General features: G+C 69.0%; 53 protein-coding genes and 1 tRNA gene (2 of these 54 cut by a window edge). 32 read left to right on the top strand and 22 right to left on the bottom strand.

The window, feature by feature from the left end:
- Positions 1-588, bottom strand: the 5' portion of a protein-coding gene (gene cobF, locus OG729_RS05145; RefSeq protein WP_405804581.1) for a precorrin-6A synthase (deacetylating). It extends 168 nt beyond the left edge of the window; only the first 588 of its 756 coding nucleotides appear in the window; the start codon lies at positions 586-588; its stop codon lies off the left edge, out of view.
- An 81-nt stretch (positions 589-669) separates the two neighbouring features.
- Here cobF and OG729_RS05140 point away from each other — a divergent pair, with 81 nt between their 5' ends.
- The 3 genes from OG729_RS05140 to OG729_RS05130 are packed head-to-tail and all read left to right on the top strand — an operon-like array spanning position 670 to position 3,436.
- Positions 670-1,380 carry a (Fe-S)-binding protein gene (locus OG729_RS05140; protein ID WP_360865908.1) on the top strand — a complete coding sequence of 237 codons (711 nt, stop codon included), beginning with the start codon at positions 670-672 and terminating at the stop codon, positions 1,378-1,380.
- Positions 1,381-1,406: 26 nt separating this feature from the next.
- A complete protein-coding gene (locus tag OG729_RS05135) occupies positions 1,407-2,804 on the top strand; it encodes a LutB/LldF family L-lactate oxidation iron-sulfur protein (protein WP_405811053.1) in 1,398 nt (465 codons plus the stop codon).
- Positions 2,801-3,436, top strand: a complete 636-nt coding sequence (locus OG729_RS05130; protein ID WP_405804579.1) for a lactate utilization protein C — start codon at positions 2,801-2,803, stop codon at positions 3,434-3,436. Before OG729_RS05135 ends, OG729_RS05130 begins: the two co-directional genes overlap by 4 nt.
- Here the strand turns inward: OG729_RS05130 and OG729_RS05125 are convergent.
- Both OG729_RS05125 and OG729_RS05120 read right to left on the bottom strand, forming a co-directional pair.
- Entirely contained in the window at positions 3,425-3,916 is a 492-nt protein-coding gene (locus tag OG729_RS05125) for a DUF309 domain-containing protein (protein WP_360865903.1), read from the bottom strand. The genes OG729_RS05130 and OG729_RS05125 overlap by 12 nt on opposite strands.
- Before the next feature lie 48 nt (positions 3,917-3,964).
- A complete protein-coding gene (locus OG729_RS05120) occupies positions 3,965-5,392 on the bottom strand; it encodes an MFS transporter (protein ID WP_405804578.1) in 1,428 nt (475 codons plus the stop codon).
- 104 nt (positions 5,393-5,496) lie between these two features.
- Between OG729_RS05120 and OG729_RS05115 the strand changes: the two genes are divergently transcribed.
- The 5 genes from OG729_RS05115 (at position 5,497) to OG729_RS05095 (ending at position 8,762) form a co-directional block, all read left to right on the top strand.
- Positions 5,497-6,000, top strand: a complete 504-nt coding sequence (locus OG729_RS05115) for a helix-turn-helix domain-containing protein (protein WP_360865897.1) — start codon at positions 5,497-5,499, stop codon at positions 5,998-6,000.
- A gap of 120 nt (positions 6,001-6,120) precedes the next feature.
- Positions 6,121-6,194 (top strand) — tRNA-Pro (locus OG729_RS05110).
- A 285-nt stretch (positions 6,195-6,479) separates the two neighbouring features.
- A complete protein-coding gene (locus tag OG729_RS05105) occupies positions 6,480-6,668 on the top strand; it encodes a DUF6381 family protein (protein WP_360865895.1) in 189 nt (62 codons plus the stop codon).
- Positions 6,669-6,934: 266 nt separating this feature from the next.
- Positions 6,935-8,485, top strand: coding sequence for an FAD-dependent oxidoreductase (locus OG729_RS05100; protein WP_405804577.1), 1,551 nt, complete (start codon positions 6,935-6,937; stop codon positions 8,483-8,485).
- 100 nt (positions 8,486-8,585) lie between these two features.
- Positions 8,586-8,762 carry a CsbD family protein gene (locus OG729_RS05095; RefSeq protein ID WP_405804575.1) on the top strand — a complete coding sequence of 59 codons (177 nt, stop codon included), beginning with the start codon at positions 8,586-8,588 and terminating at the stop codon, positions 8,760-8,762.
- 364 nt (positions 8,763-9,126) lie between these two features.
- Here the strand turns inward: OG729_RS05095 and OG729_RS05090 are convergent, their stop codons facing one another.
- The 5 genes from OG729_RS05090 to OG729_RS05070 form a co-directional block, all read right to left on the bottom strand.
- The gene (locus OG729_RS05090) at positions 9,127-9,360 is read right to left on the bottom strand and encodes a hypothetical protein (protein WP_360865886.1); all 234 of its coding nucleotides are present in this window, start codon (positions 9,358-9,360) and stop codon (positions 9,127-9,129) included.
- Between the two features lie 65 nt (positions 9,361-9,425).
- Positions 9,426-9,983: a hypothetical protein gene (locus tag OG729_RS05085; protein WP_360865883.1), complete on the bottom strand. Its 558-nt coding sequence runs from the start codon at positions 9,981-9,983 to the stop codon at positions 9,426-9,428.
- A gap of 56 nt (positions 9,984-10,039) precedes the next feature.
- Entirely contained in the window at positions 10,040-10,267 is a 228-nt protein-coding gene (locus OG729_RS05080) for a hypothetical protein (RefSeq protein ID WP_360865880.1), read from the bottom strand.
- A gap of 295 nt (positions 10,268-10,562) precedes the next feature.
- Complete coding sequence (locus OG729_RS05075) at positions 10,563-12,089, bottom strand: amino acid permease (RefSeq protein WP_405811051.1); 1,527 nt, start codon at positions 12,087-12,089, stop codon at positions 10,563-10,565.
- A gap of 106 nt (positions 12,090-12,195) precedes the next feature.
- Complete coding sequence (locus OG729_RS05070; RefSeq protein WP_360866236.1) at positions 12,196-13,197, bottom strand: hypothetical protein; 1,002 nt, start codon at positions 13,195-13,197, stop codon at positions 12,196-12,198.
- A 232-nt stretch (positions 13,198-13,429) separates the two neighbouring features.
- Here OG729_RS05070 and OG729_RS05065 point away from each other — a divergent pair, with 232 nt between their 5' ends.
- The 4 genes from OG729_RS05065 (at position 13,430) to OG729_RS05050 (ending at position 19,056) form a co-directional block, all read left to right on the top strand.
- The gene (locus OG729_RS05065) at positions 13,430-14,920 is read left to right on the top strand and encodes an FGGY family carbohydrate kinase (RefSeq protein ID WP_405804573.1); all 1,491 of its coding nucleotides are present in this window, start codon (positions 13,430-13,432) and stop codon (positions 14,918-14,920) included.
- Between the two features lie 13 nt (positions 14,921-14,933).
- Positions 14,934-16,328 (top strand): FAD-dependent oxidoreductase, encoded by a 1,395-nt coding sequence (locus tag OG729_RS05060; protein WP_405804571.1) that lies wholly within the window; start codon positions 14,934-14,936, stop codon positions 16,326-16,328.
- On the top strand, positions 16,325-17,557 hold the full coding sequence (locus OG729_RS05055) for an NAD(P)/FAD-dependent oxidoreductase (RefSeq protein WP_405804569.1): 1,233 nt from the start codon (positions 16,325-16,327) through the stop codon (positions 17,555-17,557). Before OG729_RS05060 ends, OG729_RS05055 begins: the two co-directional genes overlap by 4 nt.
- A 74-nt stretch (positions 17,558-17,631) precedes the next feature.
- On the top strand, positions 17,632-19,056 hold the full coding sequence (locus OG729_RS05050) for an AlkA N-terminal domain-containing protein (RefSeq protein ID WP_405804567.1): 1,425 nt from the start codon (positions 17,632-17,634) through the stop codon (positions 19,054-19,056).
- A 112-nt stretch (positions 19,057-19,168) separates the two neighbouring features.
- Here the strand turns inward: OG729_RS05050 and OG729_RS05045 are convergent, their stop codons facing one another.
- The 5 genes from OG729_RS05045 to OG729_RS05025 form a co-directional block, all read right to left on the bottom strand.
- Positions 19,169-20,119, bottom strand: coding sequence for an alpha/beta hydrolase (locus tag OG729_RS05045; RefSeq protein WP_405804566.1), 951 nt, complete (start codon positions 20,117-20,119; stop codon positions 19,169-19,171).
- Between the two features lie 97 nt (positions 20,120-20,216).
- Complete coding sequence (locus OG729_RS05040) at positions 20,217-20,639, bottom strand: DUF350 domain-containing protein (RefSeq protein ID WP_404727067.1); 423 nt, start codon at positions 20,637-20,639, stop codon at positions 20,217-20,219.
- 120 nt (positions 20,640-20,759) lie between these two features.
- The gene (locus OG729_RS05035; RefSeq protein ID WP_405804565.1) at positions 20,760-21,587 is read right to left on the bottom strand and encodes a glutaminyl-peptide cyclotransferase; all 828 of its coding nucleotides are present in this window, start codon (positions 21,585-21,587) and stop codon (positions 20,760-20,762) included.
- 18 nt (positions 21,588-21,605) lie between these two features.
- Positions 21,606-23,093, bottom strand: a complete 1,488-nt coding sequence (locus OG729_RS05030; RefSeq protein ID WP_360865857.1) for a polysaccharide biosynthesis tyrosine autokinase — start codon at positions 23,091-23,093, stop codon at positions 21,606-21,608.
- A 114-nt stretch (positions 23,094-23,207) separates the two neighbouring features.
- Positions 23,208-24,476, bottom strand: coding sequence for a nucleotide sugar dehydrogenase (locus OG729_RS05025; protein ID WP_360865854.1), 1,269 nt, complete (start codon positions 24,474-24,476; stop codon positions 23,208-23,210).
- 115 nt (positions 24,477-24,591) lie between these two features.
- Between OG729_RS05025 and OG729_RS05020 the strand changes: the two genes are divergently transcribed.
- A complete protein-coding gene (locus tag OG729_RS05020) occupies positions 24,592-25,803 on the top strand; it encodes an NAD-dependent epimerase/dehydratase family protein (RefSeq protein ID WP_405804564.1) in 1,212 nt (403 codons plus the stop codon).
- Positions 25,791-26,813, top strand: coding sequence for an MraY family glycosyltransferase (locus OG729_RS05015; RefSeq protein ID WP_405804563.1), 1,023 nt, complete (start codon positions 25,791-25,793; stop codon positions 26,811-26,813). The genes OG729_RS05020 and OG729_RS05015 overlap by 13 nt, the downstream gene beginning before the upstream one ends.
- Before the next feature lie 63 nt (positions 26,814-26,876).
- On the opposite strand, the gene OG729_RS05010 is transcribed toward OG729_RS05015, so the two are convergent.
- Together OG729_RS05010 and OG729_RS05005 are read right to left on the bottom strand one after the other, a co-directional pair.
- Complete coding sequence (locus tag OG729_RS05010; protein WP_405804561.1) at positions 26,877-27,854, bottom strand: NAD-dependent epimerase/dehydratase family protein; 978 nt, start codon at positions 27,852-27,854, stop codon at positions 26,877-26,879.
- On the bottom strand, positions 27,851-28,987 hold the full coding sequence (locus OG729_RS05005; RefSeq protein WP_405804560.1) for a glycosyltransferase: 1,137 nt from the start codon (positions 28,985-28,987) through the stop codon (positions 27,851-27,853). Before OG729_RS05005 ends, OG729_RS05010 begins: the two co-directional genes overlap by 4 nt.
- 476 nt (positions 28,988-29,463) lie before the next feature.
- On the opposite strand from OG729_RS05005, the gene OG729_RS05000 reads away from it, so the two are divergent.
- From OG729_RS05000 to OG729_RS04980, 5 genes are all read left to right on the top strand, one after another.
- A complete protein-coding gene (locus tag OG729_RS05000) occupies positions 29,464-30,546 on the top strand; it encodes a glycosyltransferase (protein ID WP_405804558.1) in 1,083 nt (360 codons plus the stop codon).
- Positions 30,547-30,757: 211 nt separating this feature from the next.
- Positions 30,758-32,332, top strand: coding sequence for a GNAT family N-acetyltransferase (locus OG729_RS04995; protein WP_405804556.1), 1,575 nt, complete (start codon positions 30,758-30,760; stop codon positions 32,330-32,332).
- Positions 32,332-33,000 (top strand): PIG-L deacetylase family protein, encoded by a 669-nt coding sequence (locus OG729_RS04990; RefSeq protein ID WP_405804555.1) that lies wholly within the window; start codon positions 32,332-32,334, stop codon positions 32,998-33,000. The genes OG729_RS04995 and OG729_RS04990 overlap by 1 nt, the downstream gene beginning before the upstream one ends.
- Complete coding sequence (locus OG729_RS04985) at positions 32,997-33,611, top strand: low molecular weight phosphatase family protein (RefSeq protein WP_405804553.1); 615 nt, start codon at positions 32,997-32,999, stop codon at positions 33,609-33,611. Before OG729_RS04990 ends, OG729_RS04985 begins: the two co-directional genes overlap by 4 nt.
- Before the next feature lie 192 nt (positions 33,612-33,803).
- Positions 33,804-35,240, top strand: a complete 1,437-nt coding sequence (locus OG729_RS04980; protein WP_405804552.1) for a lipopolysaccharide biosynthesis protein — start codon at positions 33,804-33,806, stop codon at positions 35,238-35,240.
- 36 nt (positions 35,241-35,276) lie between these two features.
- Here OG729_RS04980 and OG729_RS04975 read toward each other — a convergent pair whose 3' ends face one another.
- Together OG729_RS04975 and OG729_RS04970 are read right to left on the bottom strand one after the other, a co-directional pair.
- On the bottom strand, positions 35,277-36,578 hold the full coding sequence (locus OG729_RS04975) for a hypothetical protein (RefSeq protein WP_405804550.1): 1,302 nt from the start codon (positions 36,576-36,578) through the stop codon (positions 35,277-35,279).
- Positions 36,579-36,761: 183 nt separating this feature from the next.
- A complete protein-coding gene (locus OG729_RS04970; protein ID WP_405804548.1) occupies positions 36,762-37,388 on the bottom strand; it encodes a class I SAM-dependent methyltransferase in 627 nt (208 codons plus the stop codon).
- 573 nt (positions 37,389-37,961) lie between these two features.
- Between OG729_RS04970 and OG729_RS04965 the strand changes: the two genes are divergently transcribed.
- Both OG729_RS04965 and OG729_RS04960 read left to right on the top strand, forming a co-directional pair.
- Positions 37,962-38,660, top strand: a complete 699-nt coding sequence (locus tag OG729_RS04965) for a WbqC family protein (protein WP_360865819.1) — start codon at positions 37,962-37,964, stop codon at positions 38,658-38,660.
- A complete protein-coding gene (locus OG729_RS04960) occupies positions 38,657-39,820 on the top strand; it encodes a glycosyltransferase (RefSeq protein ID WP_405804547.1) in 1,164 nt (387 codons plus the stop codon). The genes OG729_RS04965 and OG729_RS04960 overlap by 4 nt, the downstream gene beginning before the upstream one ends.
- Positions 39,821-39,937: 117 nt before the next feature.
- On the opposite strand, the gene OG729_RS04955 is transcribed toward OG729_RS04960, so the two are convergent.
- The 4 genes from OG729_RS04955 to OG729_RS04940 all read right to left on the bottom strand — a co-directional run bounded on the left by OG729_RS04955 (position 39,938) and on the right by OG729_RS04940 (position 45,139).
- Entirely contained in the window at positions 39,938-41,050 is a 1,113-nt protein-coding gene (locus OG729_RS04955) for a glycosyltransferase family 4 protein (protein WP_405804545.1), read from the bottom strand.
- A gap of 300 nt (positions 41,051-41,350) precedes the next feature.
- Positions 41,351-42,208, bottom strand: coding sequence for an FkbM family methyltransferase (locus tag OG729_RS04950; protein ID WP_405804543.1), 858 nt, complete (start codon positions 42,206-42,208; stop codon positions 41,351-41,353).
- Positions 42,209-42,473: 265 nt separating this feature from the next.
- Positions 42,474-44,354, bottom strand: coding sequence for a DUF4012 domain-containing protein (locus OG729_RS04945; RefSeq protein ID WP_405804541.1), 1,881 nt, complete (start codon positions 44,352-44,354; stop codon positions 42,474-42,476).
- 20 nt (positions 44,355-44,374) lie between these two features.
- Positions 44,375-45,139: an LPXTG cell wall anchor domain-containing protein gene (locus OG729_RS04940; RefSeq protein WP_405804539.1), complete on the bottom strand. Its 765-nt coding sequence runs from the start codon at positions 45,137-45,139 to the stop codon at positions 44,375-44,377.
- Positions 45,140-45,653: 514 nt separating this feature from the next.
- Here OG729_RS04940 and panD point away from each other — a divergent pair.
- From panD to OG729_RS04925, 3 genes are read left to right on the top strand one after another with little or no spacing between them, the layout of a single operon-like run.
- On the top strand, positions 45,654-46,070 hold the full coding sequence (gene panD, locus OG729_RS04935; protein ID WP_360865805.1) for an aspartate 1-decarboxylase: 417 nt from the start codon (positions 45,654-45,656) through the stop codon (positions 46,068-46,070).
- Between the two features lie 22 nt (positions 46,071-46,092).
- Positions 46,093-46,446: a GNAT family N-acetyltransferase gene (locus OG729_RS04930; RefSeq protein WP_405811049.1), complete on the top strand. Its 354-nt coding sequence runs from the start codon at positions 46,093-46,095 to the stop codon at positions 46,444-46,446.
- 50 nt (positions 46,447-46,496) lie between these two features.
- Entirely contained in the window at positions 46,497-47,129 is a 633-nt protein-coding gene (locus OG729_RS04925; RefSeq protein WP_405804538.1) for an aspartate/glutamate racemase family protein, read from the top strand.
- Positions 47,130-47,412: 283 nt separating this feature from the next.
- Here OG729_RS04925 and gndA read toward each other — a convergent pair whose 3' ends face one another.
- Positions 47,413-48,855, bottom strand: coding sequence for an NADP-dependent phosphogluconate dehydrogenase (gene gndA, locus OG729_RS04920; protein WP_405804537.1), 1,443 nt, complete (start codon positions 48,853-48,855; stop codon positions 47,413-47,415).
- Positions 48,856-49,302: 447 nt separating this feature from the next.
- Between gndA and OG729_RS04915 the strand changes: the two genes are divergently transcribed.
- From OG729_RS04915 to OG729_RS04880, 8 genes are all read left to right on the top strand, one after another.
- Positions 49,303-50,064: a DeoR/GlpR family DNA-binding transcription regulator gene (locus OG729_RS04915; RefSeq protein ID WP_405804535.1), complete on the top strand. Its 762-nt coding sequence runs from the start codon at positions 49,303-49,305 to the stop codon at positions 50,062-50,064.
- A 127-nt stretch (positions 50,065-50,191) separates the two neighbouring features.
- Complete coding sequence (locus tag OG729_RS04910) at positions 50,192-51,547, top strand: ABC transporter substrate-binding protein (protein WP_405804533.1); 1,356 nt, start codon at positions 50,192-50,194, stop codon at positions 51,545-51,547.
- A gap of 23 nt (positions 51,548-51,570) precedes the next feature.
- Positions 51,571-52,518, top strand: a complete 948-nt coding sequence (locus OG729_RS04905; RefSeq protein ID WP_360866233.1) for a sugar ABC transporter permease — start codon at positions 51,571-51,573, stop codon at positions 52,516-52,518.
- Positions 52,515-53,408: a carbohydrate ABC transporter permease gene (locus OG729_RS04900; RefSeq protein WP_360865788.1), complete on the top strand. Its 894-nt coding sequence runs from the start codon at positions 52,515-52,517 to the stop codon at positions 53,406-53,408. Before OG729_RS04905 ends, OG729_RS04900 begins: the two co-directional genes overlap by 4 nt.
- Positions 53,405-54,397 (top strand): zinc-dependent alcohol dehydrogenase family protein, encoded by a 993-nt coding sequence (locus OG729_RS04895; RefSeq protein ID WP_405804531.1) that lies wholly within the window; start codon positions 53,405-53,407, stop codon positions 54,395-54,397. Before OG729_RS04900 ends, OG729_RS04895 begins: the two co-directional genes overlap by 4 nt.
- Positions 54,394-55,308 (top strand): PfkB family carbohydrate kinase, encoded by a 915-nt coding sequence (locus OG729_RS04890; RefSeq protein ID WP_405804530.1) that lies wholly within the window; start codon positions 54,394-54,396, stop codon positions 55,306-55,308. The genes OG729_RS04895 and OG729_RS04890 overlap by 4 nt, the downstream gene beginning before the upstream one ends.
- Positions 55,309-55,535: 227 nt before the next feature.
- The gene (locus tag OG729_RS04885; RefSeq protein WP_405804528.1) at positions 55,536-56,093 is read left to right on the top strand and encodes a GNAT family N-acetyltransferase; all 558 of its coding nucleotides are present in this window, start codon (positions 55,536-55,538) and stop codon (positions 56,091-56,093) included.
- 273 nt (positions 56,094-56,366) lie between these two features.
- Positions 56,367-56,618, top strand: the start of a protein-coding gene (locus OG729_RS04880; RefSeq protein ID WP_405811047.1) for an NADP-dependent oxidoreductase. It continues 762 nt past the right edge of the window; only the first 252 of its 1,014 coding nucleotides appear in the window; the start codon lies at positions 56,367-56,369; the stop codon falls past the right edge of the window.

Here is a 56,618-nt window from a genome sequence, read left to right as displayed (position 1 = left end):
ATGGCGGGTGAACGCCTGCCGTGCGTCCAGCATCACGACCACGTCGTCCACACCCTGGGGCCACCCCTCTGCCAGCCGCCGCCCCGTGGTGATCTGGACCGGCCGGCCCACCCGGTTCAGACCGGTGCGGTGCTTGGCCAGCAGCGCCGAGACGCTGCTGATTCCGGGCACCACCTCGTGATCGAAGGCGACCGTGCCCCGTTCGAGGATCTCCTCAAGGATCGCGAGTGTGGAGTCGTACAGCGCCGGATCGCCCCAGACCAGGAACGCGCCGCACTCGTCCTCGGCAAGATCCTCGGCGATGAACCGTTCGTACAGATCGGCCCGGCGACTGCGCCAGTCGTCGACAGCAGGTGAGTAGTCCGATGTTTCCCTGTCCCGCTCCGGGTCGCGCGCCACGATCAGACGGTACGACCCGCCCTGCACATGTGCGTCGAGAATGTCCTGTCGCAGCCGTGCCAGATCCGACTTCTCCTCGCCCTTGTCGAGGATGAAGAACGCATCCGCCTTGTTCAGCGCCTTGACTGCCTGCAGGGTCAGATGATCGGGGTCGCCCGCCCCGATGCCGATCACATAGATCTTTCTCACCCTGCCGAGTATGCGGGGTAGCCGGCATCCCGCCGATCGCGGGACCTACCGAGGCCGCCGGTCGGGGCATATCCTCCGACCATGCGTGTCGCACTCTTCGTCACCTGCGTCAACGACGCGGTGTATCCGGCCACGGGCATCGCGACCGTCAGACTTCTGGAGCGGCTCGGCGTTCAGGTGGACTTCCCCGCCGCACAGACCTGCTGCGGACAGCCGCAGTTCAACACCGGCTACCGGCGCGAGACCGAACCGCTGGTGCGCCGGACGGCACGCGCCTTCGAGGGATACGAGTACGTCGTTACCCCCTCCGGGTCGTGCGCGGCCATGGTGCGCGAGCAGTATCCGAAGCTCGGCGAGACGGCACTTCCCACCCGGACGTACGAACTCACTCAGTTCCTCGTTGACGTACTCGGCGTCACCGACGTCGGCGCGTATTTTCCGCACACCGTCACCTACCACCCCTCCTGCCACGGGCTGCGCACACTGCGGCTGGGGGAGCGGCCGCGCAGGCTGCTCGAAGCGGTGAAGGGCCTTCAGCTGCGCGAGCTGCCCGGTGCCGAGGAGTGCTGCGGCTTCGGCGGCACCTTCGCCGTCAAGAACCCCGCCGTCTCCGCCGCCATGGGCCGTGACAAGGTCCGTAACGCCCGGTCCACCGGAGCCGACGTGCTGTGCGGCGCCGACAACTCCTGTCTGATGCACATCGACGGCATCCTGCGCCGCCAGGACGCACCGCAGCGCGCCCTGCACATCGCCGACATCCTCGCGAGCACCGAAGAGGAGCCCCTGCTGTGAGCGGTACCAGCGGTACGTATCTCGGCATGCCGTCCTTCCCCGAGGCCGCCAAGGAAGCCGTCCACGATGTGACGCTGCGCGCGAACCTCCGGCACGCGACCCACACCATCCGCGACAAGCGTGCGAAGGCGGTGGCGGAACTCGCCGACTGGGCGGAGCTGCGCGAGGCCGGCAAGCAGATCAAGGACGACACGCTGCGTCATCTCGACCGCTATCTGGAACAGTTGGAGTCCGCCGTCACCAGGGCAGGGGGCACGGTCCACTGGGCCGCCGACGCCGACGAGGCCAACCGCATCGTCGCCGAGCTGGTGAAGGCGACCGGCGAGAGCGAGGTCGTCAAGGTCAAGTCGATGGCGACCCAGGAGATCGGCCTCAACGAGGCGCTGGCGGCGGAGGGGATCTCCGCGTACGAAACCGACCTCGCGGAGCTGATCGTGCAGCTCGGCCACGACCGCCCTTCGCACATCCTGGTGCCCGCCATCCATCGCAACCGCGGTGAGATCCGTGACATCTTCCGCAAGGAAATGGGGAGTTGGGGCCGGGCCGCCCCGGACGGGCTGACCGACAGCCCTGCCGAACTCGCCGAGGCCGCCCGCCTTCACCTCCGCGAGAAGTTCCTGCGGGCCAAGGTCGGCGTCTCCGGCGCCAACTTCATGGTCGCCGAGACCGGCACCCTCGTCGTCGTCGAGTCCGAGGGCAACGGCCGTATGTGTCTGACCCTCCCCGAAACGCTGATCTCCGTCGTCGGCATCGAGAAGGTGGTGCCCACCTGGCGCGATCTGGAAGTCTTCCTGCAGACGCTGCCGCGCTCCTCGACCGCCGAGCGCATGAACCCGTACACCTCCATGTGGACCGGCACGGCCGACGCGGACGGACCGCGGGACTTCCATCTGGTCCTGCTCGACAACGGCCGCACCGCGGCGCTGGCCGACGAGGTCGGCCGCCAGGCGCTGCGCTGCATCCGCTGCTCCGCCTGCCTCAATGTCTGCCCGGTGTACGAGCGGGCGGGCGGCCATGCGTACGGATCGGTCTACCCGGGCCCGATCGGCGCGATCCTGAGCCCCCAGCTGCGCGGCATCGAGAGCGAGATCGATGCCTCCCTGCCGTATGCGTCATCGCTGTGCGGCGCCTGCTACGAGGTGTGCCCGGTCGCCATCGACATTCCCGAAGTCCTTGTCCATCTGCGGGAGAAGGTCGCGGACCGCGGCGGCAGAGGACATCGCCTGGAGAAGGCCGCGATCAAGGCGGCGGGGTGGGTCCTCGACCACCCTGACGCACTCGCCGCGGGGGAGAGGGCAGCCTCCGGCACCCGCAGGCTGCATCCGAAGAGGCTGCCGGGAGCAGGGGCCTGGACCGCCGACCGGGAGCTGCCCGAGATGCCCGCCCAATCCTTCCGTGACTGGTGGAAGAAGAACCGCCGATGAGTGCCACGTCCCGCGAGCGCATCCTCGCCCGGATCCGCGCCGCCGTCGCCGACGCGCCCGCTGCGCCGGAAGCCGCCCGCGACTATCTGGAGAGTCACAACTCCGGCGATCCGGCCGCGATCCTCGATCTGCTGCACGAGAACCTCGCCGATTACCGGGCGCTCGTGCACCGTGCCACCGAGCCCGAACTACCCGCTCTGCTCCGGGAGTTGCTGGACGACCACGGCGTGCGGTCGATCGCCGTGCCGGACGGACTGCCCGGCGGCTGGCTCAGCGATACCGACGTCGAGCAGCGCACGGACGCCGGTCCACTGACTCCGTACGAACTCGACGCCATCGACGCCGTGGTGACGGGCTGCGCCCTCGCGATCGCCGAGACCGGCACGATCGTCCTCGACGCGGGCCCGGGGCAGGGGCGACGGGCCCTCACTCTCGTTCCGGATCTGCACATCTGCGTCGTGCGCGCCCCCGAGCAGGTCGTCGCCGCCGTACCGCAGGCGATGCCGCGACTCGACCCGACCCGCCCGCTGACCTGGGTCTCCGGGCCCTCGGCTACGAGCGACATCGAACTCGACCGGGTGGAAGGCGTCCACGGCCCGCGCACTTTGGAAGTCGTCCTGCTAACGCGTTAGCCGGGGCGCCTCGGCGCCCGCGTCCACCGGGCGCTCCAGCCGTGCCGCGAGCTCGTGCGCCCAGGACGTAAGACCGGCCACATCGATGGCGTACGGATCCTGGTAACCCGTGATCCGGTCCGCGCCCCGCAGCAGCAGGCGGGCGCCGCCCGAGGTGTTGCCGCGGGCGGCGTGGGTGAGCCCCACCGCGAGCTGGGCGAGGCCGCGCCACAGCTCGCGCTCCGCCTCCGGCCCGGACTTCCACGCGTCCTCGAACACCTCGTGCGCATGGAAGGGCATGCCCGCGTCCAGCAGCCGCTGCGCCTCCGTCAGTGTCTGGCCCGGGGTGCGCAGCACACCTTCGGGCTGGCGCTCCACTCCCGGTGTTCCGTACGGAAGCGGTCGCCCCAGCCCGTCGCGCGGACGTGCGTTGCGTGCGCGCCCTTCGGTGTCGCGGTCCCTGCGTGCCTTGTCGTCGCGGTCCCTGCGTGCTTTGTCCACGCCTCGATTCTCCCCCGCACCGCGCCGGCCGGGACCCGGGGCCACTCCTCAGGCGTCGGCGCGGGCGGCGGGCTTCGTATGGGGCAGCAGCAGACAGCAGGCCGCCCCGGCCGCGACCGCGGCCACCAGAGTGAAGATCCAGCCATGGCGGAAGGCGTCCATCGCGGCCGCGCCGTGCGTCTTGCCGAGCACGGCGACGAGGCCAGCGACGCCCACCACACCGCCGGTCTGGCGAGCCATCGTCACCACACCCGAACCCGTGGAGAAGTTCGCCGGCGGCACCCTGGTGACGGCCTCGCCGACCAGCGTGGGCAGTGTGAAGCACACGCCGACGCCGGTGAGCACCATGCCGGGCAGCAGCCCGAGTACATAGTCGTGGTCCTCCATGCCCAGGGTCGTGGTCCACCAGATCAGGCCGACCGCGAACAGCGCACAGCCGGCGGCGGCCACGGCGGCCGCACCCAGACGCTGGACCAGCATGCCCGCGTACCTGGACAGCAGCGGCACCATGAGCGGGCCGGGGCTGATCGCCAGACCGGTCTGCAGCGCGGAGAAGTGCCAGACGCTCTGGCACCACAACGCCACCGAGAGCAACATCGCGGCGAAGGCCACAGCGAAGAGGAGATTCGCCAGCAGAGCGGGACCCATGGCGGGCAGCCGCAGCAGATGCAGCGGGAGAACCGGCGCCGGGTGCTTCGCCGAGCGCCACACGAACAGGGCGAGCAGCAGGGCAGCGGCCGTCAGCGTGATCGCCACGGAGCCCGAAGTCCAGCCCCAGTCAGGGGCCTTGACCAGACCGAGCGCGACCGCGCCGATTCCGGCGGTGAGGAGTGCCGCACCGATCAGATCGCCGCGGCCGCCTGCCCCCTGCCGCGCTCCGACCGGGATCACACGTCGGCCCACGATCACGGTGGCGATGCCGACCGGCAGGTTTATCAGAAAGATCCAGCGCCAGTCGGCCTGCGCGAGCGCCCCGCCGATGACCGGGCCGAGCGCGGCGGCGAGTCCGCTGAGGGCGGCCCAGTTGCGTACCGCCGAGCCGCGCTGCTCGGGCGGGGCCGCGGCCAGCAGAATCCCCAGCGAGGCCGGGATCAGCAGCGCGGCCCCGGCCGACTGGGCGACCCGCGCCGCCACCAGGAGCCACACGTTCGGCGCGAGCGCGCACAGCGCAGAGGCCAGCGTGAAGAGACAGACGCCGAGCAGATACGCGCGGCGCGGCCGGGCCCGGTCGGCGAAGCTGCCCGCGGGGACGAGCAGCGCGGCGAAGACCACGGCGTACGCGTTGAGCACCCAGGACAGCGAGGACAGCGAGGCATGGTCGAAGTGGCTGCTGATGTTGGGGATCGCCACATTGACGACGAAGAGGTCGAGGTTCGACATGGCGACGCCTGCGGCGACGACGGCGAAGACGAGACGGAAGCCGGCGCCCGCCGCCTCGTCCTGGACGGGGAAGGTCTGATCGGCCGTGCTCTTCACTCAGCGGCTCCGTTCGGATGCAACGCGCAATGGTTTGGAATTCAAACTGACTGCTCAGATCGGGATGCTAGAGGGAGTGAGTTGGATGTGGCAACCTAGTGGGCATGAAGGCACGCACCACGGAGGGCGGCACGCTCCCCACCCGGCCCCTGGACTCCCGCGGCAGGCCGTGCTCGATCGCGGCATCGCTCCAGGCCATCGGCGAGAAATGGTCACTGCTGGCGGTCAGGGAGATCAGCTTCGGCAATCGCCGCTTCGCCGCGATTGCCCGTAACACCGGCGCTCCCCGTGACGTCCTCACCGCGCGCCTGCGTCATCTGGAGTCCATCGGCGTGCTGACCAGGCGGCAGTACAGCGAGCACCCGCCCCGCTTCGAGTACCACTTGACCGAGGCAGGGCGGGACCTGCTGGTCGTACTGACCACACTGCGCGAATGGGGCGACCGATGGCTCGTCCCGGAGCCGCCCGCGGTATTCGGTCACTCCTGCGGCGAGGAACTCGACCTGGTCCACAGCTGCCGGCACTGCGGGAAGGAAGTCGTTCCCGAGGACTTGCGGCTGAAGGCGACTGCGCCGGGCTGGAATTCGTCCGGACCCGTCGAGTCGTAGGCCGCTGCGAGCAGATCGCCGCGTGGGGCCGCGACGGTGCCCGGCGCTGTGACCGGCGGCTCCGTGGAGTGAGGTAGTGTTCTCTTGCGCGCTCGGCCGGGAAACCGGATGGAAGCGCATCGGGACGTGGCGCAGCTTGGTAGCGCACTTGACTGGGGGTCAAGGGGTCGCAGGTTCAAATCCTGTCGTCCCGACTTTTCGAAGTCGTAGGTCTCAGGCCGTGTCGGAGGAATCCGGCACGGCCTCTGCCGTGTTTCTTGGGGCCGTTGAATCCTCTGGGCCCTGTCCGGCCGATCTTGCCGGGCTCTGATCGACCGGACAGGACCTGGGTCCGCGTCAGTTGGGACCGACGGGCGCCCGCAGTGGTCGGGCGGCCATCGGGGCCCCGTGGTCGCAGTGCGTGACCGTTCGAGATGCGGGCGTGTCGTGGCGCTGGTTCGCTGAGGAAGTCCGCTCTTCCCAACGTCCAAGGAGTGACGATGAGCGTTGCAGGTGAACCCGGTGGCCGCGCGCAGCAGATGCGTCGGAAGGCCCAGGAGCTGACGGAAGCCGCGGAGCGCGCGAGCGACCCGCAGGAGCGTCAGCGGCTCCAGGACAAGGCCCGGAAGCTGCGGGAGCAGAGCGAGCAGGAGCGCAGCATGCGCAGTGGGGACATGCTCCCGGAGTAGCTGCCTGCGGAACGTACGCGGCTGATGGTCTGTGCTCATGCCAGGCCATCAGCCGCTGCTTTTGTACGGCGGCAGCCGGGAGCCGGCACGTTTGAGCCGGCGGCCAGTGGTTACCCGTTGAGCCGGCGGCCAGAGGTTGCCCGCGCGGTCGACAGCCTCCATCGCCCGGCGAACTGTGGGCCGGAGCCTGCCCACCGCCGACGTACTGCCGCGGCTGCGAGAGGGAGCCTGACCCCGTCCCTCCAGCACGAGAGAGCCGAGGAGACATGGTTGCGGAACGCCCGACTGTCGACGAGTCGTACTGGATGGCCACCGCCCCAGGCACCGCCAGTCCGCCCCTCGGTGCGGATCTGACCGTGGACGTCGCCGTCGTCGGCGGAGGCATCGCCGGTCTGTGCACCGCCTGGGAACTGGTCCTGGCCGGCCTGGACGTCGTAGTCCTGGAGGCCGACCGGATCGCCGCCGGTGTGAGCGGGTACACCACCGCCAAGCTGACCGCTCTGCACGGTCTGGCGTACGCCCGCCTCGAGGCAGAGCACGGTGCCGACGCCGCCGCGCTGTACGCGCTCTCGCAGCAGGATGCGGTCGACCGCACGGCAGCCCTCTGCGCCGACCTGGACATCGACGCCGAGCTGGAGCGCGCCCCCGCCTATACGTACGTAACGGACCCGGAGCGGGCCGGCGAGGTCAGGGCCGAGGCGGAGGCCGCCCGGCGGGCTGGGCTCGACGCGTCCTTCGTGACCGACACCGAGCTTCCCTTCCCGGTGGCCGGCGCGGTGCGCGTAGCGGGGCAAGTCCAGTTTCACCCGAGGAAGTTCCTGCTCGCCCTGGCCGACAAGATCACCGGTGCGGGCGGACGCATTCACGAGCGCACCCGTGTCACCGGACTCCGCGACGGCGCCCACTGCCGTCTGTCGACCGAGAACGGCGCGGCGGTCGAGGCACGTGACGCCGTCGTCGCGACGCACTATCCGGTCTTCGACCGCACGCTGCTCTTCACCCGGCTGAAGCCGCGTCGCGAACTGGTGATCGCTGCACCGGTGCCGGCCGACGCCGCCCCGACAGGCATGTATCTGAGCCCGGAGGACCGGGTCCGGTCCCTGCGCAGTGCACCGTACGACGACGGACGGCGGCTGCTGATCGTCACCGGGGAATCGTTCGAGCCCGGGGCAGGCCGGGTTGGGGAACGGTTCGCTCGCCTCGAGGCCTGGGCGCGCCAGCGGCTGCCGGGGTACGCGGCGGCGGAGCGGGCCTATCAGTGGTCGGCGCAGGACAATGACTCCAGCGACCATCTGCCGTACATCGGCCATGCCCACCCCGGCAGCCAACATGTCTATGTGGCAACCGGATTCGGCGGCTGGGGCATGAGCAACGGTGTACTGGCCGGGCGTCTGCTCGCGGCTCACATCGCGGGTGGACCCCGGCCTGCCTGGACCGACTTGTACGATCCGCGAAGGCTGCCCGCGATGCGGGAAACGGGGGAACTGGCCAGGTTCCAGACGGCGGTTGCCCACCACTTCGTCGGCGACCGACTGCACACCAGCCATGTCGACTCGGTGCAGGACATCCCACCGGGCAGTGGAGCGGTCGTTCGGCTCGAAGGAAAGCGGCGTGCCGTGTACCGCGACGAGTCGGGGCACGTCGAGGCCCTGTCCGCGCGCTGTACGCACCTCGGCTGCCTGGTGCACTTCAACGATCTCGACCGGGTCTGGGAATGCCCCTGCCACGGCTCCCGCTTCGCCACGGACGGTGCGGTCCTGCACGGGCCGGCCACCCGGCCGCTTGAGCGACGCGAAGCTCCGGGAGACGAGACGTAGGGACCACAACTCATTGTTGCGCTATGTGTCCGTTTGCGTACTCAGGGCAACGGGCGCAAGGTGGTTACGCCGATCAACCCCAATCACGGAAGGAACCGTCATGGGTAAGGCAAAGGCGAAGGCCAAGCAGGCCAAGGGCAAGATGAAGGAAACCACTGGCAAGGCCATGGGTGACCGGAGCATGCAGGTGGAGGGCCGCGGCGAGCAGATGTCGGGCAAGGCCCACGAGACCGCGGAGCGGGCCGCCGAACGGATGCAGAGGCCGTCCGGACGGTAAGTGTCACGCACGGTCACGCAGGTGGGCTGCGCACGGGGCATGCGTCCCGGGTGCAGCCCACCCGCGCCGTCAGCCCTGGCGGATCATTGCGGCCCGGGCCGCTGGGGCGCAGGCGCGACCGGTGTCGAAGCCTGGCCGGTGAGAACCGGTCGACCGGCGACCCTGACCCGTGACCCGTGACCCGTGACCCGTGACCCGTGACCCGTGACCCGTGACCCGTGGCCCGTGGCCCGTGGCCCGTGACCCGTGACCCGTGGCCCGTGACCCGTGGCCCGTGACCGGCGGAACCTCCCCTCGGCCTCATCCGGCCGAACGGGTTGATCGGGCAGAGGCGCAGCTCCACCGCCGCCCGGCCGAACCGGACTCAGGGCACCGGACGGTCCTCGCGCAGCGCTGGTTGGAGCCTGCTCACCAGATCGAAGAAGTCGGCCTCGTTCCCCGCCAGGCCGGCGGCGCGCAGCGCCTCGTCCGCCTCGGCGATCGGGGCGGCGAGCAGCGGCAGGGGAAGGGGCGGGTGCTCCGGATCGTCGAGGACGGCCCGGGTGGTGTGCAGCAGTCGTACGTAGGCCTGCGCCGCGGCCAGCTCGGGATCGGTCATAGCGCTTTCCCCCTTGGGAAGGTGTCGGACCGTCAAGCATCTCGCGCGGCACTGACAACGGCGCTCTACAGCATTGTCACCGGTGCGTCCGCCGGCAGTCGGAACTGTGCCCGCGCCGTCGCCTCGATCGTGGCCGTGCCGTCCCAATCGACGTGCCGCACCACCTGAGCGCCGCCCTCGGAGAAGGAGCGGCCGATCCACTCGTCGTATCCCGCACCGTCCGGCGGGCAGTCCTGGCGGCGGACGCGGTAGCCGCCCCTGCCGTCCCTGGTCAGCTCCATCACCCAGGGGGCTCGCACGCCCGTTCCCTGTACGAGGGCCCGGTCCCGGGAGGCCAGCTCGGCGCAGATCGCGTCGAGACCGACCCTCAGAGCCCCGTCGTGCGTCTCGCGGATCTCGACGACCTTCTCCGCGCAGAACCAGTGGGCCCCGGCCGCCAGTGAGGAGTCGGCCAGCATGCCGCCCTCCTTCTGCAGACCCGCGACCAGTGCTTCGTGCACGACCGGCTGGACGGCCTTCCTCAGCCTGGGGTCGACATCCGGTGCGGGCGCCGTACAGCCGGCGACCACCACGGCCAGTACCGCGCACCCACCCGCACTCCGCACTGCACGAGCTCTGCTCATCGTGCCCCCCGCCCGTCACAGTCGATCGACCGAACTCTACGCCGGGGCACAGGTGTTCAGGGCACGATCTCCAGCGGGTCGTACTCGTGCCGCCGGTCGCCCACCCACTCGATCCAGGTCGGGTCGTCGAGGAGCGTGGCGGAGTCGGGCAGCCCGGCCCGGCGGAGGAATTCCATCAGGTCGTTGTCGGAGTGGGCGAGGCCCATGATCTGGTCGCGCACGGTCACCCGACGGCCACCCGACGGGGAGATGCGGTGCACGACGATCGGCGGGTATGCGGACATGCCTCCAGCGTCTCTCCAGAAGCCCCCGGAGTCATCTGCTGCGGCCCCGGCATGAGCACTGCCTGCTGTGAGCCGCTGTTCAGCGGGTTACGCCCGTCGGGGGCTACGAGTCGTGGTGGGATGCGTACTCGCGGTGGCTTCCCTCAGCCTGCTGGTCCTGGCGGTGGAATGTCGCGCGGGAGGCACGTGGTTCGTCGGTGCGTTCGGTGATGAACTGCGCTGTGCGCCGGACACGACGAACAGTAGCGGGGCCGGTCCGGCGGACGGGCCCCAATACTGTTCGTCGAGGTGCGTCTCAGACGATCTGGTCCGCGATCTCCGCCTGCTCACGGGCGGAGCCGTACGCCTGCGGTGTGCTGTACGAACGGCGCGCCACGAACCACCACACGGTGGCCAGGACCAGCACCGCGACCAGCGCGATCGACGCGTAGTTCATCGAGTCGACGGTGACCGGGTTCGACTGCGGCAGGCAGAACAGCACCGTCACAATGGCCACCCACACCACCGCGATCCAGCCGATCGGCCTGCTCCAGCGGCCCAGACTCCAGGGGCCGGGCTCGAAGCGACTGCCGGCGCGCAGCTTCAGATAGATCGGGATCGCGTACGCGGGCGTGATGCCGATGACATTGATGGCGGTCACCGCGCCGTAGGCCGTCACGGAGTACAGCGACGGCACGGCCAGCAGACAGGCGAAGACCACCGACAGCCATACCGCGTTGACCGGAGTCTGGGTGCGGCCGCTCACCTTCCGCCACAGCGCCGAGCCGGGCAGCGCGTTGTCACGGCTGAACGCAAACACCATCCGGCTGGCCGCCGCCACTTCGGCGTTGCCGCAGAACAGCTGCGCCACGATCACGACAAGCAGCAGTGCCTTTGCGCCGCCCTCGCCGAGCGCGTCGAGCAGGATCTGGGCCGGCGGCACGCCCGTGGCGCTCTCCTGCGTGCCCGCGTAGTCCTGGATGGCGAAGGTAAGCCCCGCCAGCAGGGCGAAACCGGCGATCCAGGAGACCCAGATGGAGCGCACGATGCCGCGGGAGGCCGAGACGGAGGCGTTGGACGTCTCCTCCGACAGATGCGCCGAGGCGTCGTAGCCGGAGAAGGTGTACTGCGCGAGCAGCAGACCGATCGCGGCCACATAGATGGGGCTGTCCCAGCCGGTGCCGTTGACGAACTCGGTGAAGACGAACTCGGGGGACTGGTGGCTGGACGGCACGACGGCCAGCGCGCCGACGATCAGCGCGACGCCTCCCAGGTGCCACCACACGCTGACCGAGTTCAGCAGACTGACCAGGCGGACGCCGAACAGATTCAGTACGGCGTGCAGCAGCAGAATGCACATGAAAATGATCATTGTGGAGCCGGGGGTGGGAGTGAATCCCCACTGCAGATTCAGAAAGGCCCCGGTGAACAGCGCGGCGCCGTAGTCGATGCCGGCGATCGCGCCCAGCAGGCCCAGGAGATTGAGCCAGCCGGTGTACCAGCCCCACTTGCGGCCGCCGAGCCGGTCGGCCATGTAGTACAGCGCGCCGGATGTCGGGTACGCGCTCGTGACCTCGGCCAGCGCCATGCCGACGCACAGGACGAACAGACCGACACCCGCCCAGCCCCAGAGCATCACCGCCGGGCCGCCGGTGTTCAGGCCGAAGCCGTACAGCGTCATGCAGCCGGACAGGATCGAGATGACGGAGAAGCTGATGGCGAAGTTGCCGAAGCCTCCCATGCGGCGCGCCAGAACCGGCTGATAGCCGAGTTCCCGCAGTCGCTCCTCCTCGTCCTTGGGTGGCGGAGTCTGGTCCGGACTCGGCCACTTGGGCGGGGACATGGACATCGAAGTACCTCCGGGGGAAAGGGAGATGCACTGAGCGGACAGGGACGGGGGAGGTGCAGGTACTCGAACGCGCTGGGGCAGGGGGAGCGGGGGACGCGCGTCAGGGGTCGGGGACCGCGTCGCGCGCGGCGGCGAGGCAGCGGCTGCGGGCGCGGAGGAACACCTCTTCCGCAAGGCCGGGATTGCCGGGGCTGTGCGTGCGGTACGCCCACGGCGGCGCGGTGTAGTACGGACCGAGCGCCTCGAACACCCGGGCCGCGTCGGTGAATCGATGCGCGCCCCACAGCGCGTGCGCCAGATGATTAAGATCCAGCAGAGAACTCCCGGCCGGGTCCACGAGGTCGAACCAGAAGTGCAGCGCGCGCTCGGCGTCCCGGGCCGCGTCGTCCGTCACCCAGTGCAGATCCAGCGCCTTCTCATGGCCCTTCTCGCGGCGGTAGCGCTCCACCCGGACATAGAGCGGGAGGGCCCGCAGCGCCGAGCCGCCGGGCGCCGAAGACGACGCCCACTGCGCATAGTTGACCGCCTCCGACAGATGGCCGCCGGACTTGCGGGCGTACACGAACTGGAGCATCCGGTGGTACGCCTCGCGGTTGTGCGGATCGCGCTTGTCGGCCTCCGCGAGCAGCCCCCACGGGCCGGGGAACAGCATCGGCCCCGGCGGTGCCACCCGGTGCTCGTCCATCCGCTGCTTCTCGTCGAGCTGGGCCAGCGCCAGCAGACACACCCACGGCACCGGGTCCTCGGGAGCCTGGTGCGCGGCGATCCGGCAGGCCTCCCACGCCTCGTGCCACAGCTCCTGAGTGCGCCGGTGCCCTTCGCGGTGGGCGCGCAGTACACGCTCCACGGTGACCCGGCAGTGCATCACGGTCGCGGCGAGGGAGCGGGGTTCCTCGGCGCGCCAGGCCTGCACGGCGTCCGATCCCGCGGCCACCGCCGCAAGCACCTGGGTGCGCTGGGTCCACAGTGCCCAGTCGGAGGTGGCGGTCAGAAGATTCCGCATCGACAGCCAGCGGCCGGTGCGTAAGTCCTCCATGGCGGAGCGCAGTTCACTGTCATGACCCGCCGGGTGGTACACCGGTCGGAAAGCGTCTTGGGACATCAGTCCGGTCGCGTTGCGGTTGTCATGAAACCTCTTGGTACGGCGGGGGCGGGTGGGGCGGAGCTTTGCGGTGATCTTACTCAACCATGGTGTAGCAGCAAGGTGTTGATTGTGTGTCAGCTACATGAAGACGTTCATCGGCGAGGGTGGCTCTTGACGGCGGACGCGCTCTGCACCACGCTTCCTTCCGTCAATGATCAAGGTTCCTTACTATCGAAGAGCGGGGTGGCCGATGACGGGCCCGGTGCTTGCCGTCGACCAGGGCACCTCCGGTACGAAAGCGCTGGTCATCTGCCCCGAGCGGGGCGTGATCGGTACCGGCTCCGCGCCGGTGAACCCCCGCTACAGCTCCGGCGGGAGCGTGGAGGTCGACCCCGCGGCGCTCCTGAGCTCGGTCATCGACGCGGGACGCCGGGCCATCGCCGACGCCGGAGAGCCCGTAGCCGCCATGGGCCTCGCCAACCAGGGCGAGACGGTGCTCGCATGGGACCCTGTGAGCGGCGAACCGCTGACCGACGCGATCGTCTGGCAGGACCGGCGGTCCGAGCCCCTCTGCGCCGAACTCGCCCAGCATGCCGACGACTTGACGCGGCTGACCGGACTGCCCCTCGACCCCTACTTCGCCGCGCCCAAGATGGCGTGGATCCGCCGCGAACTCACCCGGGACGGTGTTGTCACCACGAGCGACGCCTGGCTGATCCACCGCCTGACCGGTGCGTTCGTCACCGACGCCGCGACGGCCGGGCGCACCCAGCTCCTCGACCTCGACCGAGTCGCCTGGTCGCCCGAAGCACTCGGCATCTTTGGCCTCGCCGACGAGCGGATGCCGGAGGTCGTCGACGCGGACGGCCCGGTCGGCATCACCAACGCCTTCGGCGCCCCCGTACCCCTGACCGGGCTCCTCGTCGACCAGCAGGCCGCGCTGCTCGCCCAGAGTGTCACCGAACCCGGCACCGCCAAATGCACATATGGCACGGGGGCCTTCCTGCTCGCCCAGACCGGGCCGCGCCCGCGCCGTACGAGCAGCGGCCTTGTCAGCTGCGTCGCCTGGCGGCTCGGCGGACGCACCAGCTACTGCCTCGACGGACAGGTCTACACGGCAGCCTCGGCCGTGCGCTGGCTCACCGACCTCGGAGTGATCTCGGGCGCCGCCGATCTCGACCCGGTCGGCTCCGCCGTGCCCCACAGCGGCGGCGTCACCTTCGTACCGGCGCTCGCCGGACTGGCAGCGCCCTGGTGGCGCGGAGACCTGCGTGGCTCGCTCACCGGCCTCGGCCTGGACACCGGGCCAGGGCACCTCGTCCGCGCGCTGTGCGAAGGCATCGCCGCGCAGGTCGCCGAGCTCACCGACGCGGTCGCCGCCGACCTCGGCACACCGCTCAGCGGTCTGCGTGTCGACGGCGGTCTGACGCGCTCGGCGCTGCTGATGCAGACCCAGGCCGACCTTCTCCAACTGCCCGTCGAAGTATCGGCGTTGCCCGATGCCACCGCTCTCGGCGTAGGCGCCGTCGCACGGCTCGGCATCGATCCGGGTCTGACGGCCGAGCAGGCGGTACCCGCCTGGCAGCCGTCAGCCGTCTACGAGCCGCGGATCGGCGCCGCCGAGGCCGCCGAGCGACTCGCGGGCTTCCGCCGTGAGGTGGCCGCGCTCCTCGACCGTACGCCTGCACCCCCGGCGAGTACGCCCGCGGCCGACGACCGTACCCCTCCGGCCGACGGGTGAGGCGGGGAGCACCATGACCGTCACGAGTGCCGGGCAGTTGCCGGACACGATGCACGATGTGATCGTCGTCGGCGCCGGCGTCGTGGGCTCGGCCATCGCCCGCGAACTCGCCCGTCACCACCTCCGCACCGCCCTCGTCGACGCGAGCGACGACGTCGGCAACGGCACCTCCAAAGCCAACACGGCGATCCTGCACACAGGTTTCGACGCCGTCCCCGGCACGCTCGAGTCCCGCCTCGTACGCGACGGCCGGCGGCGACTCGCCGCCTACGCCGCCGAGAACGGCATCCCCCTCGAACCGCTCGGCGCGCTCCTCGTCGCCTGGAACGAGGAGCAGCTCGCAGCGCTCCCCGCCCTCGCCGCCAAGGCCGAGCGCAACGGTTACCACGACGCCCGGCTGATCGGCGCGGACGAGGTACGGCGGCGCGAGCCGCACCTGGGGTCCGGCGCACTCGGTGCACTCGACGTCCCCGGCGAGAGCATCATCTGCCCCTGGACCACGACCCTCGCGTATGCGACCCAGGCCGTGCGCGCCGGCGCCGGCCTGCATCTGAACTGCCGGGTGGAGAGCGTCAGCAGTGGCACCCACCATGAACTGGTAACCGAGCGCGGCCTGTTGCGCACCCGGTATCTCGTCAACGCCGCCGGTCTGTACGCCGACGAACTCGACCGGCAGCTCGGCCACCGGGACTTCACCGTCACCCCGCGCCGCGGCCAGCTGATCGTCTTCGACAAACTCGCCCGCGACCTGGTCCACCACATCCTGCTCCCGGTGCCGACCGCGCTCGGCAAGGGCGTACTGGTGTCACCGACGGTGTACGGCAATGTGATGCTCGGCCCGACCGCGGAGGACCTCGACGACAAGCAGGCAACCGGATCTACGGCCGAGGGGCTCGACTTCCTGCTGGAGAAGGGCCGACGGATCATGCCCGAACTGGTCGAGGAGGAGGTCACCGCCGTCTACGCGGGCCTGCGCCCGGCCACCGAGCACGACGACTACAGCATCCGGGCGCACGCACGGCAGCGGTACGTCGCCGTCGGCGGCATCCGCTCCACCGGTCTGACCGCCTCCATGGCCATCGCCGCCCATGTCACCGACCTGCTCGCCGACGCCGGACTCGACCTGGGGCCCGCCCGCGAACTGGAGCCCGTACGCATGCCGAACATCGGCGAGGCGTTCCCCCGTCCCTACCAGCGTGCCGATCTCATCGCCGCCGACCCCGAGTACGGCACGCTCGTCTGCCACTGCGAACGCGTCTCCCGCGGTGAGATTCGCGATGCGCTGGACAGTACGGTCCCACCGGGTTCCCTCGACGGACTGCGGCGCCGCACCAGGGCGCGCGGCGGCCGCTGCCAGGGTTTCTACTGCGGGCCGACGGTGCGCGCGCTGTTCGAGGAGCGACGATGAACCGGGTGACGCGAGCGGTCGACGTACTGGTCGTAGGCGCTGGACCGGCGGGCCTCGCCGCCGCCGCCCGGCTCGCCGCGGCGGGCGCGGGCCGGGTCGAGATCCTGGAGCGGGAGCAAGAGGCGGGCGGCATCCCGCGGCACTGCCACCTCGGTGGCTTCGGTGGCTTCGGGCTGCGCGACCTGCGGCGTCCCATGAGCGGCCCGCAGTACGCCCGCCACGTCGTCGACGACGCCGTGCGCGCCGGAGCGGATCTGCGCACCGGCGTCACCGTTACCGGCTGGGCGGGCCCCCGCACCCTGGACACCACCGGCCCGGACGGCCTGGAGCGAATCGGCGCACGGGCCGTCGTCCTCGCCACCGGGGCGCGCGAACGCCCGCGCAGCGCCCGCCTTGTGCCGGGCACCCGGCCGCAGGGCGTACTCACCACGGGCGAGCTGCAGCAGGCCGTCCATCTGTACGGACAGCCGGTCGGCAGCCGTGCCGTCGTCGTCGGCGCGGAGCCCGTCGCGTACTCGGCGGTGCGGACCCTGGGGGCGGCCGGAGCCGACGTCGTCGCGGTGGTCACCGATCAGCCGCGCGCTCCTTGGGTGTCACCGCGGCGACGCGTCCCGCTGCTCACCGAGGCGACGGTGACGCAGCTGTTCGGCCGAGGCCGCCTGACCGGCGCCGGGCTGCGGCACAGGGACGGCAGAACCACCACACTCCGCTGCGACACGATCGTCTTCACCGGCGACTGGATCCCCGACCATGAGCTCGCCCGGCGCGGCGGTGTCCCACTCGACCCCGGCACCCGTGGACCCGCGGTCGACACCGCGTTGCGCACGGCCGAGCCCGGGGTCTTCGCCGCGGGCAATCTGCTGCACGGCGTGGAGGCGGCCCAGATCGCCGCGGAAGAGGGCCGGCACGCGGCCGAACAGGTGTTGCGCCATCTCGCGGGCGAACCGTGGCCAGGTCGCGTGCTGACCGTGCAGGTGGAAGACCCGCTGCGCTGGGCGGCGCCGAACCGCATCGACCCCGCCGGGCCCCCGCCGATGCGGGGCCGGTTCGCGCTGCGTACGACCGGGCGGCTCGCCCTGCCCGTACTCGTCGTCAGCCAGGACGGGCGGGTGCTGCACCGGCAGCGCCTGCTGCGTACTGCCGTACCGGGCCGGTCGCTGTACCTGGGCGCGGACTGGATCAGCCGGGCGTCCGCGCACGGCGGCCCGCTGGTCATCACGGCGTACTAGCCTTCGCCGCCGGTGGAAACGTCGTGTCCGATTTCCGCCAGCCCCGGCCTCGGGAGGGTGCCCATACTGGCCCCATGACGATCGAGGACAGCAGGTACGAAGCAGTGAGCAGCAGGGACGCGCGGTTCGACGGCGTGTTCTTCTTCGCCGTCTCCACCACCGGGATCTACTGCCGGCCCAGTTGCCCCGCGATCACCCCCAAGCGGCAGAACGTGAGGTTCTACCGGACCGCCGCGGCCGCCCAGGGCGCGGGTTTCCGGGCCTGCCGCCGCTGCCGCCCGGATGCCGTGCCGGGCTCCGCCGAGTGGAACGCCCGCGCCGACGTCGTGGGCCGTGCCATGCGGCTGATCGGTGACGGGATCGTGGACCGGGAGGGTGTCGCGGGCCTCGCCGGCAGACTGGGCTACAGCGCCCGCCAGGTCCAGCGGCAGCTGAACGCCGAACTCGGCGCGGGCCCCATCGCCCTGGCTCGGGCCCAGCGCGGCCACACCGCGCGCGTACTGCTGCAGACGACCACTCTGCAGGTGGCGGAGATCGCGTTCGCGGCGGGGTTCGCGAGCGTACGGCAGTTCAACGACACGATCCGCGAGATCTACGCTGCCACCCCCAGCGAACTCCGCTCCGCCCGCCCCGGACGCGGCTCGCGCTTCGGCCCGGTCGGCCCGGTCGGCTCGACGGGCGGCGGCGCCGCGGGGGTCCCGCTGCGGCTGGCCTATCGCGGCCCGTACGCGTCCGTGGAAGTCTTCGACTACCTTGCGGCTCGCACCATCACGGGCATCGAGGAGGTCGTCGGAGAGCGAGGCTCCCGCGTCTACCGGCGCACGCTCCGGCTGCCGGGCGGCCCCGGCGTCGCCGAGATGGACGAACAGCCGGGCTGGGGGTCCCCCCGGCCGAAGGCTGGGGGAGGCTGGTTGGAGTGCCGCCTGCACCTGGTCTGCCTGCGCGATCTGACCACGGCCACCCAGCGGATGCGCCGCCTCTTCGACCTGGACGCCGACCCGTGCGCGGTCGCCGAACGCCTCGGCACGGACCCGGCACTGGCCCCCCTGGTCGCGGCCCGCCCGGGCATGCGAGCGCCGGGCGCGGCCGATCCGCACGAGCTCGCGGTGCGGGCGGTGCTGGGCCGACGGGAGCTTGGCGACGCGTTGGTCGCGGCGTACGGGGAGCGGCTGACCGAGCCGAGCGGCGGGCTGACGCATCTCTTCCCGCGTGTGGAGGACTTGGCGGAGGCAGAGCCCGGCGAACTGCGTACGCTGAGCGCCGCGCTGGCGGACGGCTCGGTGGTGCTCGATCCGGGCGCGGACCGGGACGAGGCCGAACGGCAGTTGCTCGCGCTGCCGGGCATCGGACAAAGGACGGCGGGCTACATCCGGATGCGGGCCCTTGGCGATCCGGATGTGCTCCTGGCGGGGGAGGCGACGATGGGGGACACCGAAGCCTGGCGGCCATGGCGTTCGTACGCCATGCACCACCTGTGGGCTATGGCGTGCGATAGCTGACCCACTCGCCCGGCTCCGGAACAGGCAGCCCGAGCGCGCGTGCACGCTCCCGGTCCTGCGGCAGATGGCTGTGGGAGACGGAAGCGGGTGTGGCGGCGGGGAGTTGTGGCTGTCATGGGGTCGTGGCTGCCTCGATCGCCTCGACGACCGGTCCGGCGACGGCCGGCTGTGCGAGATATTTGGTGGCAGGGTGCACCCACACGCCGTCCGAGTCGATGCGCCTGCTGAGAGGCAGTACGGACCGGTCGTTGGGGCGTACGAACTTCTCCAGCAGCGGCCTTCCGGCGACGAGATCGTCCCGGTCCCAGAAGTTGAGCCACCTCTCGACCGAGCCGGGTACCTGCAACGGCTGCGGATGCACCTTGGGCTGCACTGCCCTGCGCATACCCAGCGGCGAACCGAGGGTGACGAGCAGCGGTACGCGTTCCCCGTGCGTGTGCAGGGTCTCCAGCGATACGACAGTGCCGAGGGAGTGCGCAACGACGATGGTGGGTCCGGCGGGGTCCAGAGCCTGCTCGACGCGGTGGCGGATCCGGGCGTCGAGGGTCAGGCCCTCCGCATCCGGCTCGCCGCGGCGCAGATAGCGGGCGACCTGACGCAGCTGGCCGACCATCAGCCCCGCGCTGGCCCAGCCGCCGAAGGTGCGCAGACCGGGCACCGACAGCAGGGTGTTGGCGGCGTTGAGCACCTGGCGGGCGGCCTCGCCCAGGCCCTGCGAGGCGCCCTCAGGGGCGAGTTGGGCGCGGGCGTGGCGGAGCATGCGGATCTCGTCGTCCGCCACCGGCTCGGCCAACCGCTCGTCGAGGGCCTCCAACAGCAACTCGCCGACCAGGTCGGCTTCGTCGTCCGTGTCCGACGACCCCTGCGCCTCGGCGACGCCGAACAGATCGCCGTAGTAAGCGAATCGCGTCTCCGCCGCCCAGCCCTGCACCAGATCGAGGACCCGCCGCGCATGGCCCGCGGCGCGGGCACCGTCGGCCAGTGCGCGCAGCCAGGAGTCGAGTTCGGCGGCTGCATCGCGTGGACCGCCGATGCCGTGTACGAAGACCAGACGCGGCTTCATCAATCCCCCCGAAAGCCCCGCCCGGGGGCTCCGGGCGAACCTCGACGGTATCAACTGCCTTGCTGGTGGCGGCGTGTGTCCAGCCAGATCGTCGTACTCAGGCGATGGACGCCGAGACGATGGCCGACACCGCGAGATTGCAGGACGCGGTCACCCACACCGCCGGGTGTGGCTCCGCCTCGACCAGCGTCGCCCCGAGCTTGCCCGGCGTAACCAGGTCCACCACCAGGAACGCCACCGCCATCATCACCAGACCCAGCAGACCGAACGCGGCAGTGGAGGCAAGACCCTTGCCGAAGTTGTCGTACGTCGTCCAGATCGACGTGAACACGATGCCGCCGATCCCCAGCAGCGCCGAGCTGAGCAACAGCGCGGCATTGCGGTTGCGGTCCTCCCATATCTGCTTGCCGAGCTTGCCGGGCGTCAGCAGGTCTATAAGGAGGATGCCGAGGATCAGGAGGACCACACCGAGGGCGCCGTACGCGCTCGCGCGGCCAAGTCCGTTGACGATGTCGCTCATGGGGGGCTGGTCTCCGTGTCTGAAAGTTGCTGCCGGTCAAGGGCGCGCAAAATGTACCGCACGGTTCCGGCCAGTGGATCAGGCCTCCCCCGTCCCCCGTACAACGGGCCGCAGAGTCGCTCACCTGGGAACGAAGGCGACCCGGAACATCTTGGGCCACCACTTGCCGGTGATCAGGAACTGACCGGTGCCGGGAATGGCCGCGATACCGTTCAGTACATCTGCTCGGGCAGCCTCCTGTGACGTGAGGAGGCCCGTGGCGTCTACCTCCCCCGTGACCGCTCCGGTGTTCGTATCAATGCGCATGATCCGGTCCGACGGCCAGACGTTGGCGTACACGACGTCGCCGATGCAGTCCAGCTCATTCAGCCGGCTCACCGGCTGCCCGTGGGCGGTGACGGTAACCTCCCCTGTTCTCACCAGCGTTCGGGGGTCGCGGAAAGTGAGCCGGGAGGAGCCGTCGCTCGTCACCAGCCGGTCGCGAAGCCGCTGGTGGCACAGGCCCCAGCCTTCGTCCCGGTAAGGGACCCGGCGCAACTCGGTCAGCGTCCTTGCGTCCCGTTCGACGGCCAGGCCGTTCTTCCAGGTGAGCTGCCACAAGGTCGCCCCCACGACGGTGATCCCCTCGCCGAACAGCGGCTCGGCCAACTCGGTGCGGACCGCCGGAAAACCGTCGAGGGGTCCAGCCTGGACCGAGGACTGTCCGACCACGCCCGTGCTCTCGTACAGCACGCCGCCGTCGGTCATCTCCAAGCCCTGGGTGAAGGCCGTCGGGTCATGGGGCAGGGTCTCGACGACCTCGGCCCGCAACTGCTCGATCCCTGCCGCAGCCCGCCCATCCGTGCCCCGGCCGAGCTCCCCGGCTGAGCCCCCCGTCTCACACGAGGTGACGAGCATTCCACCGACCAGGGCCACGACCACGACGGGGACCGCCATTGCACCACGCATGACCTCACGCCGCCGGTTCTACGATCGTGTCTTGGACGGCACCCGCGCCGCGTGCTGCTTGTCGGCCGGACCTCGACCGGGAACCACCGCCGCCAGCCGCGACGACACGAGCGCAGAGAACCGGGCTGTCGTGTCCTGCTTCGGCCGGTACGTGTACGCATAGGCGTGTGCGTCGCCCTCTCCTCGTGCCGGAGCGGCGTTCAAGACGGCACCCAGCACGGGGACATTGACGCGTTCGAGGATGCGCAGGGCGTCGATGACCTGGCTCCGGCTTGTCCGCCCGGCGCGCGCCACGAGCAGGTAGCCGTCGATGGCGGGTGCCATCGCTGTGGTGTCGGCGAAGGGAAGGACCGGAGCCGTGTCCACCACGACATGGTCGAACTGCCCGGCAAGGGTGCGCAGCAGGGAGGCGAAATAGGTGCTGCCGAGGAGCTGTGTCGGATTGGGAGGGACCCTGCCACTGGCGAGCACCGAGAACGTACCGGCCGACTGCAGTACCTCATGCAGTTCGGCCTGGCCCACCAGAGCTGTGGTGAGCCCGGCGTCCCTGACCAGGCCGAGGGCCGGAGCAATCGAAGGCCGGCGCAGGTCGCAGTCGATCAGACATACCTTTGCCCCTTCCTCGGCCAGGGTGGCGGCCAGGTTGACCGACACACTGCTTTTGCCCTCCCGCGGCAGCGGACTGGTGACGGCGATCACCTTCGGCCGCTGATCCACCTCCGCGAACTGCAGATTGACACGAAGCTTCCGGAAGCCCTCCGCACGCGGACTGTGCATGTCGTCGCGCAGGGAGACCGGTTGCCGTGCCGCTCGTGGGTCCTGCACGATGCTGGACAGCACCGGAGGCCCACCGGCACCTGCCAGGCACTCGGCGAGGGCTTTGGAATCACGCATGGACGTGTCCACCGTCTCCAGCGCGACACCCAGCCCCAGCCCGAGCAGCAGGCCCACCGCCAGACCCAGGGCAACATTGACGGGGGTGTTCGGGGACGAGGGCGCGGTCGGCACGGTGGCAGGGTGTGTCACGGTCAGCCGTACCGGGGACGGGAGGCTGCTCTCCTCGGGGCTCTCCAGCTTCCTGATCACGTAGGCAAAGCGGCGAGCGACCGCGTTGCTGATCCGGGCGGCTCGTGCCGCATGGGTGTCGGTGACGGTCAGGTGGACCAGAACCGTGTTGAGCGGCGCTTCGGCCTCGATCCGGTCAGCCAGCTGGGCAGACGTCATGTCGAGCCGGAGGTATTCCAGGACCGGTCCGGTCACCTCGGGGCTCTGGGCCACGCCGGCGTAGGACTGGACTCTGGCCTGGGCGAACGAGTTGCCCTGATTGAGCTGGGACGTGTCGGCGTCGGCCTGGAGGGACACGAACAGCGTGGTCGTCGCCCGGTACTCCGGAGTGACGAGGACACTCGCCAGGACGCCCGCCACTGTCCCCAGCACAGTCACGAGGGCGATGACCCGCCATCGACGGGAAAGGACTCGTAGGTAGTCGCGCAGATCCAACGTCATTCCCCAGTCGGAGCGGTTGAGTGGGCAGTCAGCCTAGGAGGCAGGCTGAGAGATTTAGGGCGCATGGCATGTGCACTCGACTTTTCGCACCCCAATGGAGTGCACCGGCGTCTCTCAGAGACGCTCAACTGTTTCCACGCGGCAGCGATTGCAGGCGTCAAATACGTAGTCGGCGACACGCTCCACCATTGCGTAGTCGAAGGAGTCGTGGTCGGTGGCAATGACCACGGCATCAGCTGCCGCGACCTGTTCCTCCGTGAGTTCGACGCACAGAATGTCCCCGGGCAGCTGACCAGGGTCGACATGCGGTTCCACGGCGAGGACGTGAGCGCCCATGTGCCGGAGTCCGAGGGCGACCGCGACGGAAGGGGACTCACGGATGTCGCCGGTGTTCCTCTTGTAGGCGAGCCCGAGGACCAGAACCTGGCTGCCGTTGACCGGCTTGCGCCGGGCGTTGAGCCCCCTGGCAACGCGCAGTACCACATGGTCGGGCATATGACTGTTGATGTCGTTGGCCAGTGCCACGAATCGGAAGTCGTGCCGCAGCTGCTGCTTGACCTGCCACGAGAGGTAGGAGGGGTCAATGGGCAGGCAATGTCCGCCCACGCCGGGCCCGGGCAGAAAGCGCATGAAGCCGAAAGGCTTGGTCGACGCCGCATCGATCACTTCCCAGATGTCGATGCCGAGCGGTTTGCAGAACATCGCGAGCTCGTTGACGAGGGCGATGTTGACATGGCGGAACGTGTTCTCCAACAGCTTGGTCAACTCGGCCGTGCGTGGTGAGCTGACCGGGACGGTACGGTCCACGATGTCGTCGTAGAAGAGTTCGACATGCCTCAGGGATTCGTCGTCCATGCCGGAGACCACCTTGGGGGTGTTCTCGAGCCGCCAGGTCGGGTTTCCCGGGTCGATTCTTTCCGGGCTGTATCCGAGGAAGAAGTCCTTGCCCGCCTGAAGTCCGCTGCCCGCCTCCAGAATCGGGCACACCACGTGCTCCGTCGTGCAGGGATACGTCGTCGACTCCAGGATCACCGTGGCGTTCGGCCGGAGGTACTGGGCGACTTCCTGCGCGGCGCTCTCCACGAAACTCAGGTCGGGGGCACCGTCCTTCAGGGGCGTGGGCACCGTGATGACGCAGACGTCGAAGCCCGCCGCATCCGCGTAATCGGTACTCAGGGCATAGCGGCCCGAGTTGAGGGCGGCCAGTAGGCGGGGCGACGTCACGTCCGCGGCGAACGATTCGCCGCCGGCAAGGCGCTTGACGCGCATCTCGTCCACATCGAGACCAACGACGTTGCGCCCGGCTTCCACCGCACGAACGGCGAGTGGAAGGCCCACATATCCCTGGCCGACCACCACCACCTTCTTTGTTGCCGTCGGCACGATCGGACTCCTCTCAGCTGGCCATGCAGAATGCTTCGCTGGGATATGCCCCACGCTCGCTCGACGCGGCTTGCTGTCCGTCTCCCGAGTGAACACTCGCCAGGCGAATGGGGGCATGTGGGTAGCCAAGAGGGGCGAATGGACTAATTGCGGGATTCAATTCATTCTTTTTGCGTCTTCCCTGGCTATCGTTGCCGTGCGTTGCCGGGCACTTGCCCCTGGCAACGCCCACCCGCAAACAGGGAGTGACGGCGTGATGGAACGTCCGAAATACCTGGTCACCGGAGGAGCCGGCTTCATCGGCTCCCATCTCGTCGATGCACTTCTGGCGCACGGTGAGCCGGTCGTTGCACTTGACGACCTCAGCACGGGAAGCCTGGCAAACCTGGTACGCGCGCGCGAGGCGGGCCACTTCCAGTTCGTCCACGGCTCCGTGCTGGACACATCGCTCGTCGACAAGTTGGTGAGTGAATGTGATGTCGTGGTGCATCTGGCGGCGGCCGTAGGTGTGAAACTCATCGTGGAACAGCCGCTGAATTCCTTCACCACCAACACCAAGGGCACCGAAGCGGTCCTCGGTTCCGCTCACCGCCACGGCCGAAGAGTAATTGTCGCCAGCACGTCGGAGATCTACGGCAAGAACTCGTCCGGACCGCTGAGCGAGACATCCGACCGCATCCTCGGCAGCACCTCCGTCCCACGGTGGTCCTACAGCACTGCCAAGGCGGTCGATGAGATCCTTGCCGAGCTCTACCGCCGGGAGTACGGACTGCAGTCCACCATCGTGCGGTTCTTCAACACCGTCGGCCCTCGGCAGAGTCCCGCGTACGGCATGGTCATCCCGAGATTCGCCCGTCAGGCAGTTCGCGGAGAGCCCCTCACCGTCTACGGCACAGGACAGCAGAGCCGCTGCTTTCTCCATGTAGCAGACGTGGTCGAAGCGCTCATGTTGCTGATCGACCTGCCGGACGCCGTAGGCCAGACCTTCAACATCGGGAGCGACGAGGAGATCAGCGTGCTGGATCTGGCGCGGCGGATCATCACGTGCGCCAAGAGCAGCTCGCCGGTACACCGTGTCTCGTACAGCGAGGTCTACGGACCGGAGTTCGAGGACATGGAGCGCCGGGTTCCCGACACCACGAAACTCAGGAACTTCACCGGCTGGAAGCCGCAACGGAACCTCGACGACGTTTTGGACGACGCGGTCGAAGACGCCCGGAGCGACGTGCGGAGGCAGGCACTCGGGGCTGCCGCCGACGGCTCGGCGAAGGGAGGAACAGGCGACCCCAAGGGCCGCACGGCGCTGGTGGGCCCATGTCCGGTCTGAGCCCTTGGCTGGTGTCGGCAGGCGCGGGTGTGGGGGCACTCTTCATCGCCGCCCTGCTGACCGAGCCCCTGCGACGCCTGGCCCTGCGGCGCGGTTACACCGACCAGCCGAGCGCACGCAAAGCCCATGTACATCCCACTCCCTATCTCGGCGGCATCGCGGTCGCGATCGCCACCGTTGTCGCGGCGTGGGTGGCGACAGTCGCTGTGAAGGGGACCGACGTCACAGTCGTCGTCCTGCTCGCAAGCGCCTCGCTCATCGCCGTGCTGGGCCTCGGCGACGACCTGCGTCCGCTCAGCATTCGCCTGCGTCTGTGTGTCGAGGCCGCGGCAGCCTTGGTGGTGGTGCTGTGGTGCGGCCATCCCGTGCTCTTCGGTTCATGGTTCGACGTGGTGATCGCGGTCGCCTGGATCCTCTTCACCACCAACGCGTTCAACCTGCTCGACAACATGGACGGGGTGGTGTCCACCGTGACCGCCGTCACCGCGGGATTCCTGTGCTGTGCCGCCCTCTCCATCGGGCTGGTCGGCATTGCCGCGGTCATGGCTGCCGTCGCCGGAGCCAGCGCGGGCTTCCTGTTCCACAACTGGCATCCTGCGCGGATCTTTCTCGGTGACGCGGGCTCGCTCTTCGTGGGCTTTGTGGTGTCCTCGGCCGCGGTAGTCCTGCACAAGGACACCGCCGCCCTTTACGAGTACACCAGTCTGTTGCTCATCACGCTGGTCGTCACCGCGGACACCGGACTGGTCATGGTCGCCCGCCGCAGGGAGGGCAGACCTCTGCTGCAGGGCGGCAGGGATCACATCGCCCACCGGCTGCGGAGCCTCGGGCTGACCGTCCGCCAGGTGACCGTTGTCATCGGCGGTTTCGCGGCCATGTCGTGCCTGACAGCGGTGCTCGTCATGTTCAGGGTGTTCCCGCAGAGCGCCGCGCTGGCCGCGGTCGTCGTGGTGACCGCGGTGACTGCGGTGGCGTGGGGACTGCTGCTGAGAGTCCCCGTGTACACGTAAGAGAGAGAGGACAGAGTTGAGGGGAGCCCCGACGCGTCGCCGGGGCTCCCCTCAGAGCCGTGGTCAGCCCACTTCGACCGGGAGGGACTCGGCAGCTGCCGGCGCCTCGTACTCGGGCAGGGTACGGAACCAGCGCACGGTCTCGGCCAGCCCCTGCTCCAGGGGCACTTGGGCGACATCCGGGAAGAGTTCGCGCAGGACGCCGCCCGAGGCCTGGGAGTGGCGGACGTCTCCCGGCCTCGCCGCCTCGTGCCGGATGTCGGCGGGTGACCCGATGATGTCCGCAAGCTGCCGGGTGAGGTCGATGACGGGCACCCGCGTACCGAAGGCCAGGTTGACCGGACCAGGGCACGTGACCTTGCGCAGGACAGCGTCGGCCAGCACCCTGACGACGGTTCCGATGTAGGTGAAGTCCCGCGTCTGCAGTCCGTCGCCGAAGATTCTCACGGGCGTGCCGCGCAGCAGGGCATCGATGACGGCCGGTACCACGGCGGCATAGGCGTGCCCGGCCGACTGCAACGGCCCGTAGACGTTGAAGAACCGGAACGCCAGGACCGGGAGGCCGAACGAGGCACCGTAGGCGAGGACGTACGACTCGGTGGCGAGCTTGCTTGCGGCGTAGGGGCTCATGGGCCGGGTGGGCAGCTCCTCGTGTTTGGGCAGCACGGGGACGGCTCCGTAGACCGAGGAGGACGAGGCGGCGACCACGGGGACGTGATGGCGTCGGCATGCCTCGAGGACATACACCGTCCCGGTCGCGTTGACGCGGTGACTGGCGACGGGGTCCGCCAGAGACCGGGGTACGGACGGGCGGGCCGCGAGGTGGACGACAGCATCCACTCCCGACACGACGCCGTCGAGGAGCTCGGGGTCGAGAATGCTGCCCTCGATCAGCTCCGTGTCGACTCCCGCCAGGTTGGCTGCGGAACCTGTGCTCAGATCATCCAGAGCGATGACCTTGCCCACGGTCGGACGGGATGCCAGCTCTCGGCAAAGGTTGGCACCGATGAAGCCGGCACCTCCGGTGACTAGGACGTTCAACAGTGCTCACCTTTCGAACGGGATTCGGTCCACCAGCCGCGGGCGACGGCGATGGAGGTGTAGAGAGCCTCCGTGTCGGCCACCAGACGTTCCGCGCCGAAGTGCTGGGTGGTGAACGTACGGGCTTGTGCCCCCATCGCTTGGCGCAGTTTCCCGTCGCACAGAAGAGTCACCGTGTGGCGAGCGAGCTCACCTGACGACGGTCCTGCCAGGAGCCCCGTCGTTCCGTCTTGTACGACCTCCGCGACGCTGCCGACATCGGTGGCCACCGCAGGCAGCCCCGCCAGGCCGGCCTCGATCAGACTGACGGGCATGCCTTCGTTGTCCGAGGTCAGCAATACCAGGTCGGCCGCCGCGTAGACGGTCTCCACATCAGCGCGCCAGCCCAGCAGGTGGAGCGAGTCACCGAGATCGGCGACTGCCTCCGGATCCGGCTGGAAGTCGCCCGATCCACACACCACGAAGTGCGCTGCGGGCACGGTGCGGCGCACTTCGCGGGCCACGGCGAGAAAGCGGTCGGGGCGTTTGATTCCGGTAATCCGACCGACATAGGCGACTACGGGGCAGCCCTGCGGGAGTCCGAGCTGCCGCCGGGCTTCGGCTGGCTCTGGTGCGGTTGCAAGCCTGGTGCCGGGCGGCGTGACCGTGTATTGGCTCGCCTTTCCGATGCCGGCGGCGACGAGGTCGTCCCGCACCCGGCTGCCCACGGCAACCAACCGATCAGTGAGGGCTGCCAGCCTGCGCTCGGTCTGCACCAGGACCCGAGTCTTCGCCGGAGAGAAATAACCATGCAGGAGATGGCCGTGGAAGGTGTGCACCCTTGAGGGGACACGCGCCAGCACGGCGGCTGCCCGCCCGAGTGCGCCCGCTTTCGCTGTGTGCGTGTGGACGATATGGGGCCTGAACCGGCGCATGGCTGCCGCCAGTTCGAGCAGGCTGCGCACATCGTCCGTGGGCCGCACGGACCGTCCCAGTCGCTCGAGCCGATGGACCGGCAGGTCGGGTGCCCGCTGGTCCAGATAGTCCGCCTCATTCGGACCCACATGTCCGGTGATCAGGTGATGGTCGAATCGCTCGGGATTCATCCCCCGCATGATGGCCGACATCTGGACGGCCGGACCCCCGATATTCATTCTGGCAATGACGCTCAGCACGCGTAGGCGTGGAATGCCGGAACCCGGGGTTCGGTACGTGGCGGTCGACATGCGCAGATATTAGGCCGAGCACACTCCAGGATCTGTCAAGGGCGCGACGTGTGTATCCGCTGCTTTGGGCAACCGTCGCAAAATCAACCCGAGAGGTCATGGATGGATCGCCGAGAGGCCGGTATTCGCTCGATACTCTCGTAGCGCGGGAAAGTGCAGTTCCGGCAAGCGGGTGATTCTCCAGCTGACTCACCGTTGGTCGCACCTGGATTGCTCCGTCCGCGGGCGTGCTCGAATCTAGGATCACGAGGAATTCCCCAGACCGGATTCGAGAGGCCCAGGATGGATCAGACCGGTCATCAAGTCCGCACCGTAAACAATGCGTTGAGGAAAAAATGCCTGGCGACGCACGGACAGCCACGGTCGGGAAGGGCATCGCGTTGACCGGAACGAGGGTCTGCGAGGTGATCAAGACGCTTGACATCGGCGGAGCCGAGGTGCTCCTGGTCGAGCGCCTTCGTCAGACACCGCGGGCTGGGCTGGCATACAGCGTGGTCTTCATGCAAGCGGCGACCGACGAACTGGTGGACGTTCTCCGGGGCGCCGGAGTGACGGTCGTTGACCTGCGCAACTGCCCGCGGTGGCTTCGCTATGCCAGGCTGGTCCGCGCGGTCCGGCGTCTTGCACCCGACGTGGTCAATGTGCACTCGCCCTCGCTCGCCGCGGTACTGCGGCCCTTCGTCCGCCTCATGCGGCCCAGGCCTTCGCTGATCTCGACAGTCCATCAGGAGCACGCCACTCGATTGGCCATGCTGCTGGACCGTCCTACCCGAGGTCTCGAGGACCTGATGGTGGCGGTCTCGCCACAGGTCGCCAGGTCGCGAAATGTGCGCGGCGCCCGCCGCGTCTGTACGCGGGTCCACGGCGTTGACGTTGGCAAGCAGCGTTACTGGGCCGAGCGGGCGGGCCAGGTACGGCAGGAGTTCTCAATCCCCACGGACGCCTTCGTTCTCGCCTGTGTGGCCAATCTGAGGCCTGTCAAGAACCATCTCCTGCTGATCGACGCGGCTTCTCGGGTACTCGCCAGCCGACCTGACGCGCTGTTCGCACTCGCCGGGGACGGTCCCCTGCGGGGGCAGGTCCTGGCCGAGATCGACAGGCGAGGACTTCGCAGCCGGGTCCGCTTCCTGGGCCGGGTACCCCAGGCCAATCGCCTGGTGGCGGCTGCGGACGTCCTGCTCCTCAGCTCGCACAGCGAGGGGATGCCGGTCGTGGTCATGGAGGCGATTGCGGCCGGCGTACCGGTGGTGTCCACTGCAGTCGGAGGCATCCCCGAGCTGATCCACAACAACCGCAACGGAATCCTCACCCGGCCGGGTTCGCCGGAAGCCCTCGCCGACGGCATCCTGCAGGCCATGCGTCCCGAGGTCTATCCGGTCCTCGCCGCTGGGGCACTCGCAGATGCCGCCAAGGTGGATATCTCGGGGACCGCCGACTGGTTCCACGAGCTCTACGCGAATCTGACGACGGATGCGCGCCGCGGCTGATCTGCCCTCACACGTCGCACGCAGGCGGGGCGGAGCGTCTACGCCGTCGGGGTGTACCGGCGCCCGTGGGCGGCTCGCCGGGCATGCCACCACGTTGCGCCGTGTCAATCTGGCGAGCGAACCACTACCGACCCGGAGACCTCAGATGCAAGGCACAGCGGGGATGGTGTCAACCGGTCGGCACGGGCAAGGGCCGTGCAGCCTGAGGGACTTGACGAACGATCTGCTCGGTCCACTCGTCGAACTGGAACGACGCGTGCACCAGGCGAGCGCCCATTACGACGACGCGCCCTGGGATCTCGAAGCTTTCACCCGCCCGCTGCCCGGCAAGAAGGAACTGAGCCTCGTTGCCGTGGCATCGGGAAAGCCGGTCGGTTTCCTCGTCGCCTCCAGCCGGCCGGACGGGGTACACGTACACCGCGTGGCCGTGGATCCCGACCACTGGAGCACCGGGATCGCCTCCTGGATGCTCGCCCGGTTGTTCGCTCAGTCGTCGGGAGTGGTAACGATCAACTGCGACCGGCGAAACCAGCGGGCCCTCGCGATCTACACCCGCGCGGGTTTCCGAGTCAGCGAAACCACACCGGCCGGTAAGTTGCTGCTCTCCACCGACGCGCTGGCCCCCGTCGAGACGCTGCGCATGTGGTACGTCTTCACTACTTCGGGCATGCGAAGCGGTCACGCCGCGCACGTCCCGGGCCTCGTCGATGCCCTGTCACGTATCAGCCGGACGACCGCCGTACGGTACGGCGACCCCGTGGACCTGCCACCGCTGCGGCTGAACCTCAGCTGGGCACGCGCCTTCGCCCGCCTCGTGGCACGGGCACGGCGGGAGGGGGTCGATGTCATCTTCGTTCGTATCCACTGGAAGTTGGCGGCTCTGCTGTGGCTGGCCGGGCGGCTCGGGGGTGGATGGCGCGTGGCGTTGTGGTCGTCGGGCGGCGTCGGCTTCCTCCCGGGATCCCGCCTCGGCGTGCGCAAGCGCGCAGGGCGCCTCATCCATGCCTTCGTGCTGCGCCGGGCGGTCGACGCGGTCGTCACCGGCCCGCCGCGCCTCCTCGACCAGTACGCCGACCGCTACGGTATCGACCAGGACCGGATCCTGCTCGCCAGCAACGACGTCAATGTCGAAGCGTGGCGAACCCAAGCCGTCTCCGAGCCCGAGCTGGCTTCGCAGCCGGTCGTCCAGCGATGGCTCTCGTCCCCCCACCGGTTCATCTACGTGCACGGCCTCGACCCGATCCGCGGCGCGGACCGCCTGCCGGATCTGCTGGCGGAAATCCGCAAGGAGCTGGCCGACGCGGAATTGCTGGTCCTGGGAGACGGTCCGCTGAGTCCGCTGCTCGCCACCGAGCCTCTGCTGATGGCCGGTCGGGTACCGAACGACGTCGCCGCATGGGCGATGGCGCAATCACACTGTCTGGTCGTCCCCTCCCGTCAAGAGGGTTTCCCTCGTGTCCTGCTCGAGGCCATGGCGCTCGGGGTTCCCTGTGTGTCATTCGACGTCGGCGGATGTTCGGACATCATGGGCGAGTTGCGTGACAGCTACGTCGCACCTGACGGCGACCTCGTGCGGATGGCCGCACTGGCGGTAGCGGCCGTGCGTCTGCCGGTCGCCGGAGCGGCGCGATCCGAACTCGTAGAGCGGGCCGCGGTCTTCGACACAGAGCCCGTCGCCGCGGCTCTTGGCGCAACGCTCCGCTGCCTCGGGGCCCAGGGCTCCGGTTCGGCTGCCTGGCTGTCGCGGTCGCTGTGGCGGCCGGCGTTTCCCGGGAGGAAGAGCTGATGTTCTGCAGCAATCCAATGTTCGAGCGCAGCCTGTTCGTGGGGGCTCATCTCGACGACATCGAGCTCGCGGCCGGCGGCACTGCTGCCAGGCTGGTACAGACTGGGGCGCAGGTGCGCTTCCTCGTGATGAGCTCCTCGGAGTACACGAGCTACAGCGGAAGCCACTTCCGGGATGCCGACGTCGCGAAGGAAGAAGGTTACGAAGCAGCCGCGACGCTCGGGGTCAAGGAACTCGAGATCCTGCAATTCCCCGCGAAGGACGTGGAGAACCACTCGACCGTGGTGGAGGCGATCAACGAGATCATCGATGACTTCCGCCCGACGATGGTATTCACCCATTGGCCGTTCGACACTCACCGGTCCCACGCGAACACCGCTCTCGCCACCATCGCGGCGAGCAGGTACTACAACTCGGTGCTCATGTATGAACCGATCACACCGTCCGGACGCAGTTACGTAGGTTTCCGTCCTCAGCTCTACGTGAGCATCGACGACACCATCGAGCAGAAGCTGCAGGCACTGCGCTGCCACCGGTCGGAGCTCGAAAAGTATGGCGAGCAGTGGATCGAGGGCGTTGAGGCCCGGTCGCGTTACCGGGGTTACGAGATGCGCGCCCGGTACGGCGAGGCGTACGAGGTGTCCCGGCTGGAAGCGGTGCTCTCGTGAACGCCACATCGTGCCCGTCCCGATTTCGGGTACTCATGGTGTGCACCGGCAATCTCTATCGGTCGCCCCTCGCCGAATGCCTGCTGAGAGAGCGGCTGGCCGCGGCGCGGGAGACGATCCACGTGAGCAGCGCGGGCACAGAGGCCGTGCCGGGCACGCCGATGGCGGCGACGGCTGCTTCCCTTCTCGCCGAATGGGGCGGGGACCCGTCCGGGATGGTCGCCCGCCGACTGACAGCCGCGCTGGTCGGGAGCTCGGATCTGGTGCTGGGGGCCGCGACGGAGCATCGCGAGGCGGCCGTACGGCTGTCCCCGGTGCGGGCGCTGTCCCGGGCCTTCAGTCTGCGCGAATTCGCTCGGCTGGTGAGGGCCGAGGACGCCGCCGGTGTGGTGGATCCGGCTGCCAGGTTCGTCGCGCTCGTCGAGGGTGCGGCAGCTCGGCGCGGTTCCGCCCCCGCGGACGCGGCTGATGACGACGTGTCCGATCCGCTCGGTGCGAGTCCGGCGGAGGCACGGGAGTGCATGAAGCGGATCGCGGAGTCGGTGGAACGGATCGCCACCGCGGTGTTGTCCGACAATCGGGCACAATCACGCGTTGCTGAATCAGGGTGATGCATGACAGACACAGGCTCGGAGGTCGAGGGCTGAGCGGAGGGGCATGTGTCAATGGGGCCTGGTATATGCGTATGTATCCGGGGTGCTGAAGGTGTGTCAAAGCACGTGTAGTGGCCGGCGGAAGCCGATCGTCGTCGATCAGGAGTACGCCGAGCTGCGCCTCAGGCGTCCGGCGCTCGTCGAGGTACTGTGAACGAGTCGCAGCGGCAGGTGAGCGGAGTCCCGTCATCGCCCGCGAACCAGCCCACGTCCCCAAGGGACTTCACGAAGCGCGACCGCTGCACGCCGGACGGAAAGCGCCGGCCCTGGCAACGCCATCTGAGGACCTTCGGCTCACTCACCGCCGCGGGCCAGGTGGAGGCTGCGCTCTCGTTCGCCACCACCGCCGCGCTGGTCCGGCTGGTCGGCGTCACGGACGCGGGTCAAGTGTTCTTCGTCCAGTCCGTGGCAGCAGTCTGGTTCCTGCTGTGGGATCCGCGCTTCGAGGAGGCACAGCAGCGGTTCGTCCCGGCCGAGCGGCTGCGCGGCCCCGGCCGCGCGACCCGGCTGTACCACCGGCTTCTGCGGCTGGACATCGCGGTGGGACTGCTGGCCACCTTCGTGGGCGTTGTGGTGGCGGTGGTCGCCGCTGTCATCGGATGGATCCCCACCGAACTGCTCACGCTGCTCGTGCCCGCCGTGCTGGGCGCGGGCGTGGCCACTCCTTCGGGCAGCGCCTCGGCCGGCTTCGCTCTCGCCGACGAGCTGTCCCGGCTCGGCGCGTTCCGTGTGGTACTCGCCGTCTTCGGCTGTCTGGTGACGCTGACGGCTCTGCTGACCGCTGGCCCGGTCGGCTACTTGGCCGCAACCGTGGTCACGGGGCTGGTGTCCACGGTCGTGCTCACCGCCGGTGCCTGCCGATGGCTGCGCGCAGCATACGGTCCGCCGGTCGCCGACCCCATGGCGACGCCGCCGGGCCTGGTGCCCTTCCTGGTGAAGACCTCGGTAACCGGATCGGTCTCGGTGGGCTCGGAGAGCGGCGTCTCACTGCTCGCCGGACTTCTCGGCGGGCCCGCGCTGGTGACGTACCTGAAGGTGGCCACCTCGATGGCCCGCTTCTTCGTGAGCTTCGTCAGCCCGGTGGCGGCACAGCTCTATCCGCGACTGGCCCATGCCGGAGCACATGGGCGCCGTACCGCCGTGATGAGCGACGCCCTGCGCTCCAGCGCGCTGACCGGAGCGATCGGAGCGCTCGCCGTGCTGGTTGCGGCGCCTCTCACCGGTCTGCTCCTGGGCCTGGTGTACGGCGCCGAGTACATGCTGCTGTCGACGGCTGCGGTCGTGTTTCTGGCCGGCGCCGCGCTGCGCGGCACGGTGATCTGGGGCAAGGTGCTGCCCACGGCTCTGGGGTTTCCCGGCGTCCGGCTGGCCTTCGTGGCCGCCGAGGGCGTCTGCCAAGTGGGAATGATCGTCACCGTGACTCAGCTCTGGGCAGGCCCGGCGCGCATGACGTTGGCCTTTGCGTGGGGCTCCCTGTGCCTGCTGGCGCTGAGCACGGCCTGCTGGTTTCTTGTGCTGCGGGTCCTCGTCGCAACCATGCCCCACGTGAGCGTGCCGACGGCGCAGGTCCACAAACCGATTGGGTGAAGAGCGGCAGCGTCGGCATCGACCCGGCGTACAGCGTCATGTCCGTGCATGCTGGCGACTATTTTCTGCCGACGGTGGTCGACGCTGAAGGTGATGGGAAAGTGGCGTCGGAACTGTGGACTTTCCCCGTCCAAGGCCTGGGATCCGGCACGTCGAGGCCGCGACCGCCAGACCGAGAACCCCCCAGCCTGCGCAGGGAAAGGCGCCAGTGGTGTTGAACCATACGACCGTCGCGACAAGAACCGCGCGTGTTACCAGGTCGCGGGGACGCCACGTGTGCCACAGCAGCATGAGGAACATGCCCGATCCGATGATGCCCAGGTAGACAGCGATATCCAGGTACACGTTGTGCAGGCCTTCTAGATGCGTATACCGGTACGTGTCCATGAGTGCCGTGGGGTCCACCTGTGACCAACCACCGCCCACCATCTGGTTCGTCGCCTCGAAGGCACCCCAGAAGGAATCAGCCTGCAGCTTGTGGATCTGGACAGTCAGCTGCATGTCCGGGCGGACCACCGGGATGAGCAGAAAAGCAGCTGCCACCGCACAGGCGAAGACCAGAAGATTGACGCCTCGCCGTGCACCCAAATTCTGCACTCGCTTGCTCCGGCCAAGAGCAAGCACGGCCAGCCCGGCCAAAGCGCCCACTGAGGCCCCAATTCCTCGTGCCCCGAACAGCCCGACCAGGCCACTCGCGACGAACAGCGTCCTGGCGATCTTGTTCGACTCCGCCGCACCGATAATCACCAATACGGCGGCTACCAATCCCACCTCGTTGGAACCACCGGGCAATCCGTACCAGCGGTCGACGGTGTTGCCGAAGAGGGGCACTGTGGCCAGTGCTCCGAGCAATCCCCAACGGGCCGAGCGCCACAGGTCGAACTCTCGGGGCAATGACAGGCTCACCACAGCCCCCGCGATGACCGGCTCCATAACTCGAAGGAAACTCAGCGTATTCTCGAGACCATGCCCCGTGGCACTTCGTGCCACTCCGAAGAGGAGAAACGCGGTCAAGACCTTCAACACAGGTGCACGAGGCGCAGACGTGCACCGAAGCAGTGCGGCAAAACAGACCACCACGAGCGCCGCATCCCCGTAGTGGAACGTGCCTCCCCACAGCTCGCCCAACTCTGGCCACGCAGTCGGATGGATCACAGAGACAATCGTCGTGACCAGGACGATCAGTCCAGGCCCAGCAGTGATGACGAAGAGCGCTGCTCCTGTGAGGAGGAGGATCACGAGAGCATGGCCGGGGCTGGCAGCAGCCAGCGCGGTAAGAGGTACCGAAGCCATTACACCGGCGATGGTCAGGGGAGTCTTCCAAGACGGGATCGGCATCAATTGGTTGCCTCCGCGGTGCGAAATGACCGCATCGTGGGCCGTCTGGTGTCAGTGGCTAGTAGATCGGCCGACAGTTTCCATCCCCCGCTGACGGGTTCGTGGACACCGCCTCAATACTCGTGCAGTTTGAGCCCACGTCACGGCAGTCAGCCCCGCTTACCGGTCGCGTGGTCGGGCACCTCATCCCCCAACCGGCCGCAGTAGTGCCAGGTATGTCGGGGAGAGAAGGTTGGGCCAGCGGTGCACGGCGGAGCGAATAAGTTCCACCCTGGAGCCGACAAGTGCTCGCTCGTCCGCCACCTTCCAACCATTCTTGTGGCTGACCTCGCCGACAAAGGTGCGCGCTTCGTCCAGCGAGAAGAACCAGCGGTGCCGGTCGTTCGGCCGTTGGATGGGAAGCCCGTACTTTCCCGAGATGGGCTTGCCGCGCAGGTGTCGTACGCGGATACGCACTTCGTAGCAATTGGGGAGGGTGATAACGATGTGCTCCCGTGCAACTCTGCAGAGCTCCGAGAAGGCGTGGTGAATGTCATCCGTGTGTTCCAGAACATCGAGGGCGGTGATGACGTCAACGGACTTGTCCTCAAATGGGAGCCGCCTACCGAGATCGGCGACCACCTCAGCCTGAGGGTCTACGTCCACGCCGATGTAACGCGCCTCGTACCCTTCGAGCGCCAGTGCCTTCTCGAGATCTCGTGTCCTGCAGCCGATGTCGACCACGGTCCCACGCCAGATGGACGGGTACGCCCGGACAACACCGCTCACCTTCGGCGCAACCGCCTCGCGGTCGAGCACCATGACGTCCATGTTCAGTCCGCCTTCGCAAGAATTACTGAGTGTCCACTCGTCCATGACGAGGCGACTTCGGCACGCTTGTCGGCGCTCACTGGGCGCACATCGCCAACGTCAGAGTTTCAAAGCCGAATTCCTCATCCATATGTATCGTTTGGGAAAGTTCGTGCAGTGGAGACACGCCGCGCCAGTCTGGGTATGTGCCGGTGTCAGCGGCAGCGGTTCGGCGGGTCCTTCACTCCGCCGTACAGGTTGTCCGCCATCGGGGTGCACACGCCGCCGGCAGCGGCTCGTCAGTGCGGTAGTCGTGCTTCGCCATGCAACGCTGATTTGCCGACCCGGAACGGCCAGCGCACCTGTGGTCTGCGTAACCGGCCAGCACTCGCTCTGTGCGAACGAGTGGGTTTCGCATCACCGGCCCCGCGCCGGACGGCAGTGCTGCCCTCGTGACCGACGCCGCTCCCTGTCCGCGGGTGTTCCCCGAGAGGAAGACGTGATGCTCTGCAGCAATCCGATTATCGCTGCTACGAGATGCCTCCCCCGGTACGGGGAGGCGTTTGAGGTGTCACGGCTGGAAGGAGTAGTCGCGTGAGGGTCACGATTCACCAGCCCGAACACCTGCCCTGGCTCGGCCTCCTGTCCAAGGTCGCCGCGTCAGAGCTGTGGATCGTTCTCGACTCGGTACCGTACCGGAAGAACTACTTCCAGAATCGCAACCGGGTCCTCGTGAACGGCCGCCCCACCTGGCTGACAGTCCCCGTGAACGCCCCCTTCGGGACCCGGATCCGGGATGTGCGGGTTGGTGACGTGCCCTCCTGGCGCCGGCGCTATCGGGGACGCCTGACACAGGCGGTGTCGGGAAGCCGGAGCGCCGACCGGATCGACCCTGTGCTGTCGGCGATCGATTCGGCCGATCCCGGCAGTTCTCTGGATGCCCTCAACCTCGACATCGCGGACTGGCTGCTGTCGCAGTTCGACGTGAAGGTGCCGACGGTCCGTTCCTCCGAGCTCGACGTCACCGGCGCCAAGGGTGAACTGATCGTCAATCTGTGCAGGGCAGTGGGCGCCGACGAGTACCTCGCGGGCCCTTCCGGACGTGACTACCTGGACCTGGACGCCTTTGCCGAGCAGGGGATCGCGGTGCGGTTCTTCGACTACGAGCACCCGGCCTACGACCAGGGCGCCGATCCCTTCGTACCCTGCCTCTCAGCCATCGACGCCTGGTCTCGCCTCGCCCCCGCCGAGCTTCCGCCTCTGTTGTCCACCTACCGGCTCAGTGCCTCATGACCACCCACCAGGCGCCCGCAGCCGCTGTCACGAACCCGTCCCAGCTCACGGTCGTGACCGTTTCGGGCCATCGGCAGGCCGACGTCGACGACTCCGCGGACTTCCGCACCTGGACGGCGCTGGCAGACCGTCTCGGTCGCACCCGGTGCGTCTGGGCAGGGCCTCAACTGGAGTGCCGACGGGGAGCGATGGACGTCCTCCGGCGGCCGCGCCGCACCGGTCCGCGATCACTGCTCTGGGCGGTCGGCTCGGTGCGCATCGGCGTGCGCCTCGCGCGGTCCGCCGTGCGTAAGGGCGAGGTCGTTGTTGTCAACGGCGCGGAACCATGGGGGTGGCTGTCCGCGTGGGTCATTGCCCGCCTGGTCCGGCGCCCATGGCTTATGGACATCCACGGGGACCTGCTCGCACTTCCGGTCGCCTCGCTGGGCCGCTGGCGCCGCGCGGTACTGCGGCGCGCCGTCTTCTTCTTCGCCCGACGAGCCACCGCGTGCAGAGTGGTCGCCCAGTCGATGCTTGATGCGCTGGACAGGCACGGAGTTTCTTCGGTCCTGGTCCCGCCGCGATTGATGCCGGTCTGGGAGCAACCGCTCGAGCGCGCCCGGCCGCCGCTGGCCGCCGAGTCACCCCACCTTCTGACGGTTGGTCGGCTCGTGTCGTCGAAGGGCTACGACCTGCTGCTAGCAGCCATGGCCGAGCTCGTCCCAACGCTGCCCGCGCTTCGGCTGCGCATCGTGGGAGACGGGCCGCTGCGGGCCGGTCTCGCCGACCAGGCCGACCGGCTGGGGCTGGCGGACCATGTGGAGTTCCTCGGCGCAGCGGGCGTGGACGAGGTCCGATCGGAGTTGTCCTGCGCCGATCTCTTCGTCATCTCCTCGAGGGACGAAGGACTGCCCAGGACTCTGCTGGAGGCCACAGCAGCAGGAGTGCCAGTCGTCGCCACCTCGGTCGGCGGGATTCCGACAGCGGCGGCGGACTGGGACAGCGTGACCGTGGTGGCGCCCGATGCCGCATCGATCGCCGCAGGGGTACGTCAAGTGCTGGCATCCCCGCCCAGCGCCGAACAGCTGGCTTCGGTACGCCGGTTCGTCCTTGCGGCCTACGGCTTCGACACCAACATTGACGCCCTGGCCGACCTCTTTCGGAGAGTTGGTGCGCAGTGACTCCGGCCCCCGACCACCTGCGAAGGGACAGGATCGGGTGTACTCGGAAGTCCCGGACGCCCAGGAGATTGCCCCGGCCGGGTTTGGCCGCTCCAACGTCCAGATTCCGACTCGGAGTCACATCGCACCCGTGAGCCGCGCCCGTATCGTGGCATGCCGGTGGTCGAGCGCCACTTGGTACCAATCATCGACTCGCTTTGCGATCAGAGGCCAGTCCAGCACCGCGGACGCACGCAGACCGAGTTCGCTCATTCTGTTCCGGACGCATTCGTCGTCGAGCACGCCTCCCAGCACCCGTACCAAATCGGGTTTCGATTCAGACCGGAAGACCCGGCAGGCCTCACGGTCGGTGACCACCGGATCGAGCAAGGTTTCCGACGACACGACGACGGGCGTGCCCAGGGCCAGCGCCTCCAGTGCCGCCGTGGGTACGCCCTCGCCCTTTCCGGGGAGTCGGCGCGAAGCCATAACGAACACCTCGGCCCGGCGGAGCAGTTGGTAGACCTCCTGCCGGGACAGCGGACCGGCCAGTTCCACTCCCGGGCCTTGCCCCGCGAGTCTGCTCAGCCGGTCCCGCTCCGGGCCGTCGCCCGCAATCACCAGGCGCAGCCCTGGCCTGCTGCGGGCCAGTTCGTGGAAGGCATCGATGAGCAGGCTGTGGTTCTTCACCGGGTCCAGTGCACCGACGCTGACGATCAAGCCGCATTCACGATCGCGGGCATCAGGGGCGGACGGCATACGGGACAGCTCAAGGCCACTGGACATGGTGAGGATGCGTCGTTCACTCACCCCGCGCGCCACGAGGTCGGCCGCGGTACCCGACCCCAGTGCGATGAAGGCGTCCACGTGCCGGAACGCAGATCGGGCCAGTCGCTGTCGTCGATCGGCGAGTCTCCCGTGGACGGTCAGGAGCAGCGGGATGCCGAGACGTCGGCACACGGGACCCAGCCACGTGGCCTCGACATGGTCACCGTGCAGATGCAGTACGTCCACGTCGTGTGAATGCGTACCCAGGCACAGATGCCGGAGCGTCGCGGCGGCCTGCGCCGCGAACGCGGCCCTGTCGGACAGCGGGGCCAGCACCCGTGACCGGGCGGCTGGGCGCAGGGACAATTGTGTGGCCCCGGTCGGCACCGCCGTTCCGTGCCGGAAGACCATGGTGATCCGGTGCCCGAGGCCCACCTGTTCGCGCGTCAGGCATTCGACATGGCGTTCCAGTCCACCCGGCATGGGGGGGACTCGGTAGCTCAGCCGCAGAATGTGCATCGCAGTGTCTGCTCCATCCCATGTTCCATCTCAACTGCGGGCCCGCACGGGTGCCGTCGGCGGCCGCCGCGGCGTGGAAGGTTGACCGAACATCAGCGCCGCATCGCGACACATTGCGCCGCCCGCGGTCAGCCCCGCTGTGTCTCAGAAAAGTACGAGCCGCGCCACGTGCGCGTCACCGCGTGATGAACCACGAGATCTTGGCAGCTCGTCCGTGACCGGTCGCCGCGGACAGGCCGTGATGCGGGGCCGTCCTCCTCCGCGTCACCATGCACCCGCAAGGCGCGCCTCTACCTCCTGTCGGCGTTGGCGGCTCACAGCGAGAACGTCGGGGGTCGGACGGAACGGGTCCGGTGCCGGCACCAGCTTGTTGCTGTCCGGGTCGTAGAGCACCATGTCGTAGCCGTTGTCATTGAGCCATTCCCGGGTCTGACGGACAGAGGACCCGAAGCGCTGAAGGAACTTGTCGACGAGCTCCAGCATCCACACGGCCGGCTGGCCTCGGGCGATCAACCGTGCGGCGCCGGTGAGCGCATGATGTTCCGAGCCCTCGACATCGAGTTTGCCCATCGCGAAAGTCCGCTCCGGCAGGGTGTCGTCAAGGCGGCCGAGCCTCACCTTCATGCTGGTGCCCTGGTCCGCGGTCGTCTGGATACGGGAGCCCTCGCCTCTGAGGGCGAACGACACCCTGCCCGGCTCAGACCCGATTGCCATATTGTGAACGGTCACGCATTCCAGCGAATTGGCGTCGACGTTTTCCCGCAGTCGTTTCGCGAACTCGGGCACAGCCTCGAACGCGTGCACAGCCCCGCTCGGCCCCACGAGCTGGGCCGCGAGCAGAGTGAACATTCCCTCGTTGGCGCCGCCGTCGATGAAGCCGTCCCCTGGTCGCAAAAAGCGCTTCATAAACGTCATCTCTTCGTAGTCCGGGAGCCCACCGAAGTAGATGAAACGGCCCGGCTGCGTACTGTTGCGGTAGGCCCGGAACGACATGTTTCCGTACACCGACAGGTCTAGTGGACGTCCGACCAGTCGCTTCCAGATCTGCCACCCGGCCATGGAAGCAAGAGCCTGAGCTCGGCGCCCGCGGTTGGCAGGGTGTTCCCAGGCCATCTTGACCATGCCATGGACTGTCGTGGGCAATTGTCTGCTCCATTCCGGTAGCGGCGCCTCGGGCTGGGACACCGAATGGCAGGTTCCGGACCATCCCTCAGCTCGTTTGCGGCGGTTGACTGTTTGTTGTGCAGCAACCGCGTGGGGACTGATGAGCTTGACCCTTATGGCGCCACACGGCCGGATACTCCGTATTCACGTCATGACCCGAAAAGTGATACTGCCCTAGCGCGGCTCAATACCATTCCTCGACTCGCTGGGCGAGCAGCGCCGGTCACCGGCTCCGCCCTCGATCCGGACCGGCGGAATCTCCGTGGCACTCAGAGGGCGGGTGAACCGTCGCCTGCAGCGGGCGCGGGAGTTGCTGGTTCAGCACGGTGGGTGCGCGGTCGGAGCGAGGCTCCAGCAGGTGGAGCATCACCGTGCGGCTGCTGCCTGCAGGTAGCTCAACGTCGAGCGTGTACACCGGATGTCCGCGCTCGACGCCCGGTGTCATGAGAGCCGTGTGCCCGTCGACGGTCACCTTGGTCAGTTTCGCCCCGGCGGTCGCGTAGTAGGAGACGAGGAGGCGATTGTCACCCCTGTGCGTTGCGTACGGGGGCTTGTCCAGACGGTCGGTGACATACGTGGGAAGTCCTGAGGACGGTGCACGGTTGGCGAGGACCGCCTTGACGGTGACCTCGCGGCCGATGGCGGTGCAGCGGCCGGTGTACCAGTCCAGGGTGCGGTCGAGGTAGTAGTCCAGCTTGGTGCCGGCGGCATTGTTGACCACCAGCCCGGCATAGGGCTCCGGACTCTGCGGCAAGGACCCGCCGACCGGGCGTGATTCCAGCTCCCGCTGCTCGTCGCCGTGGGCGCTCCAGACCTTCATCTGCCCGTTGCTCAGCACCTCATACAGGCCGAGGAGAAGCGCAGGCCGCCGCTGGGGATCGTCGGCGGCCGTCAGCAACTGCCCGGCAGCGGCGCGGGCCACGTCCAGCAGGAAAGCCTTGCGTTTGTGCGGGTCCGGATACGTCATGTAGTTGGTGCGCTCGCTGAGATCCACCACGTTGTCCGCGGCGACGACCGTGCCGGCGGTCGTGCGCGTGGGCCCGGACGCGGCGAGCAGCCGGGCCAGGGCGCCCGGATCCAGGGAGAGCACGCCGTCGACACGCTCACGGCTCTTGTCGAGCCAGGTGGCCGACCAGATACGCGCGGCGTAGGGGAAGTGCGGGCTCATATTGGAGTTGGGCCACGTGTCCACCGCGTCGTAGTGCGCGTACATGGCGGCGAACTCGGCACCGAGGTCCACCTTGGGGCGAGGGTCCAGCATTTCGGTATCGTGTCCGAACTGCGTCAAGGCGAACTTGCCCCGGTCGGCTGTCAGCGTGGCATGAGCACCAGGCATTCCCCCGGTTCCACGCGACTCCGCGGGGTTCTGGAACACTACGAAGTAACGCCGCGGACCTTCTGCCCCCAGCATCGCCGGCAGAAGACGGGCGCCGGTGGCGGCGTTCTCCACAGCGGGCGCCATCCGGTCCAGTCGGATGACGAGTTGGTCCCGGACCCGGTCCACGGCGGGCAGCCAGGTGCGGCTGGGCAGCTTGCGGGCCTCCGCACGAGTCGCGGCCACCTCACGGGAGGCGCGCTCGAGAGCCGGGGCGGCTCTGCGCAGTTCGGAGAGGTCCAGGTGGCCGCCATCGGCGCCTGCGGCGTCGGTGAGGTTGCCGGCGGTGCGTACGACGGCAGGCAGAACCTCGCCGGTCAGCCGGTCGACGACCTTGGCCGTACCACGGACTGTCTCGAGCGGGCCTCCGAGGACCGGCAGAGATGCGGCCACGGACCATGCAGGTCCGGTGGTGAGTCGATGCGCCCGGTCCGCGTGTGCCGCAGCGGACCGGGCCACTGCTTCGGCGCGCGCCCGGCGGCCCGTGGCGTCCCCCGTCGTCGAGACCGACGAGGGTGGCGCTGTAGCCGCGTTCCGCAGCGTTTCCAGGTCGCCTTGGGCCGCGAGCAGCTCGCTACGGGCATACAGGCCTGTGACCACCACCCAGCACGAACCGGCGAGGAGAGTGGCTGCCGTTGCCCACATCAGCGGCCTGGTGCGACGGTGATTCCGTCGCACCAGGCCGGTGAAGTGGGACACAACCGCGCTGTCCCGGAGTTTGCGGGTCATCCACGTCATCCGCCGGCCGCTCAGCCGCGTTCAGTGTGACTGCGCCGCCGCCTGACGATCACCAGTGATCCGCCACCGAGAAGCACCAGGCCGCCCGCCGCGCTGAGCAGCGCCACCGTTGCGTCCGAGGAACCGGTCGTCGCAAGCTCCGAGGGGTCGGGGTCATGACCGGATCCGTTGCCATGGCCTGAGCCGGGGTGGTGTCCGTGGCCGGGGCGTCCGTGGTCGTCCCCGTGGCCGGGCCGTCCGTGGCCGTCCCCGTCGCCGGGCCGTCCGTTGCCGTCGCCGGTCACAGTCAGCGGCGCGGACTGCGTAATTCCGGATGACTCGCCTTCGAGCGTGAAGCGGTAGTGGCCGGGTCGAGTGTGCTCTGGGATGGTCACCGTGCCGTCCACACCGCCGTTGGCGTAGGCGGTGTAGGTGCCGAGGTACACCGTGCCCCGGTCGCCGCCGCCGTCTCCGCCCCCGTGGCCGCCCTCCGCCGTCGGCGCCGCGATGGGCTGCACGAACGACGGCGATGTCCTGAGTGCGGCCGTTGATGCGCCCCCTTGGGTGGTGGCAGCACCATCGGGGACGAGGTTGGCGTCAACCTCCTCCTCCGGCTCGAAGCAGGTCGCGGAGAAGGTGAGCTCATCACCAGGGGCCACGGTGTCATCGCTGACCTGAAGGGGAGGACATGGTGGGTACTGGGCGAAGGCCGGCTCGGCAAACACCAACGGAGCAGCGGCAATCAGCGCTGCGGTGGTGGCGGCGAGCGCGACACGCCGTCGCGAACGTGTGGGCATCGTGTTCGACTCCTTCAGAAGGCGCTTGGGCAGTGATCGTTTGTTGCCGTATGTCTTCTGCAACCGCCGTTCTGCCCGACTCGGACGACTTCTGGGGCCAAGACTCGGACAGCAAGGCATCGACCGAATTAGCAACACAATCCATAGACGTGGGCGGTTGCTGACAAACAGGCTCGCCAGGGTGTTCCACGGGTCGGCGCACCGGTTGCACCCAACTGGCTCCTCAGCACTCGCGGCTGCGGCCCGCCTCTGGTGAGGCGGCCTTGCGTCCAGTCCCGGCTCCCGGCAGGGAGAGCGGTTGCGTAAGCTGGTGCGGTCCGCGTACGGCGGGGTGGAAGGCTGCCAACAGCGCCTCTGCATCTGCCTGACGCTGCGCAGGGAATCAGCAGTCGGTCAGCATGAGCCGTGAAGAACATCACCGTGGCTGCCCGAGGATGCGACAGACAGTAGGGCGTGAAAACAGCCTCTGACCTGCAAGAACGCAGGCCGAGAGCCAAGATCCGGGAGTGCTTCGATGTTGCGCACCATGTTCAAGTCCAAGATCCACCGGGCCACCGTCACCCAGGCCGATCTGCACTACGTCGGATCCGTCACCGTCGACGCCGCGCTGATGGAGGCCGCCGATCTGCTTCCCGGCGAACTCGTCCACATCGTCGACATCACCAACGGCGCCCGGCTGGAAACGTACGTCATCGAGGGCGAGCGCGGCTCCGGCGTCATCGGCATCAACGGCGCGGCCGCCCACCTGGTGCACCCCGGCGACCTGGTGATCCTGATCAGCTATGCCCAGGTCGATGACGCGGAGGCGCGCACACTGGTGCCGAGTGTCGTCCATGTCGACGCGCAGAACAGGATCGTCGCGCTCGGCTCGGACGCCTCCGCGCCCGTACCCGGCGGCGATACGCAACGCAGTCCGCACGCCGTCGTGTGACCCGCCCAGCGCCCCGAAGGAGATAGCCGCCATGGCAGCACGCGAGATCCGCGACAACCGGCCGAAGGGGCTTCTCCAGGCGTACGCGGACGGTCAGCCGGCCGGCCACATTGTCTACTTCACCCTAGACGCGACTCCGGCCGCCCTGGTGGCTGTGCACACCGTGGTGGGGCCGGAGTACGAGGGCCAGGGCATCGCGGGCGCGCTGGTGCGGGAGTTCTACGAGATGGCGGCACGCGAGGGCGTCCCCGTCGTGCCGCTGTGTCCGTACGCGGCCAAGTGGGCCCAGCGGCATCCCGACGAGGCTCCTGAGCCACCGGCCGAGCTGGTCGCGGCGGCGGAGGCACAGCTGAGGGCGAACCCGCAGCTCTGGTGATCGCGGCCGCGCCATCAGGCCACGCCGGGACATGGCCTAGCCTTCGGGCCATGCTGGCGCTGCTGCACACCTCACCCGCCCACATCCCCGTCTTCGAGGCCCTGCGGGATCAGGACCACCCAGGTCTTGAACTGCGCCACCTCGTCCACGAGGACCTGCTCATCCGGGCCGGCCAAGAGGGTCCGGCAGCGGTCGCGCCCGCCGTCGCGACGGTACTGACCAGTGCCGTCGCCGAGGGTGCGAGCGTCGTCCTGTGCACCTGTTCCACGATCGGCGGCGTCGCCGAGGCCTGCGCCGAAAGCCTGGGCGTGCCGGTGCTCCGGGTCGACCGGCCGATGGCCGCCACGGCCGCCGCGGCGGACCGGATCGTGGTGGTGGCGACCGTGCGCAGCACCCTGGAGCCGACCGTCGCGCTGATCCGCGAGGAAGCGGCGGGCCGTGCCGTCGAGCTGCGCACCCAGCATGTCGAGGGCGCCTGGGAGCGCTTTGAGGCGGGGGACCGCGAGGGCTATCTGGATGTGGTCGCGGCCGCGGTCGACGCGGTTCGCGACGCGGATGTCATCGTGCTGGCGCAGGCGTCGATGACGGATGCGGCAGACCGTACGCGAACGCCTGTCCCCGTCCTTTCCAGCCCCAGGGCCGGGCTGCGAGCCGCCGCTCGGGCCACTCAGTCCGGATCATGAGGCGTAGACCCCGGCGCGCGTGGGCACCCGCGGGGCGAGACATTGGGAACGCACGACTTTGAACGTCTGGAGGTCAGGCATGACCCATCCGCCCGTACCGCCTTCGTCGATCCCGACGCCGGGACCGCCGGGACCCGATCCGGGGCCGCTGCCCGGACCGGTACCCACTCCGTCGCCCCCGCCGGGACCCGCGCCCGACCCCATTCCGAGGCCGCCGGGCCCCGACCCCGTACCGGAGCCGGAGCCCCAGCCGGGGCCGGCGAGCTGACCGGCCGGATCATGATCAGTCGGTGCGGACCTCCGAGCGGTCGCCGCCCCAGAGGGTGTGGAACGAACCCTCGCGGTCGGTCCGCCGGTAGGTGTGGGCGCCGAAGAAGTCGCGCTGCCCCTGGGTGAGCGCCGCGGGCAGCCGCTCGGCGCGCAGGGCGTCGTAGTACGCAAGGGCCGCCGAGAAGCCCGGCGTGGGGACGCCCTGCCGGGCGGCTGCCGCGATCACCTCGCGCCAGTCGTCCTGTGCCGTGCCGATCTCCGCCGCGAACTGCTTGTCGGACAGCAGGCTCGGCAGGTCGCGCTGCGCGTCGTACGCGCCGCGGATGCGGTCCAGGAACGCCGCCCTGATGATGCAGCCCGCCCGCCAGATCGCGGCCACCGAGCCGAGGTCGATGCCCCAGTCGTATGCGTCGCTGCCTGCCTGGATCTGGTGGAAGCCCTGCGTGTACGAAACGATCTTGGACGCGTACAGCGCCTGCTCGACCTGGTCGGCGAAGCGACCGGCCTCGGCCTCGCTCAGCGGCTGCGCCGTCGGACCGGGCAGCGTGCGGGATGCCTCCCGCAACTCCGCGTGGCCCGACAGCGAGCGGGCGAAGACCGCCTCCGCGATGCCGGAGACCGGCACGCCCAGATCGAGGGCGATCTGCACGGTCCAGCGGCCCGTGCCCTTCTGCTCGGCCTGGTCCTCGACGATGTCGACAAAGGGCTTACCGGTCGCCGCGTCCGTGTGGGCCAGGACCTCCGCCGTGATCTCGATCAGATACGAGTCGAGACGCCCGGTGTTCCAGGTGCGGAAGGTCTCCGCGATCTGGGCCGGGGAGTAGCCGGCGACCGCGCGGAGAAGGTGGTACGCCTCGGCGATCAGCTGCATGTCGGCGTACTCGATGCCGTTGTGCACCATCTTCACAAAGTGGCCGGCGCCGTCCGGGCCGATGTGCGCGACGGTCGGCGTGCCGTCGGGAGCCTTGGCGGCGATCTTCTCCAGCAGCGGCGCGAGCGAGGCGTACGACTCGGCCGAGCCGCCGGGCATGATGCTCGGCCCGTGCAGCGCGCCCTCCTCGCCGCCCGAGATACCCGCGCCCACAAAGTGGATGCCGCGCTCCCGCAGCTCCTTCTCACGGCGCCGGGTGTCGGCGAAGTGGGCGTTGCCACCGTCGATGATGACGTCGCCCTCCTCCAGCAGCGGTGCGAACTCCTGGATCACGGCGTCGGTCGGATCGCCCGCCTTGACCATGATGATCAGGCGGCGCGGGCGCTCCAGGGCCGCGACGAACTCCTCGGCCGACTCGGCGGGCACGAACGTGCCCTCGTGACCGAACTCCTCGACCAGCGCCCGCGTCCGGGCCGCCGTGCGGTTGTGCACGGCGACCGTGAAGCCGTTGCGGGCGAAGTTACGGGCGAGATTGCGGCCCATCACCGCGAGTCCCGTGACACCGATCTGGGCTGTTCCACTCATACGTGTGCTCCTGGATGTCCGTCGGAAAATCCATCTCCGCCCCCACGCATACGTACGGGCGGAGCCAGCCATTCATTGATCCTCAAGCCCTCCGGATTGTTCCGCATTCCGGGTCGGCCACGGGTCGGCACCCCCGGCCGGCGACGCGGCAGCGACAGGTCGGCGAAGGGTCGGCATTCCGGGTCGGCCGCAGTGCGCCGCTGCTCAAGTGTCCGCCCGCGGGCATGGTTCGGACGCCCGCCGGGTGCAAAGCGGGCAGTGACGCCCACCGCGATTCCGGGTCGATGGCGCCCGACCAGCGGCGACGGCTGAGGCGAAACGGGCAGATACGGGCACAGCAGATCTTGCGAAGAGCCTGGTCGAGCGGGGTTGACTCCTTGTACAAACGACGCATGGGCCCGAACGGACGCCAGGCCCGCAGCACCAGCAGAAGCAGGGAAGTGTGTCGTGGACACCGAGGAACGCCGACGGGGAATTCTCGAGACGGCCCGGCGGGACGGGTCGGTCGACGTCAACCGGCTGGCCGACGAGTTCCGGGTGGCAAAGGAAACCATCAGGCGGGATCTGCACACCCTGGAGGAGCACGGCCTGGTGCGGCGTACGCACGGCGGGGCCTATCCAGTCGAGTCCGCCGGATTCGAGACCACGCTCGCGGTACGGACCACCCGTCATGTGCCGCAGAAATCACGGATCGCTACGGCCGCCGCCGATCTGCTCGGCGACGCGGAGACCGTCTTCGTCGACGAGGGCTTCACCCCGCAGCTCGTCGCCGAAGCGCTGCCGAGGGACCGGCCGCTGACCGTGGTCACCGCCTCTCTCGCGGTGGCGACCGTTCTCGCGGACGCCGAGAAGACCGCCGTACTGCTGCTCGGTGGACGCGTCCGCGGCGGGACCATGGCCACGGTCGACCACTGGGCCACCCGGATGCTCTCCGACTTCGTCATCGATCTGGCGTACGTCGGCGCGAACGGCATCTCACGTGAACACGGCCTGACCACACCCGACCCGGCGGTCAGTGAGGTCAAGGCACAGGCCATGCGCAGTGCACGCCGCCGGATCTTCGCCGGAATCCATACCAAGTTCGGCGCGGTGAGCTTCTGCCGTTTCGCCGACGTGGGCGACTTCGAGGCCATCGTCACGGACGCGGGCCTGCCATCGGCGGAGGCGCATCGCTACTCCCTCCTCGGCCCGCAGGTCATCCGCGTCTGAGCTCGCCGGCGCCGCACAACTGCCTTACCCCATAAGTTCTTTGATCCCCGGCCGCCCGGCCGGGGGCAGAGCCGTCATGTCTTGAACCACCGATTACCGAGCCGTTACGACCGATCAGGAGAAGATCATGGCCCTTCAGCGACGACGACGTGGAATCCGCCTGAGTGCGGGGGCGGGCACGGCCGCCATGGCCCTGCTCGCGGGGTGCAGCGGAGCGGGCGCCTCCTCCTCCGAGGCGGAGTCGGTGAACGTACTCATGGTGAACAACCCGCAGATGGTCGAGTTGCAGAAGCTGACCGCGGACAACTTCACCAAGGAGACCGGCATCAAGGTCAACTTCACCGTGCTCCCGGAGAACGACGTCCGCGACAAGATCAGTCAGGACTTCTCCAACCAGGCAGGCCAGTACGACGTGGCCACCATCAGCAACTTCGAGGTGCCCTTCTACGCCAAGAACGGCTGGCTGCACGAGCTCGACGAGTATGCGAAGAAGGACTCCGCCTTCGACCAGAAGGACATCCTCAAGCCGCTGCAGGAATCGCTCACCGCGAAGGACGGAAAGCTCTACGCCGAGCCGTTCTACGGCGAGTCGTCCTTCCTCATGTACCGCAAGGACGTCTTCGCCAAGAAGGGGCTGACGATGCCCGCGCAGCCCACCTGGCAGCAGGTGGCCGATCTCGCGGCCAAGGCGGACGGCGCGGAGAGCGGGATGAAAGGCATCTGTCTGCGCGGACTCCCCGGCTGGGGCGAGGTCATCGCCCCGCTCACCACCGTCGTCAACACCATGGGCGGCACCTGGTTCACCCAGGACTGGCAGGCGCAGCTCACGTCCCCGGAGTTCAAGAAGGCCACCCAGTTCTATGTCGACCTGGTGCGGGGGCACGGTGAGGCGGGAGCGGCCCAGTCCGGGTACGCCGAGTGCCTCAACAACATGACCCAGGGCAAGACCGCGATGTGGTACGACGCCACGGCCGGAGCCGGCTCCCTGGAGGCCGCCGGGTCCCCGGTGAAGGGCAAGATCGGTTACGTACCGGCGCCGGTGGAGAAGACCAAGAGCTCCGGCTGGCTCTACACCTGGGCCTGGGGCATGCAGAAGGCGTCCAAGAAGTCCGACAGCGCGTGGAAGTTCATCTCCTGGGCGTCCAGCAAGAAGTACGAGGCACTGGTCGGCCAGAAGAGCGGCTGGGCCAATGTGCCCGCGGGCAAGCGGGCCTCGACCTATACCAACCCGGAGTACCGCAAGGCCGCTGCTGCCTTCGCGGACATCACCGAGAAGGCCATCGCCGGCGCCAACCCGCAGAACCCCGGCACCCAGCCGCGCCCCGCGGCCGGGATCCAGTTCGTCGGCATCCCCGAGTTCACCGATCTCGGCACCAAGGTCTCGCAGGAGATCAGCGCGGCCATCGCCGGCCGCCAGTCCGTCGACCAGGCCCTCGCGGCCTCCCAGAAGCTGGCCGAGAAGGTCGGCAAGGAGCAGCAGTGAGTGCCTCCGTCACCACACAGCCGCTGAACCCTCAGGTCGGGTCGAAGCAGGCGCGGCAGTCGAAGCAGCGGAAGGGGGGCGTACGGGCCTGGGCCACCCGGGCTCCGCTCCTGCCGGCCCTCGTCTTCCTGATCGCGGTCACCCAACTGCCGTTCGTGGTAACGCTGGTGATCTCGCTCTTCGACTGGAACTCCCTCAACCCCGACGCGCGCAGCTTCGCCGGACTGTCCAACTACACCTCCGTGGTCACCGACCCGGAGCTGCGCGACTCGGTCTTCACCACCGTCCTGCTCACCGCGAGCGTCGTCGTCGCCACCGTGGTGCTCGGGCTGCTGCTCGCCCTGCTCCTCGACCGCACCTTCTTCGGCCGCGGCATGGTGCGCACCCTGCTGATCACGCCCTTCCTGATCGTCCCGGTCTCCGCGGCGCTGCTGTGGAAGCACGCGCTCTACAACCCGGAGTACGGGCTGCTCAACGGGGCCTGGACCTGGGTCGCCGGACTCTTCGGCGACGACACCCCCGCCCAGCCGGACTGGATATCCGGCATGCCGCTCATCGCCGTCGAAGCCGCGCTCGTCTGGCAGTGGACGCCGTTCATGATGCTGATCCTGCTCGCGGGGCTGCAGAGCAGGCCCGCCGACATGATGGAGGCCGCGCGCCTCGACGGAGCCGGCGCCTGGCAGTCCTTCCGCTATCTCACGCTGCCGCATCTGCGCCGCTATCTCGAACTGGGCGTACTGCTCGGCTCCGTGTACATCGTGCAGAACTTCGATGCCGTGTTCACGATCACCTCCGGTGGGCTCGGCACCGCCAACCTCCCGTACACGATCTACCAGACCTTCTACCAAGCCCACGAGTACGGACTGGCGTCCGCCGCGGGAGTCGTCGTCGTGATCGGCACGATGATCATCGCGACATTCGCGCTCCGGGTGGTCTCGTCCCTCTTCCGTGAGGAGGCGAACCGCGCATGACCGCGACCACAGCTGCCCCGGCTGCTTCGAAACTGCCGCCGGAACCGCTGCCACCCGCCGCGCGCCGGGCCAGGCGCCGCTCGGCAGCGCTGGGCCTGCTCGCGTGGGTGGCGGGCATCGGGTTCTGTCTGCCCGCCGCATGGATGCTGCTGACGTCACTGCACTCCGAGGCGGACGCGGCGACCAATCCACCCATGCTCGGCGCACCGCTGACCCTGGCCGGCTACCGGGAGTTCTTCGGCGCGGGCGGCGGGCCGAGCCCCTGGCCGTCGCTGATCAACTCCCTGACCGCCTCGGCGTTCTCCACGCTGCTGGTGCTCGTCCTCGCCCTCCCGGCGGCGTACGCGCTCTCCATCCGGCGCGTACGCAAGTGGACGGACGTGATGTTCTTCTTCCTGTCCACCAAAATGCTTCCGGTCGTCGCTGGGCTCCTGCCCGTCTACCTCTTCGCGAAGAACGCCGGAATGCTGGACAACATCTGGCTTCTCGTCATCCTCTACACCTCGATGAATCTGCCGATCGCGGTGTGGATGATGCAGTCCTTCCTCGCGGACGTACCGGTCTCGATCATTGAAGCCGCGCAGGTCGACGGCGCCCGGCTGCCCACGGTCCTGGCCCGGGTGGTCGCGCCGGTGGCCGCCCCCGGGATCGCGGCCACCGCCCTGATCTGCTTCATCTTCAGCTGGAACGAGCTGCTCTTCGCCCGCGTGCTCACCGGCGTGGTCGCCCAGACCGCACCCGTCTATCTGACCGGATTCGTCACCAGCCAGGGCCTGTTCCTCGCCCAACTGTGTGCGGCGTCCGTCGTTGTGTCCCTGCCGGTGCTCGCCGCCGGATACGCCGCCCAGGACAAGCTCGTCCAGGGCCTCTCTCTTGGAGCTGTTAAATGAGGGCAGCGATCGTCGAAGCCCCCGGCAAGGTCCTGGTCACGACGGTTGACGACCCCACCCCGGGGCCCCGCGATGTCGTCGTCTCCGTGGCCTCGTGCGGTCTGTGCGGCACCGATCTGCACATTCTGCAGGGCGAGTTCGCACCCACGCTGCCGATCCTGCCCGGCCATGAGTTCGCCGGCGAAGTCGTGGGCGTCGGGAGCGACGTCACCGAACTGACCGTCGGCGACAAGGTCGCCGTCGACCCGTCCCTGCACTGCCACGAATGCCGCTACTGCCGGGCAGGACGTGGCAACCTGTGCGACCGGTGGGCCGCCATCGGCGTCACCGTGCCCGGCGGCGCCGCCGAGTTCGCCGTCGCGCCCGTCGCCAATTGCGTACGGCTGCCCGACCACATCGACGTCAAGGACGCGGCCCTGATCGAACCGCTGTCGTGCGCGGTCCGCGGATACGACGTGCTGAACAGCAGCACCCTCGGCGCCAGTGTGCTGATCTACGGCTCGGGGACCATGGGCCTGATGATGCTGGAGCTCGCCAAGCGCACCGGCGCCGCGGGCGTGGACGTACTCGACGTCAATCCCGACCGCCTCGCCACGGCCTCTCTGCTCGGCTGCTCCCGCTCGGCAGCCACCGCTCAGGAGCTGGACCAGCCGGGCGGCTGGGATTTCGTCATCGATGCGACCGGCAACGCCGCCGCAATCCAGGACGGTCTCGGCCGGGTCGCCAAGGGAGGCACCTTCCTTCAGTTCGGGGTCGCCGACTACGCGACGACCGCGGTCATCGAGCCGTACCGGATCTACAACCAGGAGATCACCATCACCGGCTCCATGGCCGTGCTGCACAGCTATGAGCGGGCCGCCGCGCTCTTCGCGAGCGGAGTGCTCGATCCGTCCGTCTTCATCAGCGACCGGCTGCCGCTGGAGCAGTACCCGCAGGCCATCGACCGGTTCAAGGCGGGGCAGGGCCGCAAGATCGTGGTGGAGCCGTGAGCGGCGGGCCGGCCGGAGTCCTGGTCCTGGGCGAGGCGCTCATCGATCTCGTCCCCGTGCCGGGCGAACCGGAGATCCTGCGCGTCCAGCCCGGCGGCGCCCCTGCCAACGTCGCGGTAGGCCTGGCTCGCCTCGGCATGCCCGTCGCCTTCGCCGGAGCCCTCGGCGGCGACGGCTTCGCGCGGGCCATCGAGCGGCGGCTGGGAGACGCGGGCGTGGACCTCACCCTCTGCGCCCGCTCCGAGCTCCCCACGGCGGTGGCGGTCGCCGACCCGGGGGAGAAGGGGACCGGCTACCACTTCCACCTCCAGGACACGGCGACGTTCCGACTGCCGGAGCGGACCGCGGAGGCCGGACGCTACGACGCGGTCTACGTCGGAGGCCTTGCCGCGGTCGTCGAACCGGCGGCGCAGGCCGTCGCGCTGACCGCGCAGGCCGCAGCCCGGCACTCCCTCCTGGTGGTGGACCCCAATGTGCGGCAGGACCGTACGATCGAGGGCGGCCGCAGCCTCGGTCTGCTGCGTGAACTGTGCGAACTGGCGCATGTCGTCAAGGCGAGCGACGAGGACCTGCTGCGGCTGTGGCCGGACACGGACCCGGACGAGACCTGCCGCCGACTGGCCGCGGGAGGCCGCCTGGTGGTGATGACGCGGGGTGCCGGGGGCGCCGTGGCGTACACCCCGGCCGGCCCGCCCGTCTCCGTACCGGCCGTCCCGGTCCAGGTGGTCAACACCATCGGCGCCGGGGACGCCTTCATGGCGGGCGCCCTCACCTGGCTGGGCACGTCGGGCGGCTGGGATCGCGGGCTGAGCCCGGACCGTGCGGCGAGCATGCTGGAGTTCGCGGCACAGGTGGCGGCATCGGTCGTCACCCAGACGGGGACCGAGCCGACGGCACCGGCCCACGCGTGACCGCTCGCCCCGCCGGATCTCTCCGGCGGGGCGACCGTTGCCCGGCCGGCCGAGGCCGGTCTCCGAGCTGTTACCTCCCGCGAGGCCGGCGGCAAGTACACCGAATCGGCCATATCGAGACGATCGTGGTGGTTCCCCTGCGGGGGTCGCGCCGCTCACGATGGAGGCCGGACGGCGGCCGCCCGGCGCCGGGGATGCCGAAGCCGGGGCCGGCAGGGGAGGAATGCATGCTTGAGGTGTTTGTGCGGCGTCTCACCCGGTGGCAGGCCGAGCAGCAGCGGGAGGGCGTGGCGGATGTGTACGTGGAGGCCTACCACGGCTTCTCCGGGGAGGAGTTCCACGACCGGCAGATATTCCTGCGGCGCTTCGCCGAGGACGTGCAGGCCCCCGGCTTCGACATGGTGGTGACCGGCGCGTCGCGGCTTGCCGGGTGCGCCTACGGGTTCCGGCTCGACCGGGAGGGTGGCTGGTGGCAGGGGTTCCGGGGAGAGCTGCCGCGTGAGCTCGAGGAACTCACCGCCTCGGGGCAGGGCTGGGTCCTCGCCGAGCTGATGGTCGTTCCGGCGCAACGGCGCTGCGGTGTCGCCACCGCGCTCGTGCGCCGGCTCCTCGAGCGCTCCGACACGGCTCTGGTGACCGTGCTCGTCGAGCCGGCGAACGTCCCTGCGCGCAGCGCGTTCCAGAGCTGGGGTTGGACGCGGATCGGCGCTGTCGGTTCCCACTCGGGCAGCGGCCCAGTGCTCGACGTGTGGAGTGCACCTGCCCGGACCGACGGCGGTTTGTGACGGCGGCTCGAGACGGTTCGTGACGGCGCGGACCGACGGTGGTTCGTGACGCCGGGTGGTGGCCGCGTCCCGCGACGTCGGCGCCGGGCTGTCCGCCGGTGATGTGATGTGAACCACTCGCGCCGCTGCCGGGGCCACTTGCCTCCTGGCATGGCAGCACTTAGCCTCACGAGGCGCGTACCGACCAGTTGGTACGTCGTAGCCGCCCTGGCACCCGGCAGCGACCTCGCCCCGCGTGCCGGATTCGCCCACCACAGCCGAGGAGCCGCGGAGATGAGCCGCACCAACCATCAACTGCGCCTGGCCGCACGCCCCGTGGGGCAGCCCCGCCCCACCGACTGGGAGCATGTCGAGGAGGCGGTCGGCGAGCCGGGCGACGGCGAGCTGCAGGTGCAGGTGCTCTACCTGTCGATCGACCCGGCGATGCGCGGCTGGATGAACGCGGGCAAGTCGTACATCCGGCCGGTCGAGATCGGCGAGGTGATGCGGGCCGGCGCGGTGGGCCGGGTCATCGCCTCCCGGCAC

Source organism: Streptomyces sp. NBC_00210 (assembly GCF_045160975.1).
Lineage (GTDB): Bacteria > Actinomycetota > Actinomycetes > Streptomycetales > Streptomycetaceae > Streptomyces.
The sequence above is the reverse complement of the archived record's forward strand: the minus strand, read 5'-3'. Positions and strand labels throughout refer to the sequence as shown.

Excerpts from the sequence above, each read along its gene's own strand:
- OG729_RS05140 (WP_360865908.1), top strand. The coding sequence starts at position 670 with ATGCGTGTCGCACTCTTCGTCACCTGCGTCAACGACGCGGTGTATCCG.
- OG729_RS05135 (WP_405811053.1), top strand. The coding sequence starts at position 1,407 with ATGCCGTCCTTCCCCGAGGCCGCCAAGGAAGCCGTCCACGATGTGACG.
- OG729_RS05130 (WP_405804579.1), top strand. The coding sequence starts at position 2,801 with ATGAGTGCCACGTCCCGCGAGCGCATCCTCGCCCGGATCCGCGCCGCC.
- OG729_RS05115 (WP_360865897.1), top strand. The coding sequence starts at position 5,497 with ATGAAGGCACGCACCACGGAGGGCGGCACGCTCCCCACCCGGCCCCTG.
- OG729_RS05105 (WP_360865895.1), top strand. The coding sequence starts at position 6,480 with ATGAGCGTTGCAGGTGAACCCGGTGGCCGCGCGCAGCAGATGCGTCGG.
- OG729_RS05100 (WP_405804577.1), top strand. The coding sequence starts at position 6,935 with ATGGTTGCGGAACGCCCGACTGTCGACGAGTCGTACTGGATGGCCACC.
- OG729_RS05095 (WP_405804575.1), top strand. The coding sequence starts at position 8,586 with ATGGGTAAGGCAAAGGCGAAGGCCAAGCAGGCCAAGGGCAAGATGAAG.
- OG729_RS05090 (WP_360865886.1), bottom strand. The coding sequence starts at position 9,360 with ATGACCGATCCCGAGCTGGCCGCGGCGCAGGCCTACGTACGACTGCTG.
- OG729_RS05085 (WP_360865883.1), bottom strand. The coding sequence starts at position 9,983 with ATGAGCAGAGCTCGTGCAGTGCGGAGTGCGGGTGGGTGCGCGGTACTG.
- OG729_RS05080 (WP_360865880.1), bottom strand. The coding sequence starts at position 10,267 with ATGTCCGCATACCCGCCGATCGTCGTGCACCGCATCTCCCCGTCGGGT.
- OG729_RS05075 (WP_405811051.1), bottom strand. The coding sequence starts at position 12,089 with ATGTCCCCGCCCAAGTGGCCGAGTCCGGACCAGACTCCGCCACCCAAG.
- OG729_RS05070 (WP_360866236.1), bottom strand. The coding sequence starts at position 13,197 with ATGTCCCAAGACGCTTTCCGACCGGTGTACCACCCGGCGGGTCATGAC.
- OG729_RS05065 (WP_405804573.1), top strand. The coding sequence starts at position 13,430 with ATGACGGGCCCGGTGCTTGCCGTCGACCAGGGCACCTCCGGTACGAAA.
- OG729_RS05060 (WP_405804571.1), top strand. The coding sequence starts at position 14,934 with ATGACCGTCACGAGTGCCGGGCAGTTGCCGGACACGATGCACGATGTG.
- OG729_RS05055 (WP_405804569.1), top strand. The coding sequence starts at position 16,325 with ATGAACCGGGTGACGCGAGCGGTCGACGTACTGGTCGTAGGCGCTGGA.
- OG729_RS05050 (WP_405804567.1), top strand. The coding sequence starts at position 17,632 with ATGACGATCGAGGACAGCAGGTACGAAGCAGTGAGCAGCAGGGACGCG.
- OG729_RS05045 (WP_405804566.1), bottom strand. The coding sequence starts at position 20,119 with ATGAAGCCGCGTCTGGTCTTCGTACACGGCATCGGCGGTCCACGCGAT.
- OG729_RS05040 (WP_404727067.1), bottom strand. The coding sequence starts at position 20,639 with ATGAGCGACATCGTCAACGGACTTGGCCGCGCGAGCGCGTACGGCGCC.
- OG729_RS05035 (WP_405804565.1), bottom strand. The coding sequence starts at position 21,587 with ATGCGTGGTGCAATGGCGGTCCCCGTCGTGGTCGTGGCCCTGGTCGGT.
- OG729_RS05030 (WP_360865857.1), bottom strand. The coding sequence starts at position 23,093 with ATGACGTTGGATCTGCGCGACTACCTACGAGTCCTTTCCCGTCGATGG.
- OG729_RS05020 (WP_405804564.1), top strand. The coding sequence starts at position 24,592 with ATGTGGGTAGCCAAGAGGGGCGAATGGACTAATTGCGGGATTCAATTC.
- OG729_RS05015 (WP_405804563.1), top strand. The coding sequence starts at position 25,791 with ATGTCCGGTCTGAGCCCTTGGCTGGTGTCGGCAGGCGCGGGTGTGGGG.
- OG729_RS05005 (WP_405804560.1), bottom strand. The coding sequence starts at position 28,987 with ATGAATATCGGGGGTCCGGCCGTCCAGATGTCGGCCATCATGCGGGGG.
- OG729_RS04990 (WP_405804555.1), top strand. The coding sequence starts at position 32,332 with ATGTTCTGCAGCAATCCAATGTTCGAGCGCAGCCTGTTCGTGGGGGCT.
- OG729_RS04975 (WP_405804550.1), bottom strand. The coding sequence starts at position 36,578 with ATGCCGATCCCGTCTTGGAAGACTCCCCTGACCATCGCCGGTGTAATG.
- OG729_RS04970 (WP_405804548.1), bottom strand. The coding sequence starts at position 37,388 with ATGGACGTCATGGTGCTCGACCGCGAGGCGGTTGCGCCGAAGGTGAGC.
- OG729_RS04960 (WP_405804547.1), top strand. The coding sequence starts at position 38,657 with ATGACCACCCACCAGGCGCCCGCAGCCGCTGTCACGAACCCGTCCCAG.
- OG729_RS04955 (WP_405804545.1), bottom strand. The coding sequence starts at position 41,050 with ATGCCGGGTGGACTGGAACGCCATGTCGAATGCCTGACGCGCGAACAG.
- OG729_RS04950 (WP_405804543.1), bottom strand. The coding sequence starts at position 42,208 with ATGGTCAAGATGGCCTGGGAACACCCTGCCAACCGCGGGCGCCGAGCT.
- OG729_RS04945 (WP_405804541.1), bottom strand. The coding sequence starts at position 44,354 with ATGACCCGCAAACTCCGGGACAGCGCGGTTGTGTCCCACTTCACCGGC.
- OG729_RS04940 (WP_405804539.1), bottom strand. The coding sequence starts at position 45,139 with ATGCCCACACGTTCGCGACGGCGTGTCGCGCTCGCCGCCACCACCGCA.
- panD (WP_360865805.1), top strand. The coding sequence starts at position 45,654 with ATGTTGCGCACCATGTTCAAGTCCAAGATCCACCGGGCCACCGTCACC.
- OG729_RS04925 (WP_405804538.1), top strand. The coding sequence starts at position 46,497 with ATGCTGGCGCTGCTGCACACCTCACCCGCCCACATCCCCGTCTTCGAG.
- gndA (WP_405804537.1), bottom strand. The coding sequence starts at position 48,855 with ATGAGTGGAACAGCCCAGATCGGTGTCACGGGACTCGCGGTGATGGGC.
- OG729_RS04910 (WP_405804533.1), top strand. The coding sequence starts at position 50,192 with ATGGCCCTTCAGCGACGACGACGTGGAATCCGCCTGAGTGCGGGGGCG.
- OG729_RS04900 (WP_360865788.1), top strand. The coding sequence starts at position 52,515 with ATGACCGCGACCACAGCTGCCCCGGCTGCTTCGAAACTGCCGCCGGAA.
- OG729_RS04895 (WP_405804531.1), top strand. The coding sequence starts at position 53,405 with ATGAGGGCAGCGATCGTCGAAGCCCCCGGCAAGGTCCTGGTCACGACG.
- OG729_RS04885 (WP_405804528.1), top strand. The coding sequence starts at position 55,536 with ATGCTTGAGGTGTTTGTGCGGCGTCTCACCCGGTGGCAGGCCGAGCAG.